Here is a 57,671-nt window from a genome sequence, read left to right on the forward strand (position 1 = left end):
GTTGGGAGATGAGATCACGGCCTTCTGGGGCATTGTAATCGTGTTTATCTGGCAAACTGCCGGGTATTTGATGGTTATTTATATCTCTTCCCTGACCAATGTGCCCCGCGATATGCTGGAAGCAGCCGAAATTGACGGAGCAAGCCGGATGCAAATTTTGCGGTCGATTATACTTCCTTTGATCATGCCTGCCGTTACGGTATGTCTTTTCCTGGCGATATCATGGTCATTCAAAATGTTCGATCTCAATTTGTCACTGACCAAAGGCGGTCCTTTCGGGTCCACAGAGTCGGTTGCACTCAATATTTACAATGAAGCGTTTGTGAATAATCGTTATGGGCTGGGAACAGCTAAAGCGCTCATTTTCTTTATCATTGTTGCTCTGGTTACGAGCCTTCAGGTACGACTGACGAAAAGTCGGGAGGTGGAAGCGTAAATGGAAACAAGCAAGCGCTACCGCTTTGGAACATGGGCGACCGAGATGGTGATGATCCTCGTCGCATTGTTATTCCTCGTCCCGTTTTACTTTTTATTCGTGAATTCGGTCAAAAGCTTTGGTGACCTGCTCACCGATTCTGCGGCCTGGCCACAAACCTTTGTATGGAGCAACTACGCTAGAGCCTGGAGCATCACGCGTTTTCCCGAAGCTTTATGGAATTCACTTATAGTTACGGTAGTTAGTAATCTACTGCTCGTACTGATCAGCTCAATGGCTGCTTACCGAATGGTCCGGCGTCCGACGCGTTATAATCGAGTGTTGTTCAGCCTGTTCGTAGCTGCCATGGTTATTCCCTTTCAATCGGTGATGATTCCTTTGGTCAAGGTTGTAAGTACACTGGATTTAATGAACAGTATAAGTGGTCTGGTAATCTGTTATCTGGGATTCGGAGCCCCTATGTCGATCTTTCTCTTTCATGGATTTGTCAAAGGTGTGCCAGTCGAGGTGGAAGAGGCAGCTACGGTGGACGGCTGTACGCCTTACGGAGTGTTTTTCCGAATTGTGTATCCGTTGATGCTACCGATGATGGTAACTGTTATTATTTTAAATACGCTCTGGATTTGGAATGATTATCTCCTGCCTTCTCTGGTACTGCAAAAGGCTGAACTGCGCACGATTCCGATTGCGACCTATGCCTTTTTTGGACAATACACGAAGCAGTGGGATTTGGCTTTGCCTGCTCTGGTGCTGGGCATCCTGCCAGTCATTGTATTCTTTCTGGCCATGCAAAAATATATTATACAAGGTATTATGGCTGGTTCGGTCAAAGGTTGAGTGTGGCGATGAACTGAAAATGTACACGGTGTGCCACTCCGCAAACGGATGGTGCTTACCATCGCTGTTGCCTCCAGATTCCCTGAATAAACGAATAAAGGTGGGAATCTAGAGACAAAGGCGAGCGCTATCGCTTGTTCAGCACCATTCCGTTTGCTCCGTTTCCACATGAATACTTCGAGTTCATCTGATATGAATTTAGAATAGAAAGGAACATAAAAATGAAAACGCATACTTTTAAAAAGAAAGCTCAAGCACTGATCTTGCTTCTCGCGGCCTTTGCCCTGGTTTTGGCAGGTTGTAACAGCAGTGGCGGACAAAACGCAGGCAAAGAGGAAGTGAAGGAAAAAACAATTCACATTTTTCAGTTTAAGGTAGAGATTGCAGAAGCACTAAATCGCATGAAAGCGGAATACGAAGCGTCTCATCCAGGGATCAAGCTCGATATTCAGACCGTGGGCGGGGGCAGTGACTATGGAGCGGCGTTAAAGGCGAAGTTCGCCTCCGGGGAGCAGCCGGATATTTTTAACGTAGGAGGTTACCGCGAGCTGGATACGTGGCTGGAATATTTGGAGGACCTGTCTGACCAGCCTTGGGTTGGCGATGTGGTCGATGTCGCCAAAGAACCGATGACCAAAGACGGCAAGCTGTATGGCCAGCCGATGAATCTGGAGGGGTACGGCTTTATTTATAACAAGGATTTGTTCAAGAAGGCGGGGATTACGGAGACCCCTAAAACATTGTCCGAACTGGAGGGAGCTGCGCAAAAGCTCCAAGCCGCTGGGATTACTCCATTTTCTAATGGATATCAGGAGTTTTGGGTGCTGGGCAATCATTTGCTGAACGTGGCATTTGCCAATCAGCCGGATCCTTCGGCCTTCGTCAAAGGACTGAATGATGGAACAGCAAAGATTCCAGGTAACGCTGTATTCGCCGAGTGGGTTAAGCTGTTCGATCTGACCATGAAGTATGGCAATTCGAAGCCGCTCACGACCGATTACAATACGCAGGTAACGAACTTCGCCACTGGAAAGGCTGCCATGATGCAGCAAGGGAACTGGACTCAGGTCCAAATTGACGGTATTAATCCGAAGCTGAATTTGGGTATTTTGCCTATGCCGATTGGTGAAGACGCAACAGTCGGAGATAAGCTGTTTGTAGGTGTCGCTAACAACTGGGTGGTTAATAAAAATTCGACTGTCAAACCCGAGGCGAAGGAGTTCTTAAACTGGATGGTGACATCCGAGCAGGGTAAAAAGTATATCACCAAGGAATTTAAGTTTATTCCAGCGTTCAAGAGCATCGAAGGGGCAGAGGCTGATATGGGCCAACTGGGTGCGGAAGTGGTGAAATACAGTAAGGAAAACAAACTGTTGGGCTGGTTCTTTAGCCGCTATCCTGAAGGAGCACAGCAAGAATTCGGAAGTCAGATGCAAGCTTATGTGGCAGGTAAATCGGATGCCGGGAAGCTATTCGAGGATTTCCAGAGAACATGGGATAATTTGAAGACCAAATAATGAACAAAAGCACGCGATAAAGCCTTCATATTTCAGGGAGATTGCATGATCCTGAAATATGAAGGCTTTTCTGTAAACAAAATTATAAATGGTAATGGAGCAGAGCGATATCCCCACGGCGTTCTATTTCTTTGAGCTTAAATGTACTTGGTAGCGTTCCTTCTGGAAATAACGGTATTCCTTGTCCAAGCACCTTGGGAATGATCGCAATGATAGCCTTCTCCAGCAGTCCAGCTTGTAAGAAGGCCTGAACTAACTGGCCTCCACCGACTAGCCATACCGCACCTTCCGATTGTTCTTGTAGACGTGGAACCAGTTCAGTCAGAGCTTCGTCCGTAAATGTAACATGTGGCGCTTGCTGTTGTTCCGTTAATGCTCGTGTGAGCACATAGCATGGCTTGCCAGCATAAGGGAAATCATCTGAGAGCTTCAACACTTCCTCATACGTCAGCCTGCCCATCAGCACTGTACCTACGGTGTCGTAAAAGTCGGCATATCCATTGTCCCCGCCATCCCCTTTAACATCATACAGCCAGTCCACCGAACCGTCCGGCAAAGCTATATACCCGTCGAGACTCATGGCAATATACAGCACAACTGCGTTTGATTTCAAATCTTCCATAGTTCATTCACTCCTTTCTATTTCCTAATGTTACAATGTATTTATGACATAGTATGTCGTAGTTAAAACGGTCATTTAAAATTAATTTTGGATTCGAGGGGTACCTTATGAATGAACGCAGAATTGCTCTTATGAGGATACTGGATTCCCGAAAAAAATATACGGCGCGTGAGCTGGCTGAACGTTTTGGTGTCTCCGTCAGGACGATACAAAGAGATCTCGACTATTTGCAGCAGACCGGGTTACCCCTTTATACCGAAATGGGTCCTCATGGCGGGTATCGGGCACTCCCCAATCGGCTTCTTCCTCCCCTTCATCTTGCTCGCGACGAGGCTCTGGGTCTTTTCCTCATGCTGCAACTGTTGGAGAACATTCCAGATATCCCTTTTGGCTCGGTTCGTGGACATTTATCAGAGCACTATTATGCCGAGCTTCCACAGGATGTGCAGGACAGTATTGATCAATTAAAGGAGTACATTTCTTTTCGTATGCTACCCACTCACGCAGAGTCACCCTACACCTCAATCATTTTGGAGGCTGCGTTGAATAAGCGCCGGGTGAACATGTTTTACCGCTCCGCTTCCGGTGAAAAGTGGACTGAAGTATATCCGATTGGATTGTATTTTGATCACGGATATTGGTACATGCCAGCGCATAGCAGAGACCGCATCATTCTGTACCGTTCAGATCGGGTGATTACAATAACGATGCTGGACGAAACCTTGGACAGCCTTCCCACACTTCAGGAATGGTTGGCTTCGGAGGAATCCCGTATAGGAATTCCGTCCAAAATAAAATTTACCGCATTGGGTGCCAGGCTGGCCGGATCAGATGCCCTCTTCCAAAATGTTTTCCATCAAGAAGGGCAGGATCAGGAATGGCAGGGATATATTCCGGTCGAAGAGTTTAGATATGTGTCCCGACTTTTGCTAAAATACGGGCCAGAGGCCGAGGTCATATATCCGAAAGAGCTGCGGATGAGGGTCAAGGAATTGCTGCAAGACAGCCTGCATCCTTATCTGAAGGAGGATGACGAATAGGAGAGAGTATCCATAGCCATTTCCATGGCTTTTCGGACTCCCCCTTTTTATAGTTAATCACATGAATATTTAAGGTTATTAACTTATGACTTTCCATTTATTTTTGTGATAAAGTTTTGAAAAGAGCCCGTTTTCGTATATGATGAAGAGTAATAATTCAAAAGGCTGGACGGGAGACAGATATGAATCAACCGCTTTATGGAATATGGCTCGGAGATGTGTTTTTTTGCTTTTCTGGTGAGACGTCGGAACCACGTATCGATGCGTGGAGCAGTGTAATCCGTAGGCTGACGCTAAAGGGAGACCTTCGGCCGTTTCGGCAGGCTGCGTTGCGTCTTGCTGAGGTACGGATACCGAACACTGCTCGTGTGGAAACCGCGGGCAGAGGTGGCAAAAGACGTTCCATGTTGGGGCGTACATTGGAGGGTTTGGCGCTGGAACCGCGCGAGACGATGGCACTGCTGACCCGCATGGACGAGAAGGGCTGTGCGGCATCGGGCATTACGCTGGGCGAGGAAATGCAATATTGGCAAAAAGCCGCTTATTTTGCGCTAGAGCTGATGCAGCGGGGCGAAATTGCGCCATCGCTTACAGAGGCGCGTCCATCGGGACCGCGTCGTCGTGGTCCGGAAGCGGCTGTCGGGGTGTGGATTCCTCGACTGTGTCAAGAGGAGGACATACGCCGCTTTCATGAGCTGGCTGCTGCGATGCCAGCTGTTTGTATGGCAGCTCCGGCCGTTTTTGCGGGTAAGGAGCCTGAAACACGCGAGGATGCAGCCGGAATCGTGCTGTACTCCTTCTTGTGTGCGGTCATCCATGCGGAAACGACCGCGGTGCTGGCAGCATCAGACCGTGAGCTGGGTCGATATCGCGCAGAGTATCGGCGCGGAGGATCACCGCTGGCGGAGCTGTGGTGGAACAGTCTGCTGACAGGTTCCCGCCCGGTGGCGATTCAGGGAACGCCCGCGGAGATGGAGGAGCTGGTGCTTCAAGCGTCCTCTGTTGAGGGAAGCGCAATGCCTGTCACGGAACGGGAAGACAAGGAGCCGATAGAAGGGCAACTGCGGTTGTGCCTTCGTTTGGAGCCTTCCCTGGAAGAGAGTGTCAAGGATTGGCGCATTACCTTTTGGGCAGAAAGCGATGCTGAGCCGGGGTTGCGACTGCCTGCTCTGGCACTGTGGGCGCATCCTGAACGTGATCTGGTTCGAGGCGGAATTGTATATCGTCAAGTGCAGGCGCAACTGCTAATGAGGCTCGGACAGGCGGCTGAAGCGGCACCTTTATTGCGAGAAGCGTTGAACCGCCCTTATCCCGAGGGGCTGACACTGGAGCCAGAGTTGTTCTTCCGCTTCCTGACGGAAGCCGTTCCTGCATTACAAAAGAACGGTATCACCGTGCAAATGCCTTCACGCTGGAGCCGGGAGGGCCGAAGACGTGCAGGCTTGCGGCTCAAAATGCGTTCGACAGAGCAGGGTGCCAAGCCAGATGGTGTGATTGCCGATACATCGTCTGTCGGCATTAACCGTATGATTTCGTTTGATGCCGAGGCTGTGCTGGGTGATACGACTTTGACGATGGAGGAACTGGAAAGCATCGTCGCGGCCAATTTGCCGTATGTACGTCTCGGAGGGGAATGGATCGAGGTCGATCCCAAGGAAATCCGTCAGGTGCTGCGCTTTATCAAGCGCGGGGAAAACGGTGAGATGAGCTTGTCCGAATGGATGCATCTGGCTGCAGAAAATGAAAGTGCAGGCGAGGCCTCATGGAAAGGCTTGTCCATCTTTGGCGCGGAATCCGCCGGATTGCTTGCGTCTTTGGCTGAGGGCGGCGTACTCCGTTCGGTAGAGCCGCGGCCTGTGCCGGAGACACTGCACGGCGCATTACGGCCCTATCAAGAGCGCGGCTTTCAATGGCTGGCTGCGATGCGTGGATTGGGCTTTGGCGTCTGTCTTGCGGACGACATGGGGCTTGGTAAAACGATTCAGGTCATCACCTGCCTGCTCGATAGTGGCATTGGTGCAGATGATCAACGTCCGGCGTTGATCATCTGTCCGACGTCCTTGCTCGGCAACTGGCAGCGCGAGTTGAAGCGTTTTTCACCGGATTTGTCACTGTATATTCACCATGGCAACCAGCGACTCCATGGCGAGCTGTTTCAGGAAAGTGTACGTGAGTATGATATCGTCCTCACTACCTATCATTTGGCGGGCCGGGACGGCAGCGATTTATCTGCGGTATACTGGTCCTCTATCGTGTTGGATGAGGCGCAATATATAAAAAATGCACGAACAAAGCAAGCACAAAGCGTCATGAAGCTGTCTGCTCCACACCGGATTGCCATGACAGGTACTCCGGTGGAAAATCGGCTGAGCGAGCTATGGTCTATTTTTCAATTCCTGAATCCAGGTTACCTCGGTACGGCGTCTTCGTTCCGCCAGCGTTACAGTTTGGCGGGAGAAGAGCGGGGGTCCGCGTTGCGCGAGCTTCATCGGCTCGTCTCCCCGTTCATGCTGCGTCGGCTCAAAAGCGACCCAGATATACGCAAGGATTTGCCAGAGAAGCTGGAGTTGAAGTCCTACTGTGTACTGACACCAGAGCAGGCCGGATTGTATCGGGGCGTGGTGGATCAATTATTGGGAACACTGGATGGGCAGATCGGTATGGCTCGCAAAGGGCTTGTTCTGTCTTCACTGACCAAGTTGAAGCAGATTTGTGACCATCCGGGTCTGATCATTCCGGGTCGGGCTGATAGTGGTAAAACGGAAAACTCGGGCAAAATGGAGCGACTGCTGGAATTGGTAGAGACGATTCGCGAGAACGGCGAATCGGCGCTGATATTCACCCAATATGTGTCGATGGGGGAATTGTTGGTCTCTCGTTTGGCCAAAATCTTCGGGGAAGAGCCGTATTTTCTGCATGGAGGACTGGCAAAAACCAGACGAGATGAAATTGTTCACAACTTCCAGCAGGGAGAAGGCCCGAATATATTCGTACTTTCCCTGCGTGCAGGTGGTGTGGGTCTGAACCTGACACGTGCCAGCCATGTCATTCACTATGACCGCTGGTGGAATCCAGCAGTGGAAAATCAGGCGACGGACCGTGTATTCCGTATTGGTCAAAGCCGCAATGTACAAGTGCACAAGCTGATTTGCCAAGGTACACTGGAGGAGCGGATCGACGAGCTGATCGAGAGCAAAAAGGCACTTTCCGAGCAGGTTGTCGGCTCTGGTGAACATTGGCTCACCGAAATGTCTGATGATGAATTACGCGGTCTGATTGCGTTGCAAAATGATGTATGGATTGAGTGAGCAGAGAAAGGATGAAGGCGATGACGAGGCCGCGAGTGAAGCTAAAAGTAACTGACGGTCAATGGATAGCGGAATTAGACGGAAATGGGTTGGAAGGCGAATCAACGGGTGTACCTTCCACACATGCTGTCCAATGGACTGGCCCAGCGCCTGTACTGAACCCCGAACAGCGAAAAGCATGGCTGGAGCAACTAAAAGCAGATCCTTTGGACATCTACCGTTTTTTGCAAGGGGAAACCTGTCTATCGCTGGATGAGATCGTTCAGCTAGCAGCTGAGACAGCCACTTCTAGCACGGAGGATGGCGTGGGTGTAGTCGACGAGGTGAAGAAAGCTCTTCAAATCGGTCTGGAAAGCGAGCCGCAGACCTGTCTAGAACTGATCGGAATGACGCGGGAAGAGCTACTGGAGTATGTATTCAGTGCTTGGGCTGGGGAGTTATCCCATGTGCAGGGGACATCCCCTGCGCTTGAGTCTACCTCGCGGCCAGAGGGCGGACGCAGCGGATCGGCAGCGATTAGCGAATGGATTGCGGAGTCTGCCGCAGAAGGAGCATTGCATCGTCCCGGTGCGGGCTTTCATGCAATTGAGATTCGTCTGCCGCAGAAGCTTGCTCCTAAGAAGGAAGCGGATATTACAGCTTTGCTGCCGGGTTTACCCCGTGCGGAAGAGGCATTGAAACTCATACGTGAACGGGTAGCTGAGCGGGCCCGAGCTGCAATCCCGCAAAAACGTCATACTCCGTAACAATTCGGGTATATACTTCCCTTTTCGAGTCTATTCGCCTTCATCGAACGGGATAACTGCTTCGAAGAGTGCCAAAAGTTCAGTTACAATGGGGAAACGGAAAAGTCACAGCAAGTCATGCATCAAATGCAATATTGGAGGAGATACCAGCATGAAACGACATATACAACAGACGCGAGCATCTAAGAGATGGACCAAAGCCCTCATTCCGGGGCTGATCCTGTCAGGGCTATTACTGGCAGCCTGCCAGCAGGGAGGATCAGGTGGACAGGAAAGCGAGCCGTTGAAGTCATCTACAGCGGTACAGGACAATGTACAGCCTTCCGCCCAGCCGGATGCGGGCAATGGCAGCACTAGCGCTGGACAAGCCTCTACGGGTACAGAAAGTGGACAGGCCGACCCTGTGATGGCGTTGCGAAGCCAGAGTGCGCTGCAAGCCACGGTTAAGGAAGAGGATGGAACTGCGATTGTCACCAATGCGACTTCTGATACAGTCGTTGTGAACAAAAAGCGCAGCTTGCCTGTAGGCTATGTCCCCGATGACCTGGTGGAGCCGCAGGTGCCTTTTTCCTTCGAGGGACCGCATGAAAAGCGGCATTTGCGTAAGGAAGCGGCAGAGGCACTGGAGAAGCTGTTCGACGGTGCGGAAAAAGACGGCATTGAGCTGCGTGCGGTATCGGGATACCGTTCCTATAAGCGTCAGGTATCTATTTTCAACAACAATGTAAAGACAAAGGGGCAGGAATATGCCTCTAAAGTTAGCGCTGTACCGGGTACGAGTGAGCATCAGACAGGTTTGTCCATTGATGTATCCAGTCCAAGCGTGGGTAATGTGCTGGAGCAGTCCTTCGGAGCTTCCAAGGAAGGCGAATGGCTGGAAAAACATGCACCGGAATACGGATTTATTATTCGTTATATGAAGGGTAAGGAAGATGTGACCGGCTATGTGTACGAGCCTTGGCATATCCGTTATGTGGGAATAGACATTGCGGAGGATGTAGCCAAGCAGGGAATGACGCTGGAGGAATATTTCGACGAGAACAATATCAAGCTGTAGCAGTGAAAACCAAGCCGTAATCCTAGGGATTGCGGCTTTTTGTCGTGTTTTTCTTCCAAATTGAACCTTTTCAAGGTAGAATCTCGTATAGTGAACGACGACATAAGCGCTTTGATTTGTTGCAAACCTCATGACAGAAGCGTATAGGAAGGGAAGGGAATCATTATTTATTATTCATTAACGTATCGCGAATGGTCGGAAGACACTCAAAAGGAACTGCGCAGCCTGACACGGGAATCCGTATCGGGAGATGAGCTGTTTCTACGCAAGCTTGTAGACGCTACGCGTCTCCATGACAAACTATGGTCGCATATATCGAATGAAAGTGAGGAACATACGGATCATTCCGTCTATGTGACTGAATTTACAGGGGAACGTGCAAAGCCTTACGGTGCGTCCATCACAGACCTCGTGCTTGCCAGTGAGGGAGGTTACACTTCCACATACAGTGCAATGTACTGGATATGGCATGAACCTGCATTCCGTAGTATGGATCAGCGGGAAGGTTCGGTATTTACTTTGGAGTTGGCCCAACGGCTATTAGATCACTATACAGTACTGGGTGGCAAAACATATGAATTTATATATTCGGTACTGGACCCTCAGCTGAAAAAGGTACATCTATTTGTGAAGGAGGTCGATCTGTGATGGAGCATTCTTGGGAAAAGATGAAATCCAAGCCCGGCTCTCGTACACGGATGGCAGCCTTTGCCCTGATGTTGGCTGTCCCAGCTGCTCTGACGGGGTGCGGTGACGACGAGTATTATGACTGCGATGAGCTTCCTGTATCGGAACAAACGGCGTGTCGGGATTCAGGCAGCAGCGGGTATTACTATGGCGGATCGACTTATTATAGTGGAGGCTCCTCATACCATAGCAGTCGTTCATCTTCCAGCTCATACCGCAAAAGCTCATCCTCATCTTCCAGCTCACACAGCGGTTTTGGCAGCAGCGGCTCACGCAGCGGCTTCTTCTCTGGGGGTTAAGATGAGCATGCGTACGATTCGGCAATTGCCTTATGAACATGATGAGCTTTTTAAGGGTGAAATCAGCCGTATCATCCCGTATCACCGCATGTATGGCAAATCCTATTGCGTGCCGGCCTTAACGGTATATCGGGAAAGCGAGCTGGCAGAGCTTCAGGCTGCTTCTGAGGCGGTACATCGTATTTATCGCAAGGTTCAGCAATTCGTTCAGCGCTATATGCCGGATGAATACCTGGTGGAACGGTTGGGGATTCATCCGGGCTTGCTGCGTGCTGCACGTATGGAGGCCGAGCCGGATGGGATAACCCGCCAGGACTGGATTGTGGGGGAAGCGGGTATCAAGTGCATTGAGAATAACACCGATACCCCAACCGGGATTCCCGAGGTGGCTTATCTCGAAGGAAAGCTGCTGGAGGTGCTGAGTAAGGGAGGAATGTCGGAGGATGACAATGCACTACATGGACCCTCAACTGGAATGGACGAGGCGATTCAGTCTGCCTTGACGGAGCTCATTCATTTTTATAGCCGCAAGGGATTAGGGACAAAGGTGTATTTTGCTTGCTATGACTGGCACATCGAGGATCAGACCAACACCAAATATATTATGCATTTATGTGAACAAGCCGGATTCGAAGTCGTTTATGCTCCCTTGGAAGAACTGGAGATTATCCCGAATGAAGGATTGTATCACCGGGGAGAGCAGATCCACATTCTCTATCGCCTGTATCCGCTGGAATATCTAATTGATGACCGGGAAGAGAATACGGGGCTTGAGGTGGGGCAGGCGCTAATGGATATGGTGGCAGACGGGAAAATAGGATTAATCAACCCGCCACAGCATATCATTACCCAGAGCAAAGGGTTCACCGCAACCGTGTGGTCACTGTATGAGCGCAATGAGCAAACACCAGAGTTCTGTGGCTTTCGTTTGTTTGACGATCGCGAGCTGGAGGTGATACGAACCTACCTGCTGCCTACGTATTTTGAGCCCTCGGTGTTTATGCAAAATAAAGAGCCTTATGTGGCCAAAGGTATATGGGGACGGGAGGGTAAAGGGACGCACTTGATTGAACATCCTCAATCCGAGGAGATGCTGAAAGGCGCCTTGGGAGAGGTTGAACCTGCGGAGATTGACAACCCTGATCTGCTTCACCAAGCTGACGCTCCACGAACGCCTGAGCAGGAGGAAGCCGCACATATTGCCGCTTATTACGAGGGACAGCCTAAGATTTATCAGCGGCTGTGGCCGATGCAGAGTGCAGAGGTACAGACCGACGAAGGACTATTCCACGGCTATGTGCTGACAGGCATATTCGTGATTGGAGGGCGTTTTGCGGGTGTCCTGCCGCGAATCGGTGAAAAGGTAACAGGTGATATGGCCTACTATTGCGCCGCCGCCGTTGCCACCGCACCTCCTAATCCGCAAATTATATAAGCTGAATTAAAAAATGTACAATATTCGAACATATCTGTTCATTTTCACAAGTGAGGATTTGGCAAAATCCTGAAGTATCATAAGGAGGAAGAAAATTGGACTCTTATATCAGTTTGGGGAACGCATTGGGCAATGTAGGTGTCGGCCTGCTTATCCTATTTGCTATCTTAATCGTAGGTTATTTTGTGTTCAGTTTGCTGACACGTTATAACGATAATCAAGAAATCGCACGCGGCAATGAGGCGGCAGGCATCTATATGGGTGCAAAGCTGCTAGGTCTGTGTATTATCGTGGGGATGGTGTCGTACAGCAGTCATTCATGGCTCGAAATGCTGACATGGTCGGCCGTAGGCATTGTAGTATTGTGTTTGGTCTATGTGATTTTTGATCTGGTGACGCCGCGTACCAAGGTGTGCGAGGAAATTGCCAAAGGCAATGTGGCTCTGGCACAGCTGCTGCGCTCGATCATCGTCGGAGTGTCTTTTGTCGTAGGTACATTTTTGATGTAGTCGATATAGAGAAGGAATATCAAGGATCTGCAATACCGGACAACGGAGCTGCAGATCCTTTTTTTATGGAACATTGTATTCACTGCCCGGCATCAGACTGTTGAATTGAAGGTTGCAACGATCACTTCCTGTGGGGACTATTCTATAAAGCAACGGGTGATACTGCATAGCAAAAGGAATTTGCTACAGAGTTCAAACCAAATAGAAGAGAAGGGAATTCTGAACATATGAGTACCTCCACCTCCCCAACCAAACAAATTCGGATGGGTATCATTGGCCTGGGTCTTATCGCTGAATATCACATAAGATCACTGCACAGCATCTCGGGGGTATCTATTGTGGCCGTTAGTGATGTGAATCCCAATCGCCTTCAAGCCATCGGAGAACAATTGCAACTGCCTGCTTCCAAGCGGTACTCCCATTATGAAGCATTAATCCGTGACCCAGAGGTAGATGCGATTCTGTCGCTGACACCCAATGATGTGCATTTTGACATTATTCGTATTGCGCTGGAAGAACACAAAGCTGTACTGGCAGAAAAACCATTGACTCTCACATGGGAAGAAGCGGATCAGTTGAAAAAGCTATATACAGCGAATCCGGTACCTTTGCTGGTTCACTATAAGCATCGCTATGGCGCGGCCTTCCAATATACCAAGCAACTGCTGGATGAGCAAAAGCTGGGCAAAATCTATAACATTCAATTTCGTTATCTAATGGATGCATTTGCGCCGTATCGTCAGCATCCGTATACATGGCGTCACAATTTAGCCAAGGCTGGTTCTGGAGTAGTGGGAGATACAGCCTCACATATCATTGATCTGGCCCGTTTTTTGGTGGGTGAATTTAAAAGTGTCGCAGCATTGCTACATACCATTACACCCGAGCGGTTCGATCCGATCACGGGTCTGCCTGTAAAAGTGGATGTGGAAGATCTCGCTGCCTTTCATGGCATCGTAGGCGACAATACCGTGGGAACCTTTATCACTCATAAAAATGCCATCGGCATACGGCACGATATCGAAGTCGATATCTATGGAGAACTTGGTACGCTGCACGCCAGCCTCAATAACCCGGAAAGTATCCGCATTGTGCTGCGTGACCTGGAACACCCGGGTGCCGAATACGAGAGTTGGGCTGTCCCTGCAATCTATAATCATACGGCCTATGAAGATTTTGTTGAGCTGGCAAGGGGAAAGTCTGTGGATCGTGCTCCCTTATTCGAGGACGGCTACAAAAACCAGTGGGTACTTGAAAAAATACTGCAATCCTGGAAAGAAAATGGACGTTTAGTAGAAATGTAGGGATGTGAGGGGAGTCGCTGAAATTCCAGCAATGACAAAAAGTATAAACATGCTGTGACCGCAAGAGGGTTCCTTGGAAAGAGCAGCCATCTTGCGGTTTAGCAATTCAATATATCTGTAAAGACATCTTTTTCATCATTTTCGCATCGCCACGCTTATATCACTTCAAATCAATCCTGCCTCAATCTTTTCAATAATGGTCAGCAAGAAGGATTCAGCTAAGCTGTTTTTCAAAATAGCTTGCTTGGCTTCCTCCAGTGTAAACCAACGTGCTTGATCTACCTCCGTACTAAGAACATCTAACTGATCGTCATTCACAATGGACACAAAATTCAGCATCAGTGTATTGCTTCGTTCAAAATACTCGCTGCGCATATATTGATACTCATCGACTTGTAATCCTACTTCTTCCTTCACTTCACGCACCAATGTCTGCTCGGCGGATTCCCCCTTGTTCACATAACCTGCCAATAAAATGAAGCCTTGAATATTGTACTGCTGTATGAGCAGCACCTTATCTCTCTGACGATTCAATACAGCGGTACTGATCGCAGTGCTGAATATCGGGAAACGAAAGACCTGGCATGTATGACAAAAAGGGATAGGGCCTTCGCCTTCACACTCCTTCACCATCAATTTTGTCCCGCATTCATAGCAATATTTCATGTAAGCTCCACCCTTGTATCCCATTTTTAAAATTGTAAATGTTGCCTTTAATGCCGTGTTTGTAATGCAATACTCATCATCTTAATTCTACGATCATTGTTCTGTCTACGGACGCTTTATTTCTTCGCTTGGTCTTTATCCCTTTTCTTGCTGCGTTCTTGTCCGTCTAGCCCCGATCAGCCGCCAGCCTGTTAACAATGCCGCCACAAGACAGATGGACGCGGACGTCATAAAGACTACATGCATGCCTGCCAGAAAAATTTCTGGATGACCCGAGACCAAGCCGGTGACCCGATAACCAGCCTCTTTACTCATAATATAAAAGAGGATCGATGTGGCCAAAGTGATCCCCACAACCATACCGACGTTGCGAACCAGCGAATTGACACTCCCGGCTGAGCCGAGCTGTGTGCGGGGTACTGTAGACATAATCAGCGAGTTGTTCGGCGATTGGAATAAACCACTGCCAATGCCCAGCATGGCAATCCACAGACCCACGAGCGGGATGGAGCTGCCTGCATGCAGTTGGGCCAATCCAATCTGGGCAATGACCATAACGACCAGCCCGGCGAATGTGAGCAGTTCAGATCCGATTTTATCGGAAAGCGCACCGCTGAGAGGGGCCACAATAACCATCGAGATGGGGAGCAGCATCAGCAGGAACCCGGCATGAAAAGGCGACAAGTTCAGCATATTCTGCGCATAAAAGGGCGAAATGATGTTAAAGCAAAAATTAGCGACGAACACCAGAAAAGCACACAAAATACTGAGCGAAAATAACGGATTTTTGAATAGCGCGAGCTGTAAGAGCGGCCCAGGACGACGAAGTTCCAACCTAATGAACATGGCAAAAGCAACTACAGCCACCACCAGCGAAGCAACGATACGTTTGTCGCCATACCCGACCTGCTGTCCCAGCAACAATCCGACGAACAAAGTGAGAATAAAAATAGCAAATACCAAGCTACCGGGAACGTCAATTTTATCTTTCACCTTGATCAAATCCTTCGGCAGAAGCTTCCAGCCAAGAAAGACAGCGACCAGCCCTACCGGTACATTGACCCAGAAAATGTACTGCCAGCCCAGCGACGAGACAATAATACCGCCCAAGCTTGGCCCGGCGATACTGCCCAGAGAAACGAAGGTTCCAATGAGGCCAAGTGCTTTGCCCCGTTCATTGGACGGGAAGATATCTGTCACGATCCCCTGGCTGTTCGCCATGGTCATGGAGGCTCCAAATGCTTGAATAATACGGGAAATCAGCAGCATAGAAAGCGAAGAGCTAAGACCGCACATTAGGGAGCCAAGAATGAATACGATTGTACCGATTTTGAATATTTTGATTTTACCGACGATATCTCCAAGCTTGCCAAAAAATAAGATAGCGGTACATATCGCCATTAAATAGGCGGTTGTCACCCATTCAATCTGTGCCACGGGTAAATGTAACGTGCGAGACAACACAGGAAGAGCGATATTGACGATGCTTCCATCCAATGTGGACATAAATGTAAACAGATTCAAAACAATTAAGATCAGCCAACGTTTCTTCTGGACTTCGATATTCTCTTGATAGGTTGTAGCCGTTGTAGCAGTTGAACTCATCATTACACCTCGTTATCGTTAACAATTTCTATTTAGTTGCACGCGCAACTAAATGAACGGTTCTAGTGTACAGCAAATTAGTTGCGTGCGCAACAATATTGTTGTAAACTTTGCTTTGGTCCCAACTGGGGATTTGTCATTTTCAAGCCAATGAGGTGTATTTAATGAGAAAAAAACCGATTGGAAAGCTAATTTCCCACTTGTACCGTCGAAATCAAAAAATACTGTCCAAAAAACTGGGCCCTTACGGAATCGGCAGTGGAGGACAACACAGCTTTTTAAAGCTCATTTTGCAGCGACCGGGCATTACACAAGAGCAGTTGACGAATGAACTTAAATTTGACAAGGCAACCACGGCACGCTCTGTGAAACAATTGGAGGAATCAGGCTATATTGAACGGAAAACGGACCCAAATGACCGCCGTTCCTATCTTGTATCTCCCACGGCCAAAGCGTTAGAGTTTGCCCCTGTCTTACAAGGAATATTGGACGAGCTCAATGTCAGCCTTGTCCATAAACTATCCGAAGAGGAAGAGGATCTTCTTATCGACTTACTGCAAAAGATTAGTATAGACCCTGACGAATAAACAAATAAACAAATAAGGAGTTAGCCAGAGGATCGTGGTAGGTAAAAGAAAAAGCAGCCCTCACAGAGGATACTCTGTGAGAACTGCTTGATACCACTTATTCAGTCCACGCCAATTCCTTTGAACGCATTCATGACTAATTGTCGCACATAGGAATCGTCTAATGGATAACCAGTTACCAGCAATCGATAAAAAACGGGCCCATAAATGAGATCGATACATAATTCAATATCGAGATTATCCTTCAATTCTCCGCGCTCTATTCCGCGCTCAATAAGAAGCCTGGCCTCAAGTCGCCGAGGGTGGAAATATCGGGTCCGGTATGCCTCTGACAATCCTGAATCAAGTTGCCCTTCGCCTATTAACTCCGTAATGATTTTACCCTCTCGGCTTATTAAGAACCGCACTAAATTTGTGGCATGAATGAGAATGTCATCTAATACACAACCCGTGTCGGGCACGGGCAATCTTGCTATGGTGGCTGACAGGAAACCATCCATTACTACTGCAGCTTTGTTAGGCCACCATTTATAAATGGTGGCTTTGCTCACTTTTGCTCGCTCAGCAATTTTTTCTACCGTAACCGCCCCAAAGCCTTGCTCCAACAGTAGATCATAGGAAGCGTTAAGGATAGATTTTTGCGTCTCGACATTACGTGGACGTCCTCTTTTGCTCTGCACTGGAATGCTCACCTTCTTAACAGATATAAGTAAACGCGAAAAATAAACTATACGTTCAGTATATCAAATATTATGTGAAATAAAAAAGTTGGTTTTGCCTATTTACAAAACGAAACGTTCAGTATATTATTTGATTATCTAATTAGTGAACTATACGTTTAGTATTTAAATTAATGAGGAGGATTATTATGCAAAGAGAACAACAAGTCTTAAAAAGTAACCGTATCTCAAATTGGATGATGTTTTTGTTGGCAGCCGCATGCGGCCTTATTGTTGCCAACCTGTACTATGCTCAAACCCTTGTAGGACCTATTCACGTTGCTATGGGTCTTTCTTCTACAGCAGCGGGCTTCATTGTCACCTTAACTCAAATCGGTTATGTGGTGGGATTGTTATTTATCGTACCGCTCAGCGACATTATTGAAAATCGACGGCTCATGGTCATATCGCTAATTATCACAGTCTGTGCATTGGTTGTTGCCGCTTTTGCCACCAATGCCCCGTTGTTCCTGACCGCATCCTTATTCATTGGAATTGGATCTGTGGTAGCCCAGATACTGGTGCCGTACGCCACCTATTTAGCATCCGAAGAGCAGCGCGGCCGCGTTGTTGGGAATGTCATGAGCGGACTCTTGCTAGGCATTATGTTCGCACGGCCAGTAGCAAGCTTTATCACCAGCATCTGGGGATGGCAAGCCGTATTTATTTTGTCAGCCATTGTCTTGACGCTGTTGACGATTCTGCTCTCACGAGCTCTTCCAGAGCGCAAGCCTGTGCCTACGGTATCTTACAGTAAATTAATTTTCTCGCTAGGCACTCTTTTAAAACAAACGCCTGCACTGCGCCGCCGTGCCCTGTATCAAGCCTGCCTATTTGGTGCCTTCAGCCTATTTTGGACTGTTGTTCCTCTACGTTTGGCGGATGATTTCGGAATGTCTCAACAAGGGATTGCATTGTTTGCTTTAGTAGGCGTAGGCGGTGCAGTAGCTGCCCCGATTGCCGGGAGATTGGCTGATAAAGGTTGGAGCAAAGGTTTAACCGGGTTAGCTATGATCATTGCAGCCTTGTCTTTTTTGCTCATCTATCTTTTTCAAAGTCATTCGACGGTTGCGCTCGTACTTCTCTTTATTTCAGCGATTACACTGGATATGGCTGTATCGGGAAATCTTGTACTTGGACAGCGTGTGATTTACTCCTTGGGGAGTGAGGCGAGGGGGCGTCTGAACGGATTATTCATGTCTATTTTTTTCATAGGCGGAGCGATTGGATCATCATTAGGTGGTTGGTCGTATGCGTTAGGAGGTTGGAATTTTAGTTCTCTGATTGGAGTCGTCCTGCCTGTGCTGGCTTTGCTGTACTTTTTCACTGAGAAAGAAACGAGTGGAGACGTGCGAAAGAAACAAACCACCTGATAGAGGTCGGCTTTAAGCTATGCCGTACGCAAAAACATAATCATTAAAATGGCTGTTCCCAAGAGAAAACAAAGGGGCGAGTAGAGCACAGTGTCCCACTTTGCAAAAACAGTTCCTTTTTTTCTCTTGAAGAACCCTACCCATTTGAAATCTCCTATAGAACGTAAAATAAATACGCACGACAACAAGCCTGCACCGTAGGAATGAAAGGTACTGAAAAACAGGAATTGTGTAACTCCACCTAGTTCTAGTACGAACCAAGCGGCTAAAGCTAGTAGAATAGCTACAATTGATGTCCCTATCTTGGAGGGCTCAAAGAGCAAAGCCGTTCCTGTGCTTGGGATCGCTGCCTTTGCACCTTTTTGTCCGCCGAATACCCAATAGGAGGCATGAAATTACATAAACGCCCACTTGAAATACCTGCGAATTTGATCTATAATGCTGTAGCATATAGTGATATTCAAGGCATTGACCAAAGACATGATTTCCTTGAAGGGCCGTTCAGAGAGAAAAGACGAGGCTGAGAGCTTTTCCGGCAACCGCATGTGAAGTTACCCCTTTGTAGCTGTGACGTTGAACATGTAGCTGTGCAATCTGGCAGTAACATCAGTAAGCGCCTACCGCTTTATCCCCGTTAACGGATACCAATGGAGGGTCACGCATGTCGTGCATGAGCATGTTCCGATGAACATAAATGTACGCACAGGAGCGGGCCGAACTAGGGTGGAACCACGAGCTGAACGCACTCGTCCCTTGAGGGAGAGAGGCGTTTTTTTTGCGTTCAATTTTGATATAGAACACAATTTGAAATGGAGGCTTTAATCGTGAGTATTCAAGTGAAATTGCCAGATGGAGCCGTACGCGAGTACGAGCAGGGCGTAACAATTGCCGACGTGGCGGGTTCGATCAGCTCCGGGCTGAAAAAGAACGCCGTAGCAGGTAAAGTGAACGGGAAGGCTGTAGATCTGAACACCGTTTTGGATCAGAACGTTGACCTTGAAATCATTACGCTGGACGGTGCAGACGGTCTGGAAATTTATCGTCACAGTACAGCGCATTTGCTCGCTCAGGCGCTCAAACGCATTTACGGTGAGAAAAACGTGAAACTGGGTATCGGTCCGGTCATCGACAGCGGCTTCTACTATGACATTGATATCGAAAATCCATTGTCTGTTGACGACTTGGCCAAAATCGAGAAGGAAATGACGAAGATCGCACAGGAAAATCTGCCGATTACACGTCGTGTGGTCAGCCGTGAGGAAGCCACTCGTATTTTTGGAGAGTTGGAAGATCCACTGAAGCTGGAACTGATTCGTGATTTGCCGGAAGAAGCGGAAATTACAATCTATGATCAAGGCGAATTTTTTGACCTGTGTCGTGGCCCGCATTTGCCATCAACTGGCCGCATCAAAGCTTTTAAACTGTTGAGTGTAGCGGGCGCATACTGGAGAGGCGATTCCAACAATAAGATGCTGCAACGTATCTACGGAACAGCATTCCCGAAAAAAGCACAACTAGATGAGCACCTGCATTTGCTGGAGGAAGCGAAAAAACGCGACCATCGCAAGCTGGGTAAAGAGCTGGAACTGTTCATGTTCTCCGAAGAAGCACCGGGCATGCCGTTCTACCTGCCTAAAGGTATGGTTGTCCGCACTGCATTGGAAGATTACTCCCGTGACATTCAACGTCTGCATGGCTATGAGGAAGTACGTACACCGCTGATGATGAACAACCGTCTGTGGGAACAATCGGGACACTATGAGCATTACAAGGAAAACATGTACTTCTCCGAAGTGGATGAAACTACATTTGCTCTGAAACCGATGAACTGCCCAGGGCATATGCTTGTGTTTAAAAATGAGCTTCACTCTTACCGCGATCTGCCAATTCGTATAGCCGAATTTGGACAAGTGCATCGCCATGAGCTGTCCGGCGCGTTGAACGGTATGATGCGTGTTCGTACATTCTGTCAGGATGATGCGCATATTTTCGTCACACCAGGTCAGATTGAACAAGAAATTACAGACGTAATTAAGCTAATTAACGAAATGTATAGTGTGTTTGGCTTTGACTTCACAGTGGAATTGTCCACACGTCCAGATGACTTTATGGGCGAGCCAGCACTGTGGGATCAAGCGGAACAAGCTCTGCAAAACGTGCTGGATCACCTGGGCATCAACTACCGTATTAATGCGGGAGATGGAGCATTTTACGGTCCGAAAATTGACTTCCACATTCTCGATGCGCTCAAACGCAGCTGGCAGTGCGGAACGATCCAATTGGACTTCCAAATGCCTGAAAAATTCGACCTCACTTATGTGGGCGAGGACAACCAGAAGCACCGTCCAGTCGTTATTCACCGTGCCATCTATGGTTCGATTGACCGCTTCATGGGCATCCTGACTGAGCATTTTACAGGTGCATTCCCATTGTGGTTGGCTCCTGTTCATGCGAAGCTGTTGCCAGTATCCGAGAACTATATCGAGACTGCTAATGAGATACAGGATGCGTTGCTGAAAGCAGGTCTGCGCGTCGAAGTGGATACTCGCAATGAGAAGCTTGGTTATAAAATCCGCGAGGCGCAACTGGAGAAGGTTCCATATATGTTCGTTATCGGGGAAAATGAAAAAACAACCGGTACTGTAGCAGTTCGTAAACGTGGCGAAGGCGATCTGGGATCACTCAGCATTGCGGATATCGTTGGGAAAATCAGCACAGAGATTCGCGAGAAACAGTAATATTTGATCGAGAAAATGTGTAAAAGAGCCATCAAAACCATGATGAACGTGGTTTTGATGGCTCTTTTTTTGTACCCAATACATAAGAATCCAGCGTAAGACTGAACCATAGTTGTTGCAGCCTCGACTGAATTCTTAAATTATCTTGTACACAAATACTTAGCAGGTTTGTGGCCGTGAAGTGGCGTGATCTGCTGGGAGGGAGAGTGTCTTCAAGGACGTCTCTTCGGATTGTTTGGCCGGGGATTCTTCCGCATCCTGCTCCTCGCTAAGCGATAAAATTTCGCCGCGCAACTTCAGCATTTTCTGATCCAGCTCGTAGGTTGCACGTGCGGCTTCGGTCAATCCATTAACGACATGTTCAGGCACTTTCTTATCAAACTTATAGTACAAAATATGCTCCATACTGGCCCAGAAATCCATAGCCAATGTGCGCAATTGAATTTCAACCTTGATCCAGCGTGTGCCTTCAAACAGGATCAGCGGAATTTCCACAATGACATGCAGGCTCTGGTAGCCGTTGGGCTTAGGATGGGCTATATAGTCCTTGACCTCCAGAATACGAATGTCTTCCCGTGTGTGAAGATGATCCATCAGACGATAAATATCTTTCACAAAAGCGCATACCACGCGCATTCCAGCGATATCATGAATTTCACGCAATATATTGTCCAAGGTCACTTCATGCCCTTTGCGCCGAACCTTTTCCACGATGCTGTGGGGCTCTTTGATCCGGGTTTTAATATGCTCAATCGGGCTAAAACCGTCTAACAGCTTCCATTCCGTCTGAATCAGCTTAATTTTATTCTTTAATTCCTCCAGAGCCAGCTGATAAAGGACGGGAATCTTTCTCCACTCCTCTAGTTGCTTGGCGTCGACACTGTTTTGATCCAGCTGTAGCTGAAATTCCTGCAAGGGTAATGGGACAGCATTCAGGTGCTTCCAATCCGGTTCATTCACAGAGCATTCTCCTAAATGAGGCTTATGATGTCCTCGATCTTTTTCGTAAAAATGCATTATCGTATACATTGTACACTATGTCAAAACCTACAGGCAAAGGAGAGACGGTCAAAGAAAAAAAGAAATACAACAAGAATTATAGTGGTAAAACCGAGTAATCCGATGTATAATTACAAAAATGCTGATTTAGAGCATTTAATTCTTTTGAAAAAATCACAAATGTAGAGTATCCATCATTAGATTAAAAATATAAATTACAGAAAAGAGGAAAAGAAAAATGGCAAAAGTAGAAAGTTTTCAATTAGATCACACGATTGTAAAGGCTCCTTATGTAAGAGCAGCGGGAGTAGAGCATGACGAAAAAGGAAGCACAGTACAAAAGTATGACTTGAGATTTTTGCAACCCAATGAAGATGCACTCCCTACAGCTGCTGTACATACGCTGGAGCACTTATTAGCAACGTATCTGAGAGATGAAATCAAAGGAATTATTGATATCTCTCCTATGGGATGCAGAACGGGGTTTTACTTGATTCTATGGAATGAACATGAGCCTGAGGAAATTGCACTCGCTTTGGAAAAAACTTTGAAAAGAATTCTGGAAACGACAGAGGTTCCGGCTGTTACTGCTTTAGAATGCGGGAACTACAAGGACCACTCTCTTTTTTCCGCGCAGGAATATGTGAAGATTGTATTGGAAGCTGGTATTAGCCGCGATCCTTTCGAAAGAGTACTTTAAAATCTATGATTTCGATTGACCTATCTCATCAGACAGCGGTAGTGACAGGCGGCAAGTCAGGCATAGGCAAGGGAATTGTAGAGCTTTTCATTCAAAGCGGAGCTAAAGTGATTTCTGCTGATATTTCTTATGAAGAGCCGTATAGAGTGGTTAATCCACAGTTGGTTGAAACGCAATTGGACATATCGAAACCGGATGATATCGAAAGATGGTGCGATCTACTAATCAGCGAAACGGGAGTTCCTGACATATTGGTGAACTGCGCAGGTACTTCTACGATGGATTATGTCATTGATAGTGAGTTAGCTGATTGGGAGAAAGTATTTTCGATCAATTCAACTGGGCTGTATGTAGCGTCCAAACGGTTTGCCAAGGAAATGGTGGATGCGCGCAAACCAGGGCGAATTATCCAAATTGCTTCGCAGGCTGGAAAAAATGGATATCGGGCCATGGGCGGATATTGTGCATCCAAACATGCGGTTCTCGGCTTGACCAAGGTGATGGCCATTGAGCTTGCTCCGCATCAAATTTTGGTGAATGCGGTTTGTCCAGGTATCGTAGAAACGCCGATGAAGCATCGCGAACGGATTGAAGGGGGCGTCATTCGCGGAATGACCGCTCAAGAAATATACGAAGAAGATTGTTCACAGGTACCTTTGGGGAGAACGGCTGAGGTGGAGGATGTTGCCAATGTGGTGCTGTTTCTGGCCAGTCCGCTCTCTGCATATATGACAGGACAAGCGATTAATGTTACAGGTGGAATGACGATGCACTAGCATACATGATCTGGGGGAAAACAACATGAAGAAATCGTTCGTTTTACTATTAGGGATTAGTTTATTATTGGTTGCTGCAGGATGCGGTAATAAAAGTTCTGACAGCAATGGCTCCAGCGCCGCTTCCGGTTCGGAAACGCAAAAAGTAGTCATCGGCTCCATGGGCTCTGACGCCCAGATCTGGAAGCATATTGCCCAGTCCCAGGCCGCCAAGGATGCCAAGCTGGACATTGAAGTGAAAGAAATTAACGGCGGAATCGAAACGAACAATGCGACCAAAGAAGGCGAAGTAGACGTGAATGCATTCCAATCGTGGGCGTACCTGGTTAGCTATAACAAAGAGAGCAAAGCTGATTTGAAGGCTATAGCCACAACCTACCTGGAGCCCATGGGGATTTATTCGCAAAAATTCAAAAGCATCGATGAAGTGACCGACGGGGCTCTGGTAGCTTTGGCAGATAACCCAGCCAATACGGCAAGAGGTTTAAAGTTATTGGAAGCATCCGGTTTGATTAAACTTAAGGCTGACTTTAATGATGCCTTGGGTACAGTCAATGATATTACTAGCAATCCTAAAAACCTGAAATTTGAACTAATTGATGACAAAACAGGACCACGAGTGATTCAAGATGTAGGCTTGGTGCTGATTGGGAATACAATTGCTTTAGAAGGGGGGCTGAATGTACTGAAAGATTCCTTGTTCCATGAGGAGATCAGTCAGGCAACCAAAAATAATATTAACGTCCTGGTTACTTCATCTGATAAGGCGAATGACAAAGGGCTGCAAAAGTTAGCGGGTCTCTATCATAACGAGGATACTCAAAAATACATTAAAGATGAATTTGGCGGCACCAAAGTAGAGGTTAAAGAGCCGGTTTCTTATTTGGAAGGACAAACTACAAAATAAACTTATGAGGTCAGCCAGTTTTTTGGGTTGACCTCTTTTGTTCGTTAGTATTCGACTTGAGTTTGAGTATGGGTTTCGGTTCGATAATGTTTGGGGGAGAGTCCCTTTACCTTTTTAAAAATTTTCGAGAAGAGTAAAGGATCGTTATAGCCGACTGAACGGGAAATATCACCGATCGAAAGTTCAGCGTTTCCCATCATTTCACATGCTCTGTTGATCCTATAGTGAACCAAATAATCCTGAATACTTGTGTTCACTTGTTGTTTGAATAACGAACATAAATAGCTTCGATTGAGTCCGATAAAATTTGCAATGTGCTCAATGGTAATTTTCTGAGCATAATTCATTTCGATAAAATCCTTCACTTTTTCCACGTAAATTTCCGCCCGGCTTTCCTTTTGTTCGGGAGGTATTACCGGACCGAATTCTATAAGCTCCGATATCATTAAGCAAAGCAGACCGGTCAGTCTGGTTTCCCGAGCTTTATGGCATTCACTTGATTCGTTCATTCGCTGCAAATACTGATAAATCAAATGGTCTCCTTCAAAGTTGAGGATTGGACGCGTCATCGTTAGACCTGCTTGCTTGAGGAGTGTTTCTGCCAGTGCCCCGTCAAATCCAAACCAGCAATAAGACCAAGGATTCACTACATCGGCTTGATAATAAGTAATGACCTGGGGGCAGATTAGAAACCACTGTCCTTTCCGCAAGTGATAACTGAACCCACCGACCTCGAAGGTACCTTCTCCGTCCAAAATATAATGAAGCAGATAGTGATCTCTTATCGCAGGTCCAAAAAAGTGACTCGGTATGCATTCCTCTATGCCAAACTGAGTTAGATACAATTCAGAATGCTGTTTACTACGCGGCAAATATTCTATCACGCTAAATCTCCTTATGTAAATTATCAAGCATTATAACATAAATAGCGAGCACCATGCCATGTACTTCATATCTAAAATTAATATATGATTTCTGTAGAACCTACTGCTATATTGTTGAATCTTATCAAGCTTTACACCATATGAACATAGTTGATGGCTGTTACAAAATGCTTCTTCTGAGTGTCTTTTTGGTGTGGAACTCCGATGATTATTATCTAAGAGAGGGGTTATTTTCCCAATGGGTATCATTGTTCAAGAGCAAACAGGGCTGTTTCATTTGCAGTCGTCGGGCATGAGTTATATTATTCAGATTGTGGATGGATTTCCTGTCCATGTATACTGGGGAGACAGGTTGAAGCACCGCGAACCCATGGCTGACCTATTGCTTCACACTCCCGCGAAGGCTGGATTGGATCGGCTACCGCAAGAATATCCGCAGTATGGGAGCGGGGACTTCCGTAACCCGGCGTATCAAGTAGAGCTTGAGGATGGAACTCGTATCACGGAGTTAAAGTATATTGGCTACCGGATCACTAAGGGAAAGCCATCATTAACCGGGCTTCCGGCCGTATATACCGAAAATGAAGACGAAGCGGATACGCTGGAACTGGAGTTACAAGATGACTTTTCAGGGCTTAAAGTTGTTCTTCTTTATACCGTCTTCGCAGATCGAAACGTAATCGCTCGTTCGGCTCGTTTGAGTAATGCGGGAGCCAAGAATCTTCGGCTTCTCCGTGCTCTAAGTGCCAGTGTCGATTTTTCAGGTAAAAGCGATGTAGAGTTCATGTATCTTTCGGGAGCATGGGCTCGGGAGGGGAATATTACCCGCAAACCGATTCTTCAAGGTGAAACCCGAATTGATAGTAAAAGGGGCATGAGCAGCCATCAACTCAACCCTTTTGCTGCATTGGTTACTGGGGGAACAACGGAAAGCTATGGTGAGGTATTCGGCTTTAGCCTCGTGTACAGCGGGGGCTTTGAGGCGGGAGCAGAAATAGATTCATTCGGCTCAACACGGTTTAGCATCGGCGTGAACTCCTTTGATTTTTCGTGGTTACTGAGCCCAGGTGAGAGCTTCCAAACGCCAGAAGCCGTTATGGTTTACTCTGGTCAAGGGCTGGGAGAAATGTCGCGTACATATCATCGCTTGTATCGGACTCGTCTTTGCCGAGGGAAATATCGGGATGAAGAACGCCCTATTCTGGTCAATAACTGGGAAGCTACCTATTTTGACTTCAATGCAGATAAGCTGGTATCGATAGCGAAGGAGGGGGCAGAGCTAGGCATCGAACTTTTTGTCTTAGATGACGGTTGGTTCGGAAAACGGGATTCTGACAATTCGTCTCTTGGTGATTGGTACGAGGATCGTCGGAAGCTGCCAGACGGACTTGCCGATGTCGCGAAACGCATCAATCAATTGGGGCTTAAATTCGGACTCTGGTTTGAGCCGGAGATGATCTCTCCAGACAGCGAGTTGTACCGGGAGCATCCAGATTGGTGCCTTCACGTTCCAGGACGGCGACGCAGTGAAGCCAGATGGCAGTTGGTGCTGGACTATACTCGCAAGGAAGTACGCGATTACATCTACGATTCGCTGGCTGCCATTTTCTCCAGCGCCCCAGTTTCTTACGTGAAATGGGATATGAATCGCTGCCTGACGGAAATCGGTTCCGCAGCTCTGCCGCCAGAGCGCCAATCTGAGACTGCCCATCGCTATGTTCTTGGATTGTATGAGCTGCTGGAGCGCGTCACCGCCGAATTTCCGCATATTCTTTTCGAGAGCTGTTCAAGTGGCGGAGGACGTTTTGACCCAGGCATGCTTTACTACATGCCTCAAGTATGGACTAGTGATAATACCGATGCGGTGGAACGTCTGAAGATTCAATATGGAACTAGCCTTGTCTATCCTGTAAGCGCCATCGGAGCGCATGTGTCGGCAGTTCCAAACCATCAAGTTGGACGCATAACACCCCTTGATTTTCGAGGTGATGTGGCCATGTCAGGAAATTTTGGATATGAGCTTGATCTCACGAAATTCACCGATGAGGAAAAAGAGACGGTCAAACGCCAAATCGCAGTATACAAGCAGATACGTGGCTTAGTACAGAAAGGTGACTTGTATCGCTTAAAGAGCCCGTTTGAAGATAACGAATCGGCTTGGATGTTTGTTTCTGAAGACCAAGAGGATGCCATCGTCTACTATTTCCAAGTGATGGCTGTCCCGAACGCGCCTTGGCGAGCCCTGCGCCTTGACGGACTAAATCCAGAGCTCGAATATGAAGTTAAGTCAGGAAATAGCGGGCAAAAGTCTATCCATGGGGGGGATCGGCTTATGAAGTTGGGCCTCCCTCTTCTTTACAGACAGAAAGACTATGAAAGTGGATGGTTCAGGCTTCGGGCAATAAAGCCTGGTAAGGCTTAAGGATCAGTACAACAGTATAATTGCCGAAAGAGAAAAACAATCGATGGAGTTATGCCCCTTTTTATATGAAAAGGGGCATTTTGCGCGCATCAGCGTACTGATTGGGGAGGGGCAAGTCATGTTTTTTATACGAATGATGAATGACATGAAACTGAGAAAGAAGATGACGCTTACATTCATTTCGGTAGCTGTTCTTCCCTTGCTGTTATGTGGCCTGTTTCTGACGGGGAAGCTTCGAGAGGCCGTTATTAAAGACGCCTTTATGCAAGTGTCCAACAATGTCGAGCGGGTCCGAAATCGTACAGAAGAATTGATCAAAGTGCCGCTGGACATCTCGTACCGGCTGACCAATGACAATCGGATGAAAATGGTAGCCAGCCAGAAGTATGACAGCTACATCGAAGTCATTCAGGCATACCGGGAGTATACAGGTATTCGTGACTACCTCCAGTTGTACAAAGAGATATCCGGCATCCGTGTCTATGTCTCTAATCCTGGAGCACTTAATAATTGGGAATTTATCCAACCGGATGATAGGATCACAACCGCAGATTGGTACAAGGAGGCCATCGCGCAGAAAGGATTGGCCGGCTGGAATTTAATTAAGGATGAGAGGGACGATGCCGATTATCTCAGCCTGATTCGATCATTTTCAGTGGATTCACCAGGACGAAAAGGGGTTCTGGTCATAAATGTTAACCAGCGCCAATTAAATTCAATCCTGAATCAGGAATCGTTCCCTACCTTGATCGTGGATAACCGGAATCAGATTGTCGCGTCCAATGAAGCAGAGTTGTTCGGGAAGAATCTTTCTGAAATTCATGCCGACGAAAATATACTTTTCCATCAGGAAGGAAGTTACAACATGCTCATCGATGGAAAAGCGTCGAAGGTGGTTATCGCCAATCTAGCTCCACAGAATAGCTGGAATGGACTTCGCATTATTTCCATTTTTTCTGTTTCTGAGATTACCCGAGATGCTAATCAAGTGATATGGCTCGGCGGAATCGCGATCACAGCCAGCCTGATATTTGCAGCCTTGCTTATCTATGCTTCTGCTTCGCTATTATCCAGAAGGCTTCTTCGCTTGAGCAAGCATATGACCCAAGTAGGGGCGGGCTCATGGGAAACCTATCTCCATATCGATGGGAAAGATGAAGTGGGTCTATTATCGAGGGAATTTAACGCGCTCGTCAGCAGCGTAAACCATTTGGTCCAGGAGGTCCAAGAGACGAATCGCCAGAAAAGACTCGTAGAGCAAAGACAAAACGAGATCAAGTTCAAAATGCTGGCAAGCCAGATCAATCCGCATTTTCTCTTCAATTCTTTGGAGTCTATCAGAATGGAGGCCCACATTCGCCAACAGGACGATATCGCTAAAGCAGTCTGGCAGTTGAGCGCGTTGTTGCGCAGCAGTCTGGAGGCTGGTAACGACAAGATTCCACTGCGTAAAGAGCTTGAACAAGTGTGCTGTTATCTCGATCTTCAAAAGTTTCGGTATGAAGACCGTTTGGAGTATCGCTTAACCGTTGATCCAAATTTGGAGGAAATGTTGGTTCCAGCTCTGATTATCCAACCATTGGTGGAAAATTCTATTGTACACGGTTTGGATAATCAAGCAGAAGGAGCTGTCATTGAAGTGAAAGTTAAGGAAATCCCGGAGGGGGTTCGAGTTATGGTATGTGACAACGGCGCTGGTTTCACGGCCGATCGTCTCGCCCTAGTACAAGCAGAGCTTGCTGCATCCGTACATGAACAGGAGGTCCAGCGAATTGGACTACGAAACGTAAATGATCGTCTCGTCTTACTGTATGGGACCTCTAGTGCTTTACATATTGAGAGCGAGCCTGGGAAAGGCACTTGTATTCAGTTTTTCATACCTGGGGGTGAATCCAAATGATTAAGGTAGTCATCGTTGACGATGAGCCGAAGCTTCGTCAAGGGCTTCAAACGCTGATCCCATGGGAAAGCCTCGGATTTATCGTTACAGCTACGGCAGCCAATGGAAAGGAAGCACTGGGAGTCATCGAGGAAAAAACTCCTGATGTCGTAATCGTAGATATCCGCATGCCGGTTATGGATGGCCTACAGTTGATTGAGCACTTGAAATCCAGCGGTCATCATTTGCACTTTATGATCCTCAGTGGATATGCCGACTTTGAGTATGCCAAACAAGCGATCAAATACGGGGTGTTCGGCTATCTCGTTAAACCGGTCGACATTGATGAAATGTCGTCCAGTTTAAAACGGATACGCGAGCGGATCGAAGAGGAGCGTCTTCAAGGGGAGTGGCGTAAGAGAGAGGTTATAAATCGAGATTTATACCTGCATAGCTTGCTTGTCTCTCAAGAGAGAACTGAAGATCCGGCCAAGTTGAGAAGTAAGGCAAAAGAAGCAGATTTGTTGTGGAGCAACTACGAAGTCGTGGTCGTCTACCCGCGTGTTTCTGAAGTGGACCGTTCTGATGTCGCATACCAGCTTTCGAATGGATTGAAGGCAAAGATAGAGGGGCAGATGATGGGACTTGTCACAGTAATCCCCCCGTATACAGTCCTGTTGCTCAACGCGCCGCTGCGCGGAAGAGAACGGCGTGAAATTCTGCACAATGAGATTCGTAATGTTGCAGATAATGTCCGGTTCGCCGCTGCAACCGGAGGGGGAGTATCTGCTCCTGAAGATATTTGTAAATCTTTTTTAAAGGCCCAGGAAGCGGTAAAACAATCCTTTTTCAGCGAGAAGAACCGACTGCTAGGTCCGTACCCTTTCTTTTCTTCTTCGCTGGATTCTCCCCGATTGTCTGCTGATAAAGCTGAGGAAACGATGGAGGAATTCATCTTCCGCCTGTATTACAGTCTGGAAGTAGGAAACCAAACCGCAATACTGCCATTATTGAACGAGGCGGCTGCATTTTTACTCAAACAGGGGCAAGATGAGAAGTCGATCAAAGAGTCCTTCTTTTTTCTGTCCAATGCAATCATTCATAAGCTGACCGCGGGTTTCTGTATCGAGTTGAAAGAGACGGAGGAAGTTTCCCGTTTTTTAAATGGGATATACCAGCATGATCATCTATATGATCTTTTGGAAGAGACCCACCGTTTCCTGCTAACATTGGCGCAAGACTCTGAACACCGTGGAAAGGAGCTGGAATTCAAAAAAATGATCGACTTCATTCACAAGCATTATGCAGACAACCTGAGGCTGGAAGCGTTAGCCGGACTACTAAACTATAGTACCGCCTATTTGGGTCAGCTTTTCAAGAACAAGACGGGGGAGTACTTTAATACCTATCTGGACCGAGTCCGTATTCAAAAGGCCAAGGAGCTGCTGGGTCAGGGAATGAAAGTATACGAAGTCGCCGAAAGCGTCGGCTATACAAGCGTCAACTACTTTTACAGCAAATTCAAAAGATACGAAGGCCGTTCACCGTCGGAATATAGAAATCCATAATTTGTGGATGATTTTTTCCGAAATCCGTTGTATGGGTTCTGACTCTCCTCTGTTTTATGATTGGTTTTAAGAGAGGGGATGAAAAAATGAAAGCGGTAACAGCAAATTCGGAAAACGTATACAAAAAACCGAAGCGGAATGCTTGGAAGGTATTTAAAAGCCAGAGGTATCTTTACTATATGTCCATTCCGTTTGTTATCTGGGTCTTCATCTTTCAGTATTTGCCGCTATGGGGCTGGACAATGGCATTTCAGAAATACAGACCTGGTTTGAGTTTTTTTGAACAGAAGTGGGTGGGCTTGGAGCATTTTCGTACATTGTTCCAAGATGATCATTTCTACCAAGTATTGCGGAACACGCTGGCTATGAGCCTTATGGGACTGGTCGCTGGCTTTATTGTACCCGTTGTCTTTGCTCTATTGCTCAACGAGGTCCGCATACAAGTGGTAAAACGATTTGTTCAGACCGTATCTTATCTGCCGCACTTTGTTTCATGGGTGGTTGCTGCAGGCATTGTCACCAAAATGCTTTCAGCGGATGGCGGTGTCGTAAACGATATGCTCATGGGTCTAGGCATCATCGATCAGCCAGTCCAGTTTATGGCCCAAGGTAAATTATTTTGGTGGGTTGTAACTTTCGGAGACATCTGGAAGGAAACGGGGTGGAACGCCATTATTTATCTGGCTGCCATCGCCGGTATTGGTCCTGAATTATACGAGGCTGCGCGGGTGGACGGCGCTAGCCGATTACAGCAAATGTGGCATATCACGCTGCCGGGGATCCGGCCGACTATTATCATTCTCCTGATTATGTCTATTGGTCATCTGCTCGGTACAGGATTCGAGAAACAATTTCTGCTGGGCAATCACCTGGTCATTGATTACTCTGAAGTACTTGATTTGTATGCGCTTAATTATGGTCTGGCGATGGGACGTTACTCTTTCGGAACGGCCATTAATATTTTTAATTCGGTGATAAGCCTGATCCTATTGTTTGCGGCTAATGGAATCTTTAAGCGCTATACCAACGAGAGCATTATGTAAGGAGGAGAATGGACATGGAGGCTGTCAAAAGCACTACGCCGGTCGGCGGATTAAACAACAAGCTTCAGGCGAAATCACCACAAGACCGAATCCTGGGGATAGTTGTTTATGTTTTCATGATTGTGGTCACCGTTCTGACGATCTACCCGTTCTTAAATGTGCTAGCTATCTCTTTTAACGATTCGATAGACACCATTAGAGGTGGGATCACCATCTGGCCAAGGCAATTTACTTTGAAGAATTACGACTTGATTTTCACCTATGAGGGGTTAATCACTGGATTCAAGATCTCCTTTCTGCGAACCGTCATTGGCACCGTAGCGGGCTTGGTCAGCGGCTCGATGCTTGCCTATACGCTTGCACGAAGTGATTTTCAAGCTAGAAGGTTCATCTCCATCTTTCTGGCCGTCACCATGTATGTTTCTGGAGGGTTGATTCCAGGTTTTATCCTGATGAAGGAATTGCATTTAATTGATACATTTGCCGTCTATATTTTACCAGGTCTGGTAAGTGCGTTTAATGTCTTCATTATTCGTTCCTTCATTGATGGTCTGCCTTATGCGTTACAGGAATCAGCCAAGCTGGATGGTGCCAACGATTTCACGATCTACTGGCGCGTTATTCTTCCTCTTTGCAAACCGGCATTAGCGACCGTAGCGCTCTTCTTGGCAGTTGGGCAATGGAACTCTTGGTTCGATACTTACCTGTTTAATGGGTCCAACGAATCGTTGACGACCCTGCAATATGAATTGATGAAAATTCTGCAAAGTACGACAACAAGCGCAACCAATTCCCAGGACGCTGCCAATATGGCCGAGCGTATGGCACAGGTTTCACCGGAATCCGTCAAAATGGCAATCACCATCATTGTTACAGTGCCGATTCTTATCGTCTATCCTTTTTTACAAAAATATTTTGTTAAGGGTATGACGCTCGGAGCGGTAAAGAGCTAAACGAAGCAAACATTCACTATAATGGGAGGTTTCGCTCCATGAAGCCAAGAAAAAATAGAATGGTCGTATCTTTCGTAATGTCACTGACTTTAGTCGCGACCCTTGCAGGGTGCAGCGGTAATAATCCGTCTGAGGCTACCAAGGCCGTAACAACAGGAGACATCACACTTACTTATTTTTCGGAAGACTCCAGCACAAATTGGAATAGCATGAAGGATCAAGTCGGTAAGGTCATCGCTGAAAAAACCGGAGTAACTCTAGATGCTGAATTCGCTGTCGGAGACCCGGTCCAAAAGATTTCGTTGATTGCAGCCACAGGAAACTATCCTGATTTGATCGCTGCTAAGGCGGATGTCGGCAAACTTGTCGATGCTGGTGCAATCATTGATCTGACGGATTTGATCGACAAGCACGCACCGAACATCAAAAAAATGCTGGGAGACAAGCTTGTTCGGACAAAGTACAGTTTGGACGACCCATCGATCTATGTGATTCCGACCTGGTCCGCTGTCGAGGAGAAAAAAATTAAACCCGACGTAGGGTTTAAACTCCAGCATCGTGTCGTCAAGGAAGCGGGATACCCGGACATTCGTACGGTACAGGATTTTGAAAAAGTCATTAAGGGCTATATCACCAAGCATCCGACGGACGAAAATGGCAATAAAAATATCGGATTGTCCCTTAATGCCGACGATTGGCATATGTACCAGGTAACAAACTCAGGATTTCAAACGACCGGGGGACCAGACGACGGCGAATACTACATTGATCAAAAAACACACCAAGCCACTTATCATTTCCGCCGACCGGAAGAAAAGGAATATTTCCGCTGGTTGAATCACATGAACTCCATTGGATTGCTTGATCCGGAAAGCTTCGTGCAGAAGACCGATCAGTTTAAGGCGAAGGTGGCTTCAGGCCGCGTACTGGGCTTGGCCGATCCAGAATGGGACTATGGCGACGGGCAAAATGCGCTAAAAGCGGAGGGCAAATTCGACCAAACATACGGTCATTATCCAGTCACCATGAGCAAGGAATATAAGGACACCAACTTTTGGCTTCCTGGCTTTGATGGGGGATATGGAATCTCGATCTCTAGCAAGTGCAAGGACCCGGTACGCGCTATCCAGTTCCTCGACTTTCTGGCATCGGAAGAGGGGCAAATCCTGAATAATTGGGGGATTGAAGGAAAGCATTACACGGTTAAAGACGGCAAACGGACGATTATTCCGGCTGTGCTGGAACGGATGAACAATGACAATGCAGCTTTCCAAAAAGAATCTGGAATCGGTCTATATTGGAACTTGTCGGTCCATTATGGTGATGGCATCAAGGACTCCACCGGCAACTACTTTACTCGTAGTTATCCGGAGATGCTGACAGCAACTTATAACAAGTCGGAGAAGGAAGTCCTAAAGGCCTATAAGATTGATCATTGGAAAGATCTATTCCCAAAAGAAGAAGAATTCCAACCGAGAGCATACGGAGCAGCCTACACGATGTCTCTCCCCAATGACGATCCGGCTGTTATTCTCGGAGCCAAGATGAAGGATATTACATGGAAACGAATTCCGGAAGCTGTCATGACCAAGCCGGAAAACTTCGATAAGGTTTGGGATGCCTATATGGCAGAGCTGGAGAAAGCCGGAGTACAAGAAATGGAACAATCCTTTACCAAACATATTCAAAACCGGATTAAGCTATGGTCTACTAACTAATTCGTTTTGCAAAAAGAACGGGGCCGTTTCGACTTTCCTGCCGGAGAGAAGACGGTCCTTTTTTTATAATGGTTTATCATAGACTATATTGTTCAAGTTACAAACCAATAGCGGCCGCCTCGGTTATTTTCTGAGGTGGCCGCTGTTCGTTAGCGAAAGGCTTCTACGCTGCTTCATGGTGCTGGATGGGACGGTAAAATTACAGGCACGTTCAAAGTAATTACCAATTTGTCGATGTTGTTATCAGAATCCAGCCACATACCCATCGTCCGAAGTATCTGCTACCTTCCGTGGTACGGTGAGCCCCGTAAGAGCGCCTTACTCCGCTTCATTCTTGGAGGAAGTAAATAGGTCTTGAGGAAGCTCATCCCTCGTGATCACGTAATCGCTGTTGAACACTTTTATGAGATGATCCAGGGAGTTATATTGTCCGTTGCGGACGAAATCGCCCGTCCATGTGGTGAAAAAGAGCCAATGCGCTGAATATGCTTGAAGCAATTCGGGATCGCCAATCGGGCCGTTTTCGGACAGACCAACCAGTTTCTTGCCTTGCACGAGATTTACCAAGCTGTCGTACTTGCCGATACTTGGGTTATAATTAGCCGCCGGGTTGTAGATATCCACACTTACAATATCGACGACATCGTCTCCCGGATACCATTCGGGGCTCTCGGAGTTCCATACCCAGATCAGATTGTTCAGGTGATGGTAGTGTGTTAGACGGTCGTACATGATACGGTACAGCTGCTTGGCGGAGTCTGGCCCTTGGGCGCCCCACCAAAACCATTTGCCTTCCGCCTCGTGCAGTGGTCTCCACAGCACCGGAACGTGAGCATCTTGGAAGCGTTTCAACTGAGCGGCAATGGCATCAATGTCCCGCAGGATTAGCTGATATTCTTCCGATTCGGGATGATTAAGCGCATATTGAACGTCAAATGTAGTAGCCTCGGTGTAAAATCCGCGGTACCATTCTTTGCCTGGAATGTCATGTAGACCCTTAGGGGCATTCCAGTGCCATACAAACGTGACAATTCCACCTTCTTTGGCCCATTGGATCGCCTTGTCCACCTCAGTTGAGGTGGCACCATGCTCGACGCGAGAGGGGGAGTAATCCATCATGTCCGTTGACAATATTGCAGGATACTTTCCAGTCTGGTCTTTAATCCACTGGGCATCCTCAAGAGTGTGCTGACCGGAAAGAATTTTGTCCCCGTAAACATCCACGAGATAACCCATGAGTGCCTTGGTTTCCACAGTCGCATTCGGGTTTACCGGCTTTTTCCCAATCTGATGCAGTTTCGGGGGGAGCACTGCTGACAGCTTGATGTAGTCGATATGATACTGGCCCAAGTCGACATTGAACTGTATTGTGTTGTTTCCCGAATTCAGCATGATTTTACCGCCGGATACCTCGGTATAGCTTGCAGTTGTCGGAAGGGATATTTCGCTTGCCTGACCGTTGACCACCATATGGGTCTTTTTGTCACTATTAGGATTACTGTAACCGATTGCAAGATTGTACAGGCCACTTGAAGCTGCATTATAGGCAAGGGTTAACGACCCTGTGCCTTTAAAGGCTGCGTAACCGGTACCAGAATAGCCCGTGCTGGCGGTTTCGGTGCTGACTTCACCAGTGATGACTCCGTCTTCGGCTTCAATTTTGCTGTTTGTAGCAGGCAAACTGGCGAATTCAACCTTCACGTATTCGATCCCGTAATATCCCCAGCCTCTTGAAAAAGTAACCTCGTTTGTACCGGCATTCAACATGATTTTGCTTACCAACTTCTCGTTTACAACCGCACCTCCCGGAGGGGGAACCAGCGTTATACTTTCAGCCATTGTACCATTGACCTCGAAGCTGGTATCCTTGGAGCCGGTGTTCGCCGGAATATAGTAACCGAGGCTCAGCTTATATAGACCTGCTGTCGGCACATTCACTTTAAACGTAGCCGTCCCGTCAGACTTGCCCGAATTTGGGTCATAATCATAAAAGAAGGATACATAGCCGTCGCCTTTATAAAGTGTATCGCCTGTATAGGGAGTATCCCGTTTTTCTACGCCGTAACCTTGAATAATTGCATCTTTGGAGCTGACAACTGTAGAAGGAGATTTGCCATTAGTGGATAAATCTTCACTTGCACCCATCGTCGTTTTGTCTTCAACATGGGTGACCAAGTTAGTTGATTCTGCTTTTGCTAAGCTTGGAATTAAATCGAGAGATACCAACAAAAAAGATAAGAGAACAAAACTAAGAATGCCGAAAAACCTTCTTTTCCATGGATCTGGCATATGACTCACTCCTTGAATTAGATGTTACCACCCTAATTGTCCTGCGGCGCAGATTTAAGAAACCGTTTTCAAAAATAAAAAAAATAAATAATAAACAACTGCTTCCATAATCCCATCTTTATTTGTATGCGTTTTCAATATTTCCTTTTAAGTTTTTTAGTTCATCACCTCGCTTTAATTTCATCATAAATTAGAGGCAAGGCAGGAACCATACAATGAATTTCGGAAGAAATCATCCTTAAATTATGGATTTTTAACTCCGATGGTAAACAAACTTCATATCTTCTGAATTTGTCTGGGCGAAATTTGCTGAACGAATTCTTCCTTAATTGATGAATTCATTTCTAAATTTCCGGAATTCTTTAGGTGTTTTTTTATGATGTTTCTTAAAAGACTGAATGAAGTGATTTACATGATTGAACCCCACTCTGTGGGCTATTTCAGTTACTGTAGAATCTGTTGAAATTAATAACTCGCTGCTTTTCTTGATACGGTACTTAATTAAGTAGTCGTAAGGTGTCATATGAATGGTTCTCTTAAAACTACGAGTGCATTCCGAAATACTTAAATGTGCTACTTCAGCAATTTCTTGCAGTGTTATATTGTCTGAATAGTTTTGATGGATAAAGCTGAGCATCAATTGAAGTCTTTCCTGTTGCAGTTTCATGTATTTAGGTGCTTCCTCAGAAGACAGAGAAATATTAGATATTAAGACTAACCATAATTGTGCCGTTTTGATGGAAACCTCGTATTCCCAGCCCCATTTTTTTTTCATATCAAATTTCTGTTTCATATCCCAAAGCATTTGCAGTATTTGAATTTGCCATTCAACATCTCCTTTGATTACGAATGACAATAAGAGAGAGTTTGTATAAGGAAGTACATAATTTTTTTCCATCGCACTATCTGCATAAAAGGCCAGCAGCTTCTCAGGGAAATTAAAACTGACATATTGACCGTTATGTGTAAGGTGTGTAGTAACGTGAAGGACACCCTTATTAATTAAAATGGCCTGACCCGTTTCTAATTCATGATCAATCCCGTTAACTTGTATCACTAGCTTTCCTTTGGTAACCAAAGTGATTTGTAGTTCCTCATGCCAATGTAAATCGTTGAATCCTCTACCTTGAGGATTACTTGCATGAATAGTATGGGTGTACATGATGTATGGAAATGAAATATCAGGATATAGAATGGTCTCATGCAATTGTTTTTCCATTTTAGAGAGGTCCTTTCTGATGACGATATTTCTATATAAATTAAAGATATAGTTACACAAATAAAACAAAAGTGATGATATTATTATACCAGATCTTCGGCTTATCATTACAATCCTGTGCACAGGCGATTGGATAAGACATCTTGGAGGCGTACATGTGAAAATAAATCAATCGTCGTTACCGTTTCATCCGTATATTTTGCTTTTAATCAGCATACTGTCTGTTTCTATCTCATCCATCATGATAAAATCCTCAGATACTCCAACCTCTGTGGCTGGGATGTACAGATTGTATATGTCAGTACTCATAATGCTTCCTTTTGTACCTTGGAAAATGTTCCGTTCCTTAGAAATGAACAAAAAAGATTGGAGTACTGTTTTCATAGCTGGTCTTTTTCTCGGGTTGCATTTCTTATTCTGGATGGAATCTTTAGTATATACCTCAGTTGCGAGCTCCATGGTCATCTTATCCTTGCAGCCTTTATTTGTAATGATGGGTTCATACATTATGTTCAGAGAACGAGCAAATATATTAACCATTCTTTGTTTGATCGCCGCTCTTGTCGGTTCAATCATTATAGCTTGGGGAGACATTGGGATTTCGAGAGAGGCATTAATCGGAGATGGATTATCTTTAGTAGGAACAATTTTGGTTTCAGCATATATGTTGGCAGGACAGAAAGTAAGTCACAAAATAAATGCAAATGTATATAGTGTTATTGTTTTTTTTATTGGTGGCAGCGTCATGCTGGTCTACAATTTGTTGAATCATTATGCCTTGATCGAATATGGCTCGTCGGATTGGATGTATTTCTTGTTACTTGCAGTAATCCCAACTATTTTTGGACAATATATTTTTAATCTGTTGTTGAAATCAATGGGTGCAACTACGGTCTCAGTTGGTATTATTGGAGAGCCTGTTCTTGCCATAATTCTCGCTTACTTATTCTTGGGAGAAATAATCTCTGCATTTCAATTCATAGGTGGAATCATGACTTTATTCGGTATGGGGATGTATTTTTGGGCAAAATCTTTAAAGTATACTACGGTTGCAAAATATTAAATTTGAAATTCATTATCGCGAAATTGAAGAAAACAATCGATGAGGAGAATGTTTAGATGGCAACGATTGATGATTTTTTGAAACTAGATATTCGAGTTGGAACCATAATTAAAGCTGAGTTTTTTGCAGAAGCAAAAGTACCTGCTATTAAACTTGAAATTGATTTTGGACAAGATATCGGAATAAAAGCTTCGAGTGCACAAATTACAAAAAGATATGTGGCTGAAGATATTATAGGGGAACAAATCATAGGTGTAGTCAACTTTCCACCTCGACGGATAGCAGGCTTTAAGTCAGAGGTATTGGTCCTTGGAGGAATTCCCGAAAAGGGGGATGTGGTTCTATTGAAACCAGATATCAAATTACCTGACGGAACACCTATTGGGTGATAGAGCGCTTGTTTAATGATTAAAATATATAACTTCACAACAGGCAAGGCATTGAACTAACGGTATACGATCGTTCGATAGCAAGTGAAAACAGATAGCGGCAGACGAGGATTTTATTTTCATATCCTAGTCTGCCGCCTTTTCTTTTATTGGTCTGTCTACAACTTAACTTTTTTGATTCATTAATAATCTGCAACAGTTAGGCTGGAAATCACGAGTGTCACCAGTCCAGCAAAAGACAATTCTCCATACCAGCTATGCGCCTTATGCCTATCTGGCTGGGATGCTGCGTGTCCCCTCTGTCATCGGGGAGGCGCAGAGCGGGCACACCGGCGGCGTGCCTGTGCTAGCCGCGCTTGTACGGCGTCCGCTTGTTGTGTCGCGCCGCATCCACGCTTTGCAGGCACCGTCGGTGCATTTCCACACAGGCACGTTGATGCGTGGCTCTGCCGGAGACCCTGCCACCGACGAGGTCGTCCGTACCGTAGCGCTGCCTGGTCCCGGCCTGCTGCTCACGCGGGTCGCTGTGCCAGACGCTGGCGATCCAGCACCAGCACGGTTGCTATACCCGGAAGCACCCTTCGGTTGGCCGAAGCTGCTGCGGCGTGCTTCCGGCTTGGAAGCCTCAGGAGTGACCCCGTAGGCTTCCAGCAGGAAGCGTGACACGGCGGCAGGCTTGCCATGATTAGAGGCGGGAGAGGTGATGTACAGCAACTCCTTCGCCCGGGTGACGGCCACGTAAGCGAGGCGGCGCTCTTCTTCAAGCGCTGCATCGTTATCCACAGCCGTAGTCGGGGCGGCGCCTGCCCGCCGATCCTCCGGCAGCTCGCTGTGCAGCGCCGAGCTGTGCGGCAGAATGCCCTCGCTGGCTCCGATCCAATATACGCAAGGGAATTCCAGCCCTTTGGCGCGGTGGATCGTCATGAGCCGAACAGCATCGCTGTCTTCTTCTCTGCGCAGCGATTCCATTTGGCGGTGACGCTCGGAAAGCTCGTCCGCAAAGCTGACGAACGCCTCCACGGTGTCAAAGCGCTTGGCTGCCGTTTCGAGCTCCTCCAGACTTTCTTGCATCGTTTCCTTATAATGAGTCCACGCGCCCGTATCTCCGCTTTCCAAATATTTGTCATAAAAGACGCGCCGCATTTCTTGAATGGCATAGGCAGGTTTCATTGTAGTGAGACTGCGAATCAGACGAATACGCTCTTTCACCTGCTCACGCTGAAAATCACGTAGTCGATCCCAGCGGCTGAGATGAATCAGCGGGTATTTTTTAGCCTGCTGTTTCTCCTCGCGCATAATCCATTCCATCCCCGCCTCACGGGATACGTACAGCGGCCCGAGGGTGCTCGGAATGGATTCCATACGCCGGGGATTTAGCGACAAGCGCAGGTGATCCATTAAGGGACGAATCAGGGACTGATCATAAAATACAGCCCCTGCTCCGTACTGAATAAATGGGACATCCCGCATAATTAATTGCTCAAAAATAGATCGGCTTCCGCTGGCTGTCCGGTGCAAAATAGCGATATCCCGGTAGCGCAGCCGACCTTCCTCTACCTGCCCGAGTAGATGAGTAACAATATGCCCCGCCTCCTCCTCGGGTCCGGATGGGGTGGCAAACTGCGGCGGCAAGCCTTCACGCCCGGCAGCCGAAAGACGTTTGGAGCGTCGATGAACATTTTTGGCGACAATGTTAGAGCCCAGCCCCAAAATCCGCGCATCGCTGCGATAATTAATATCCAGGGTAATGACCTTTGCATCCTTATAGACTTTGTCAAATTCCAGAATGGATTCCTGGCGTGCCCCATTAAAGGTATAGATCGTCTGATCATCATCTCCGACGACCATCAGATTGCGATGTCGAGCAGCCAATCGCTGCACCATCTCATATTGCAGGGCATTCGTATCCTGAAATTCATCGACCATGATATGTGAAAAACGTCGCTGAAGCGGCTGAAGCACATCCGGGTCACGCAGCAGTGCGGAGGCACGCAGCAGAATATCGTCAAAATCCATTTTATTGCGTTCCTGTTTCCACGCTTCATAGGCGAGCATGGCACGCTTGGCATCCGATTCCTCGCGTACGGTTTCCGGCAGCTCGTCCGCGCTGCGGCCTTCCGCTTTCCAGGCGGAGAGGGCAGACAGCAGGCTTTCCGGCTGGAAAGCCTCGCTGAGCCCAAGCTGACGCAGCATCATTTTCATGACGGTATGCTGGGCCTGCGTTTCACCGAACACTTCATCTTGCACGCCGCGATGACGCAGCATTGCCAAAGCGAATGAGTGAAACGTGCGTGCCTGAACTGCACGTGCAGCGGCAGGGCGCACACCGGGTAATCCCGCGATGCGCAGTTTCATTTCGGCAGCTGCCTTGCTGGTGAAGGTCACCAGCAGAATGGACGATGCAGGGACATCCCGCATCGCCATGAGGTAGCCTGCGCGGGCAGCCAGCACTGTGGTTTTGCCGCAGCCCGCCCCTGCAAGGGTCAGAAGGGGGCCTTTGCCGTGTCGGACGGCCTGGATCTGCGGGCGGTTCAGGTGAATGCCGGCGTTCTCTAAAGCACGAAAATAGGCCGAGTCTTGGTCGGTGTCAGGCACCAGCGTCATACTGGTATCCATGGAAGCACGACGTGCCTGAGGGCTCGACGTTGAGTAAGGAACCCCGATGGGTCGGGGGTAAAAAGAAGGATTTGGGTCCATAATCCTGAAACCCCTTTCGTTCTTAAAATCTTCCATTTTCACAAATGGGGGTAGTTTTTGGTATGATAGAGTTCTAGTCAGCTTTAGCTGACGAAAAGAACAAGGCGATGGACTAAAATAATGCTGAAATTCATGCGGATCATGCCGGAGTGACAGAACGTCAATACGTTGACGCTAATGCCTATAGCCTTCAAACAGGCGATATGACCGCATTCCATTATACAGGAGTTCGACGTTTGCCAACAGAAAAAAACTTTGGGATATACGGACGGTACAGTGAAATCCGGCTGGATATGGGGAGGAAATAACGATGAAGCTGATTCAACGCATAAAGGAAGGCGCTAATCGCGCAACAGAAAAGGCGCAGCATGCTGTCGAGATTAGTAAGATCAATTCACAAATTACAACGATTCAGCAGGAAATGGATGTTCATTTCTTGCGAATGGGTCAGATCTTTTACGAAGGTTACCGCGCATCCGACATGTCGGTGGCAGAAACCGAGATGACACAGCTATCCACCGCATGTGATGAGCTTCAGGATGAAATTGACGAGCTGCGCAGTAGAATTGCAGAATTAAAAAACGCTCATTTATGCACCTGTGGAGCAGTTGTGCCACTGGATGCCAACTTTTGCCCCAAATGCGGACGCAAGCTGAATGAAGGGCAGGCTGCCTCCAAGCAGGTGGCTGCTGTGCGTGAAGAGGTGCCAACGGACGTCTATTCTTTTGATCTGCGCAAGCCAGAGGTAGTGAAGGATGCAACGCCTGCTTACACGGAGTATGCAGAACATGAAGTAGTCGATCGGCATGAACAGGAACAGGATGAGCGGTACGAAACACACGAACCAGCGGGACTAGACCGCGATTACACAGTATCTGATTTTACACCGGAAGAAAAAGCGGCATTCGACGCTGAGTGGGAGCGCCGTCGCCAGGAAGATCTGGAAAAAGAACACCGTCGTCTTGAAGAACTGGCACGTGAGCGTGAGCGTCAGGAGGAGCTGGACGAGCGGATTCGATATTGGAAGGCCAACAACTCCGGGGCTGAGAAACCGGCAACGCCGTCTGCACAAGTACGTGAGAATGTAAAATGCCAAATCTGCACCGCAGAACTACCCAAAGGGTCCAAGTGGTGCCCGCGTTGCGGAGCTGAACAGATTTAACGCAGCCGAACAGGCTGCTGCAGGACACAGACATAACGCCGGGCAGCATAGGGGGAACAGAATATATGGAGCGTTTGCTGCATCATCTGCGGAATCTGGGTTTTACGGAAATGGAAGCCAAGGTTATGGTCGAGCTTTCGAGGCAAAATGCGGCTTCCGGCTATGAAGTGGCTAAGCGTCTGGGTGCATCACGCTCCAACGTGTACGCGGCTTTACAGCGTTTGGCCGGGCAGGGATACCTCAGAACCAGTGCTGGAGAGCCTGTTCGTTACAGCATGCTGCCACCGGGTGAATTGACCCGGATGATCGAAGGACAAATGCAGGAGTCGCTACGTGCAGTGGAGAAAGAAATGCCACGAACAGAACCAACCAAGCCGACCTTTTATAATGCGGAAGGCGATCGGAAGGTACTGGAAAGTCTGACACGTGAATTGGAACGGGCAGAGCATGAGATTGTGTTGGATTTGTGGCGCGAGGAAGCCGAACTGCTGCGGACAGAGTTAAAGAAAGCCGAGAGTCGAGGTGTGCGTCTGCTCTGGTCCTGCGATAACGGAGAAAGCATGATGGGACCGTGGTTACCGTTTAGGTCTGGTACAGACGGACAGGAACCAGCAGGGCGTAAGTTTTCTTTTGTTATTGATCGGCGTTGGTGCATGCTGGGTATGCGGGGAGAGAATTGCCCGACACAGGCGCTTATTACCGAGCATCCGGTAATGACAGGTCTACTGCTTAATCATTTTGCCCAGGATCTTATTCTGTATGAGCTGGAGCATGATATGGGCAGAGAGCTGTCGACCCGGTATGGCTGGCGGTATGAAGGCATTATCGGCAAATATATGTCAGCTGGAGAATAGCTAAAGATTACCGGCTAGGAAGTTCCATCAGTGCCCGGCATATAGATGTAATATAGCCCGCCTTATGAGGCACGAATTGATCCGATGTAATCAGGCGGCGAGTTTTTTCTGGATTCGTCCCTGACGTAATGCCTTGGGCTTCGATAAAGGGAATATGGCCTTCAAAAAGGGCCAGTGCTTGGTTAAGATCAGCTTCGTACAGTCCGGCTACTTCTTCTTGCTGGAGGTGATAAGCTTCCAATGGCTGGTTCGATAGCAGTCCAAACACCGAGCTAACCTCCCGGTCCCAAAAAGAGGTACCCTGTGCGGTACCTTTGCTTTCATACCGAACGGTCATCAGCGGTGTTAATGAGGCAAAGGGCACATGAATGCCCAGTTCTTCCTCCAGCTCACGAGCCGCCTGAGACATATCTTCGCCTGCCGTCAAGTGACCGGCTGCTGTAATATCGTAGCATCCGGGGAAGGTGTCCTTCGTATCCTGACGCTGTTGGAACAGTAAGCGACGGCCTATCGAAGTGTCTCGTGCTAGCCAGCAGTGAAAGGTATGGTGCCAGTATCCCTTGGCATGTGCGTCTTGTCGGGAAGCTGTGCCAAGGGGGGTGTCTTCATCATCGTAGATATCCAGAAGCTCGCTAGTCATCGTGGTTCCTCCTATAGTAAGCAGAAATCAAAGTCTACTTTACAGTATAACGTGTTTTCCTTCCTGACGATATGAAGGCGGGTGTGGAATGTGGAGTGGCATTTGGGGTATGCTGGGAACATGAGGATTTGCAACATCACACAGGTTTACGATTGAAAGGAGCGATTTTACATGGAATGTATAGTACATTTCCGAGTCATGCATCCGGAGGAACCCAAGGAACTTCGTGGGTTAATTATGCTGGAAAGTGGGGGCAAGCCGGGGATTGATCAAATCACGGATATGTTCAAAAATATGGGCTATGATGTCCGTCCAGACAATCCAGAGGAATTGATTTTTAAACCAGTCGATGTCAGAGCCAATTATACATATATCCGGGTTATTGAGCTGGATACGGGTGAGGAAGTCTACCAGGAAGACAGGGATTTGCGCGCGATTTTGGAAAATTTGCTGAATAAACGTTAAAGATCAGGAGAACTAATCGACGGAATGAGATAAAGCGATCCTGTCGCCATTCATAGGAACGGAGAACCAATGATGAGATTGTATATTATCCGACATGCAGACCCCGATTACCCCAACAACACCATCACGCCGGAGGGGCATTTGGAAGCCCAGGCATTGGCCAAACGGCTTTCCAGTCACGGACTGGATCGAATTTATGCCTCTCCTTTGGGAAGGGCTTTGGATACGATGCGCTACACTGCCGAGTCTTTGGGTATGACTCATGAAGTGGAACACTGGACGCAGGAGCTGGCCCTAAAGCTGGAAGAAACTCCATACGGCCGTCTTTCCCATTGGGATTTGCCTGGTGAAGTGATCCGTTCCGAGTTGCCCCTGCCGACTCATGACTCTTGGCAGGAGATTTCCTATTATCAGGGAACGCAGAGTCCCGAAATCTTCGAACAGCTGAAGCTTCATTCTGATGAATTCCTGAAACGGCAAGGCTTTGAGCGGGTGGAGGGCAGGTACCGGATTCTGAAGCACACCGAAGATCAGGTGGCCGTATTTTGTCATGGCGGCTTCGGGCTGACCTGGCTTGCTCATCTGTTGGAGCTGCCATTGGCCTTGGTCTGGTCCGGTTTTTGGATGCCGCCTAGCTCCGTAACCACGATCTTGTTTGATGAGCGCTCCCAGGAATGGGCAGTTCCCCGTTGCATCGGCTTCGGTGATGTTTCCCATCTGTACGCTGAGGGCTTGCCCGTCAGACCCCGTGGCATTATCACCAATTTCAACTAATCATATCTCCTACACCATACCAAAACGGCTTAAGACGGTATACCGTCTTAAGCCGTTTGTTGTAGTCATATAGGTGTGGGTTGAGTCAGCGTGCTTCGACGTACCCTTCCAGCTTGGAAGTGCAATGTGCGCAACGGGTTGCGGCTACAGGAATTTCGGATAGGCAATGTGGACATTCCTTAATCGTTTTTTCCTGAGGAGGTTTTTCTTCCTCTTTACGTTTCAGCATGTTAATTCCCTTGACCAGCATGAACACACAGAAGGCCACGATCAGGAAGTCCAGCAGGACGTTAATGAACTGCCCATAGGCGAGGACCGCAATCCCTGCTTCTTTGGCCTGTGCCAAACTCATGCGTGTACCGTCAGCATTTACAGGATCGGCATTTTGTAAAGCTACATACAAGTCTGGAAAATTCATGCCGCCCAGAAGTTTACCAATCGGAGGCATGATAATATCGTTTACCACAGAAGTGACAATCTTGCCAAACGCTCCACCGATGATAACACCGACCGCGAGGTCAATCACGTTACCCCGTACAGCGAATTCTTTAAATTCTTTTATAATACCTTTTCCGCTCATGTGAGTGCTCACCTTCTTTGCATAAAATCATTTATCTATAATACATGCTATGCCACTTGAGGGCAATTCCAAATTGATGTATTGCACTTTGTCACAAAATCACATGTTCATTTGTCTTCTATATGTAAACCAATAATGGAGGCGATGTATCGTGAGTTTAAGATTCAATCACAGAGCAGTGAGTCCTAGTACGTTCAAGGCAATGATGGAGATGGAAAAATATATTTCCGGTCGTTTTACAGACAAAGTATTGTATGAACTACTGAAAATTAGAGTATCCCAAATCAATGGATGTTCCTATTGTCTGGATATGCATGCGAAGGATTTGCTCAAGCTGGGGGATTATGCTGATCACATTTTGCAGCTAGCCTTATGGCGGGAGGTTCCTTTGTTCACGGAAAAAGAACGTGTTATGCTTGAATTAGCTGAAGCGGTCACCCGTATCTCTGAACAAGGGGTACCTACGGATTTGTACAATAGGGTCAGAGAACAGTTTACAGAGGAAGAATACGTAGACTTGATAACCGCGGTTAACGTGATTAACAGTTGGAACCGGATTGCGATTGCAACGGGGATGTATCCGGGCATTCTTTAATGAACAGGGGGCTATGCTTTGTCTGGCAAAGAACATAGAATTGAACAACAATCGGTGGATTTAAATCTGGAGGAACTGTATCAAAGATATCGTAAATATTCTTTTTCCATTGCTTATCGCATGCTTGGAACGGTTACAGATGCCGAGGATGTAGTTCAAGACTGCTTTGTCGAGCTGAAGAATAAGCCCCTGGATGATTTACACAATCCCAAAGCCTATGTAGCCAAAATGACGATGAATCGGTGTCTAAATCTGTTGAACTCTGCACGCAAGCAAAGAGAGACATATGTAGGACAGTGGCTGCCGGAGCCGTTGGGTGAAAGTGCAGATCTTCCTGCGGATTGGTTAGAGCGTAAAGACATGATATCTTACGCTTTTCTGGTTTTGCTGGAGCAGCTAAAGCCGATAGAGCGGGCTGTTTTTGTGCTGAGGGAAGCTTTTCAATATGATTACAAAGATATTGCGGAATTGCTAGGGAAGACTGAGAGCAACTGTCGTCAGTTGTTCAGTCGCTCCCGTCGTATTCTATCTTCGGGAGAATCTGCTCTTGATACTCAGTCCAGTCGCAATGTAAATAACTCTTCCCGAATAAAACTACTAGAACGTTTTACAACCGCCTTTCTTGCCTACGATGTGACTGCTATGCTGGAACTACTGGCTGAACAACCTGTATTCGTGTCAGATGGCGGAGGTAATGTGCATACGGTGATGAGACCGATGGTTGTACGCAAAGGTGTTCTTGCCCTGTTGACTTCTCGTCGGGTATTAACCGTTTTACGAGAAAGAGATGTGTTCCACACCGTCATCAATGGCGAGGTCCAGCTGGCATTTCTGGAAGACGGAAAAGTGAGAGAAACCTTATGTCTCAGACTGACACCGGACGGGGAGCATATTCAGAGTTTTTATTTAATGGTCAACCCAGATAAGTTGGGATACATTCATATAGGACAGAAGAAGCAAACATGCGATAAAAAGTAATCATCGAAACAGCAAAAACCTTGAATCCTGCTAAGGATCAAGGTTTTTTGTTGTTTTCACAACTGCCGGGCTTGATGAAGAGCCAGATCGCCTACCCAGGGAAGCTTGAGCCACTTGCCTTGGCCCGCACGAATTAACAAGATAATCCACAAGGCAAGGCTTGCCAGCGTTAGCAGGGAAGCGAGGAAAGGACCGAGTAGCGGAATGAATCCGACCAGCACATGTCCGATCATGAGGGCTACAAAAAGAAGTATGGATTGCAGTGCGTGAAATAATACGAATCGGCTTTTCTTTTCCAGCATGACAAAGGCCAGCGCGCCAATAAAGGCGAACAAATAGCACAGGACAGCTGCTATATTTTCATCCAATCCTGTGGAAGACTTATAGACTGACATGTCAGGCATATCCTCCTTTATAAAAGATTCAAGCTAAGTCTCCGTACTATACAAGCTATGAGGGCAGGATTGAAGGATATGCCCGATCTCGGTAAAAAAATTGGCTCTACACAAAGGATAAGCGGTCAAGCGAATGGATATACTCGAATTTGGCGATAACCTTTTTTTTACCTTATTGGTTTGCAAATGACCGATAAAGTGCCACCTTCCGTGGTTTGAAAGGTCTCCCATTTGGACTGCGCTTCTGTCGCATCGCCCACAAGCTTCGCAGATTCGATGTTCGACTGCAGCCAGACGAGCTTGCAAATTCATTGAACCACTTCCACCTTACGAATTGCCTGATAGTCTTTCCCGAGAATCCGTTTCGGTTCCCGCCAAACGTTTTAGAAACGTATTTCTCCAGTTTAAGGACAATTCTTCCACTTCGAGAATTTGTTTAATACCCTCGATATGAGCCTTCTCTTGATGCATAATTCGATTGGCAAATGAAACCGTAATTGCTTTCGGATGGCGATGAAGGAGGGATAATCCCTCGGCTTTAGAGACAACTCCCTCTTCCAGAACGCGGAAGTAGAATCCCGTGTAGCCTGTTTGCTGTACCTTCAAGGGCATGTCCGGTACGCCGTACTTGATGGACAACTTGTAGCAAGGCTGTCTCGGCTGGCTAACTTGAACGATAGCTTTGCCAAGCTTAAAGACGTCTCCAATGCAAACGTCGGATTCTAGCAAACCCTTTATCGTTAAATTTTCCCCGAACGCGCCGTAATCGAGCGGTCTCCGCAATTCATTTTCCCAGAACGGATAGTGCTCGTAGGGATAGACGCATACAGCTTTCTCTTTACCCCCGTGATGAACTAGATCGCCCTGCCCATCCCCTTCGAAGTTTAGATAAGATAAATACAAATATTCATCTGTGGCCGACTTGAATATCCCCGTAGAAACGTCCTTCTGATTAAACTGGATCTGCTTGGGCATGCCGACATTAAGTGAAAGGATTTTAATAGATGCCATTCGGATCACCCCTACTCCAAATTTTGGTCAACGAGTTTTGCTAGATGCTTCTATATACCGCGTTCCTGCATATGTTCGCCCGCCTGAAGCGAGAATTTCTATGATGACTACGCCTTTTTACATTTCGGTAATTCCTCTTTTGACTCTGTTCGTCCCCGTTTCCATTTTACACTCCTCTATGCGCTATTTGCGAATTTTCGATTAGTCTTCGTTAATGGGATAGAGTCCTTTTTGGGCAACTCATCGTTCTGGGAGCGATGTTCTCGTTCGAACATACCCGATCTCGGTAAAAAAAGAATTAGAGAATGTGTATAAAAATACGAAAAAGGCTGAACGAAAAGGATTCGCTCAGCCATTCACACGGTTATGCACAGGTTTTGCACATCTTGTACGCACTTTATCCACCGCACATTACTATTTATCCACAAAAACAGCATGCTTTATGCACAATTTGTGCACAAACTGTAGACAATATAACGATATCTCACACTTTGCACACAGATTGTCCACAAACTATCAACATATTGGGAGTAACTGTGGATATACTTCCGTAATTATCGGTCGCCAGTTTTTAAATGGCGGCGCGGATGTGTGATTTTCCCCATTTTATTCTTGTCATCCTTTTTGGGGATAAGTCGTTCATCAGTACGTCCTTCATGATGATTATCAAAGGCGTATTCGGTCATTTTCCACTCGGAAGTACCCAAAACAACATCAGAGGGAAAATGCTGACCTCTGTGCAAATGCTGTTCATGTCCATCCTCATCAATATAAACACCATCCACTTCTACCTTTTCACCCGAAAGCGGGAGCAAATCCTTTCCTTCGCGTTCCATTGGTATCCCCTCCGTCTGGCTTATTCTTCGTTAATTTGTCCGTACGGAAGGTCTTTTATCCACAAGCTGATGCAAAATATCCTCGGCAATCTGGTCTGCGGGATGAGGCTTGCGAAGCAACTCAATCGCCTGCTTCATCTCTTCGGCAAGAGAGGGGATGGAAATCAGGTCGAGACAATGCTGAATCAGCTCCTCCGTAGTGCGCGCAATACGGGCAGCTCCTTTTTGCTGCAAATACAGAGCATTATTTAGCTCCTGACCGGGCACGGGCTTGAACACAAGAATAGGCAAACCGGATGCAATGCTTTCCGAGAGTGTAATGCCGCCGGGCTTTGTAATCACCAGATTGCTCGCACGCATAAGTGCTGGAACAAAGTCCACGAATCCATAGGTGTAAATGTCCGGGTGGTCTGCATACAGCGCATCCAATTCTGCTTTCAGTTGCTGGTTACGTCCGCAGACGATGAGTAGCCGCAACTGAGGAAGCTGGCTTAATTGCCGACAGATATCCAGTATGCCGGATAGCACGCCATAGGCGCCAGCCATTATGAGTAGTGTAGTAGTCTCAGCCTGTTGCGATGGAATTACCTGTTCCTGAACAGGAACTTCGTTAGCAGACATGTTATAAAAAGAAGCGTGAATCGGAATCCCCGTAGCGATAATGCGTTCGATAGGTATTCCCCGCTGGGCGGCTTCCTGCTGGATGTCCTCAGTGGCAACATAGTAGCGGTCAATATCGGGATGCAGCCAGCGCCCATGCAGATCGAAATCTGTAACCACGTTGACAATAGGCAAATTCATTCCCATTTTGCGGCGTAACGCCGGGAGCGCGAGCTGCGGGAACGTATGTATCACGAGATCCGGCAACTCCTTTTTCAGTGTGAGCGTAAGTTGACGCATTCCGAATGAATGCAATACATGGCCAAAGGCCGATTTAGCCTGCATACCGCGCGTGATGTTATAGACCCAGCCGTAAAGCTGAGGAATGGTTTTGAAGCTTTGCATATATACAAATTTGGTCAGACCGTTCAACCAGGGATGAGATTCAGCCATCAGGTCGAGAAGTTGTACCTCGCAGCGTCCGAGTCTTCGCAAACTGTCCATAATCGCCCGAGCGGCCTGCACATGGCCTTCCCCGTAACTGGCGTACAATATTAGAATTTTTGGTGCTGAGACTTCCATGATTGTTTAGCCTCCTATATTCAATAAGCACATTAAAGCTCATTTCAGGAACGTTCCAAGTTGAGGGAGGATACGGCTGGAAAAACGTAGCGCTCCAGCAGTGTTCGCGGATTTTTCCAGCGGCTCACCTTGCTATCTGCTGTAAATACTGCGACTGCGTTCGCTTCTGGCACAAGATAAATTTGCTGTCCTCCATGTCCGTGCGCACACGCATAGTTGATGCCGTGGAGTCGTCCTGTCCACCATTGGAATCCGTAATCTCCGAATTCTGGATAACCTTCAACCTGTCGCTGTGTCGCTTGATGCAGCCAATCGGCCGGAATCAATTCTGTTCCGTTCCAGCTGCCTTGATGAAGGCAGCAATCGCCGAATTTAGCCATGTCACGCGATGTCAGATATAGCCCGATGTGTCCCATGGTGTAGCCCTCTGGATCTTGTGCCCAACCACTTCTCCCGAAACCTAAGGGTTCGAACAGATGCTGGAGAGCGTACGTATAGGCGTCAATCCCACAACAATGGGTCAGCAGCACGGACAACAGGTGCGAATCAACACTACGATATTGGAATACACCGAGTTGATCCTCCTGTACAGGTAAGCGTAGAGCAAAGGATGGCCAGCTTTTACTGCGATGAAAACGGTGGATAAAAGCTTCTCCGAGCTTTTTACCCGTCTGCCAATACAAGCCGGATGTCATGGTCAACAGATGGCGAATCGTAATCTGCTCTAGCAGTGTTTCCTTCCGCCTAGGTAAATACTCAGGCAACAGCTTATGCACAGCCGTCTCTGGCCCGGGCATATCACCGCGAGCCATAGCTATGCCGATGAGCGTGGAAGTGAAGCTTTTGGTCGCGGATCGCAAATCGTTCAGAGAGCTTACTTCATGCCCGTTATAATAGCGTTCCCAGATCAGTTTGCCGTGGCGTAGTAGCAGGAAGCTGTGCATTTTAGGAAACTTGGCTTGGATTTCACGGTCTGCCTGATCAAGTAGGGAGGCATTGACGCCCTCCTCTTCACAAGTTCCTATGTTCAGGGCAGACATACGGGCAACAGGTGCAGTGAACAGCGGAGCAAAGCGGCTCATCCTTTTCCCTCCTTGTTATGTTTATTTATTTTACCCCAAACACATACACTCCAAAAACCGATAAATAAGGTATACCCCCTGTGCAACAGCTGATTGAGTACCCCAAATGACATGATGCGTAAAAGATAGGTAAAATCAATGTAAATTTACTGGAAAGCTGAAAGCTGTATCTGAATATGTTATAATGGGGTAGTGATTCAGCCAAAAGAAATTCGGTTAATAATAGTGTCAGGTACATGCCTTGTATAAGGTGTTCCCGACCTAAGCTGCAATTAGACATACTACTTCACTGCATAAGGACATCAATACTTTTCGGCATTCTCTTCAACGGAGCACTTATTTTCAACGTTTTGGGAGGGAGTTACATGGCAACGAAAGGTCACAATGAAGTTAAGGAAAGTCTGCGGGAAATGACTCGAATTTTCCGGCCTAAGGATCCCAAAAAATTTGTAAAGGAATATGTGCGAAAATACCGGATTACAGGAGGGTATGAGGAAGAGTTGACCATGGTGGTGGAAAACGAACTCGGTCGCATAAATTCTTCAGTATCTTAAAGGGTTCGATTACCCGAAAAACTAGAAATACGACTTTTATAAACCGTCTATCCACAGAGGAGACGGTTTTTTTGTGTCCGCCTTGCATACAATGGGATAGGTTTAGTGAATTTGTATGCTCAAAGGAGGCGGATTCCAATAGAGATAGCAATACGAACACCGGAGGAAATCGGCTACATGAGGGAGGCCGGACGTATTTTGGCAGATTGCCATCGTACGCTGGAAAGTCGTATTCTTCCGGGAATCACAACGCTTGAAATCGATGCTTGGGTGGAGCAGTTTTTAAGCAAGCGCGGAGCTACGCCTGAACAAAAGGGCTATAAAGGTTTCCCTTATGCCACCTGCGCTTCGGTCAACGAGGTGGTATGTCACGGTTTTCCATCGGAGCGGGTGCTTCATGATGGGGATATTGTGACCATCGACATTGTGGTTAACAAGGACGGTTGGCTAGCTGACCGAGGATGGACCTATGCGGTAGGTAACATTAGCCGCCCGGTAGCACGACTGTTGCGGCAGACCCATAAGGCACTGGTGCGCGGGATCGAGGTTGCCCGCCCGGGGAAGACGTTGGGGGATATCGGGCATGCTGTGGAAAAAGCGGCAGGCTGGCGGCGGTTCGGCAACGTCAAGCCTCTGATCGGGCATGGCATTGGCCGCCAAATGCATGAGCCGCCAGAGGTTCTGCACTACGGTCGTCCCAAAACGGGATTACCGCTGCGCGAAGGGATGGTGATTACCATTGAGCCGGTATTTACCCTCGGAACCGAGGGGGCCGTGCTCTGGGGGGACGATGGCTGGACCATCAGCACAGCAGACGGCAGTTGGGGAGCTCAATACGAGCACACGATTGCGATTACAAAGAACGGTCCTTATATTTTGACCTCGTAAAAGAGAGATGTGCCATAGGGAGTCAATGTGCGGGGCGTTAGCATAAGGCTCTCTAGGTAAGTTTTTTCAGGATGACACATTCATCGTGCTTGTAGAGATTTTTCGATAAAGCAACAGATAAATCCCCAGCTCGACAGGCGAGGAAACAGCCATCACAATTCCTGCCACTTTGCCGTCCAGTCCTGGAAAAAAGCAGATACACAGAATAAGCGCGAGAATCGCAAAGCTCACAGAAAACAGCCTACCAATAAAGATAGGTTTAGTATTACCGATTAATATCGACCGTCCTATAAAATATTCCACCCAAGGATAAAATGCAACATAGACAGCCAGTATGCGAAGCAGTCCTCTGGTTTCTAGCAACAGTTCTCCTTCCAATCCCAATACATTCCGTAACACAGGATCACCAGCAAATCCGAAGGAGAGTAACAGGAGTAGCATTGGCGACAGGATAGACAAAAAGCTTAAAAATATCAGCACTTCCCTGCGCTTGGTCGTATAAAATTGAATCACAATTTGATGCAAAGAGCTGCAAAACCAGACAAATAGATTCAGGATTTGCAGTGCTACAGAAAAGGATGCCACGGCCAACAGTGGATCAGTTGTATTGTTCAGCGCTGCTTGGATGGAAGGATTCAGGATAACCAGCACCAGCGCCGAATATAGCAAAGGAAGGTAAAAAGGTAGGAGATGCTTCGCGTGATGGATGGTTTGCTCCCCGTTGTCAGGAGGCAGCTTTCTTTTGAGAACCCGGCCTTCTAAAAAAGTAACGACCAGCTCTATGAGAATACCTGCAATAAAAATGGCGGCACCGACTCGTCCGTCATTCGTCCAGCCAGCACGGATCAAAAACCAGGAAGCAATTAGCATCACGATAATACGTATGGACGAGCTGAATGTCATCCATGCCGTTCGGTGCTTGTTGATAATAAGTCCCTGATATATGTTACGGACAGCTACCAATATGTATAGTAAAGTAAGAACCTGAAATACGTTCTTGGTGGGTTCGATCAATACTGGGGACACACCAAATACATATTGAAAGACCAGATTGCCTACAGGCGTCAACCCGATGCTCCAGCCGATGATCAATACAGCCACAGCCACGAACGTACATAAAATACCGATAGAATGAACGGACTTGCGATCATAACCGAATTTCGTGGTCATCTGCCGTACAGCGGTTAACGGAGTTTCCAACAGCAGGCACAGGCTGACGGCGACCGCATAGCTGCTTAATGTAAACGAAGGATGTTCCGAACGAGCAAGCACGGCATTGACGATGACATGCGTTAGTGCAGCAATTAATGACGAAATGCCAAGCGGCACATAAAATGAAACAATTTTATTCAAGTCGAATCCCCCAGTAAACGAGTAGTGTAGTGAACGGGTTATCCTATCCAACTTCACTAAACAATGAATATCCTTATTATAGATCAAGATTGGGATCGTCGATATAATAGAGTGCATAATATTGGAAACTAGGAGTGGAACTTACATGAACATCAGGGAAGCAACGATATCAGATGCCGAGGGCATCGCCAAGGTGCACGTAGATTGCTGGAAGACGACGTACAAAGATATAATGCCTGCCCAGGTTCTGGAACAGCTTTCCTATGAGCAAAGAACAGAACTGTGGAATGCGAATCTATCCAGTGAAGACGGTCATCGGGTATATGTTGCTGAAAATGAGAAGGGGGAAATCATCGGATTGGTGAGTGGGGGGCCGGAAAAGTCAGGTGAATATCCCCCGTATGGGGGAGAAATAACGGCTATTTACGTTTTGAGTGAATACCATAGTTTAGGCTTGGGGAAGAGACTATTTTTACGTCTGCTTCAACATTTTAATAGTATGGATATTCACTCTGTAATCGTATGGGTGCTAGCAGATAATCCAGCATGTACTTTTTATGAAAGGCTGGGGGCCAAACTTATAGTAGAACAACATATTATAAATATGGGTGGCAAAAATCTGAACATGGTGGCTTACGGTTGGATACTATTCGGATAGAATACGCTTTTGTCCTTCCAAGGCACGAATTGGTGCGATATTTTGCGTAAATTCCAACGTTCCCAGATAGCGGCCCTCTGCATCACGGATGGCAAAATACCGGATGTAGACAAATTTGTCCTTGATTGGAATCCAAAAATCTTCAACATCCTTGCGACCTGCCTTAAAATCTTCCAGCAGCTTCTCAACGACATGTACGCTTTGGGGTGGGTGGCAATTCTGTACGGTACGACCAATGACGGCTTTCGTGCGCGCAAAGATTCGTTCCTTACCATGGGAAAAATAGCGAACAACATCATTTTCATCTATAAAGGTCAGGTCAACGGGTAGATGATTCAACAGCAGTTCCAATTGTTGTACAGATATAATCCCCGTCTCGAATCGCACGAAGCCCTGCGGTGTTCCAGATGTGCCTTCCGTTTGCTCAAGGGCTTCTGCCGGTTCCTCTGCCCGTTCAGGTATCCATTCACGTTCGGGAGCGGTCAAGCAGAACCCGATTTCTTCGCTTTCCCGGGCTATTTTCAGCCACTCATCCTCTGTCAGCTTACTGAGTGCCATCGGTAGCAAAATATTTTCTTCCTTGAATATCATTTCATTCACTTCGCTCATGATATGGGCAAGTGCCTTCCCAATCTGTTCACGATCTCCGTTATATTCGGTGAGCAGACTCTTT

At 47.1% G+C, this 57,671-nt stretch carries 53 protein-coding genes and 2 pseudogenes (2 of these 55 running past the window's edge); 35 read left to right on the forward strand and 20 right to left on the reverse strand.

Annotated elements, in window-relative coordinates:
- The 3 genes from NLX74_RS12970 to NLX74_RS12980 all read left to right on the forward strand — a co-directional run.
- Nucleotides 1-436, forward strand: partial view of a carbohydrate ABC transporter permease gene (locus NLX74_RS12970; protein WP_025721893.1) — the final stretch only. It extends 446 nt beyond the left edge of the window; 436 of the gene's 882 nt are visible here — the last part of the coding sequence; its start codon lies off the left edge, out of view; the stop codon is at nucleotides 434-436.
- On the forward strand, nucleotides 437-1,273 hold the full coding sequence (locus NLX74_RS12975; protein ID WP_061829999.1) for a carbohydrate ABC transporter permease: 837 nt from the start codon (nucleotides 437-439) through the stop codon (nucleotides 1,271-1,273).
- 221 nt (nucleotides 1,274-1,494) lie between these two features.
- Nucleotides 1,495-2,790, forward strand: a complete 1,296-nt coding sequence (locus NLX74_RS12980; RefSeq protein WP_254328972.1) for an ABC transporter substrate-binding protein — start codon at nucleotides 1,495-1,497, stop codon at nucleotides 2,788-2,790.
- Nucleotides 2,791-2,872: 82 nt separating this feature from the next.
- On the opposite strand, the gene NLX74_RS12985 is transcribed toward NLX74_RS12980, so the two are convergent.
- Entirely contained in the window at nucleotides 2,873-3,412 is a 540-nt protein-coding gene (locus NLX74_RS12985; RefSeq protein ID WP_134904854.1) for a dihydrofolate reductase family protein, read from the reverse strand.
- A gap of 107 nt (nucleotides 3,413-3,519) precedes the next feature.
- Between NLX74_RS12985 and NLX74_RS12990 the strand changes: the two genes are divergently transcribed.
- The 9 genes from NLX74_RS12990 (at nucleotide 3,520) to NLX74_RS13030 (ending at nucleotide 13,797) form a co-directional block, all read left to right on the forward strand.
- Nucleotides 3,520-4,452: a helix-turn-helix transcriptional regulator gene (locus NLX74_RS12990; RefSeq protein WP_254328973.1), complete on the forward strand. Its 933-nt coding sequence runs from the start codon at nucleotides 3,520-3,522 to the stop codon at nucleotides 4,450-4,452.
- 182 nt (nucleotides 4,453-4,634) lie between these two features.
- Nucleotides 4,635-7,760 (forward strand): DEAD/DEAH box helicase, encoded by a 3,126-nt coding sequence (locus tag NLX74_RS12995; RefSeq protein WP_254328974.1) that lies wholly within the window; start codon nucleotides 4,635-4,637, stop codon nucleotides 7,758-7,760.
- A gap of 20 nt (nucleotides 7,761-7,780) precedes the next feature.
- Nucleotides 7,781-8,506 (forward strand): phosphoribosylglycinamide synthetase, encoded by a 726-nt coding sequence (locus tag NLX74_RS13000; protein WP_254328975.1) that lies wholly within the window; start codon nucleotides 7,781-7,783, stop codon nucleotides 8,504-8,506.
- 151 nt (nucleotides 8,507-8,657) lie between these two features.
- Nucleotides 8,658-9,563 (forward strand): M15 family metallopeptidase, encoded by a 906-nt coding sequence (locus NLX74_RS13005; RefSeq protein WP_254328976.1) that lies wholly within the window; start codon nucleotides 8,658-8,660, stop codon nucleotides 9,561-9,563.
- 354 nt (nucleotides 9,564-9,917) lie between these two features.
- On the forward strand, nucleotides 9,918-10,211 hold the full coding sequence (locus NLX74_RS13010; protein ID WP_254328977.1) for a hypothetical protein: 294 nt from the start codon (nucleotides 9,918-9,920) through the stop codon (nucleotides 10,209-10,211).
- Nucleotides 10,211-10,549, forward strand: coding sequence for a hypothetical protein (locus tag NLX74_RS13015; protein ID WP_023986799.1), 339 nt, complete (start codon nucleotides 10,211-10,213; stop codon nucleotides 10,547-10,549). Before NLX74_RS13010 ends, NLX74_RS13015 begins: the two co-directional genes overlap by 1 nt.
- Before the next feature lies 1 nt (nucleotide 10,550).
- Entirely contained in the window at nucleotides 10,551-11,984 is a 1,434-nt protein-coding gene (locus NLX74_RS13020) for a glutathionylspermidine synthase family protein (protein WP_254328978.1), read from the forward strand.
- A gap of 95 nt (nucleotides 11,985-12,079) precedes the next feature.
- A complete protein-coding gene (locus tag NLX74_RS13025; protein ID WP_069290986.1) occupies nucleotides 12,080-12,493 on the forward strand; it encodes a DUF350 domain-containing protein in 414 nt (137 codons plus the stop codon).
- Between the two features lie 227 nt (nucleotides 12,494-12,720).
- Entirely contained in the window at nucleotides 12,721-13,797 is a 1,077-nt protein-coding gene (locus tag NLX74_RS13030) for a Gfo/Idh/MocA family protein (protein WP_254328979.1), read from the forward strand.
- Between the two features lie 165 nt (nucleotides 13,798-13,962).
- Here the strand turns inward: NLX74_RS13030 and NLX74_RS13035 are convergent, their stop codons facing one another.
- Nucleotides 13,963-14,463, reverse strand: a complete 501-nt coding sequence (locus NLX74_RS13035; RefSeq protein ID WP_254328980.1) for an NAD(+) diphosphatase — start codon at nucleotides 14,461-14,463, stop codon at nucleotides 13,963-13,965.
- A 135-nt stretch (nucleotides 14,464-14,598) separates the two neighbouring features.
- A complete protein-coding gene (locus NLX74_RS13040) occupies nucleotides 14,599-16,068 on the reverse strand; it encodes an MFS transporter (RefSeq protein ID WP_254328981.1) in 1,470 nt (489 codons plus the stop codon).
- Nucleotides 16,069-16,232: 164 nt separating this feature from the next.
- On the opposite strand from NLX74_RS13040, the gene NLX74_RS13045 reads away from it, so the two are divergent.
- On the forward strand, nucleotides 16,233-16,655 hold the full coding sequence (locus NLX74_RS13045) for a MarR family winged helix-turn-helix transcriptional regulator (protein WP_061829988.1): 423 nt from the start codon (nucleotides 16,233-16,235) through the stop codon (nucleotides 16,653-16,655).
- A gap of 101 nt (nucleotides 16,656-16,756) precedes the next feature.
- Here NLX74_RS13045 and NLX74_RS13050 read toward each other — a convergent pair whose 3' ends face one another.
- On the reverse strand, nucleotides 16,757-17,335 hold the full coding sequence (locus tag NLX74_RS13050; RefSeq protein ID WP_254328982.1) for a TetR/AcrR family transcriptional regulator: 579 nt from the start codon (nucleotides 17,333-17,335) through the stop codon (nucleotides 16,757-16,759).
- A 188-nt stretch (nucleotides 17,336-17,523) separates the two neighbouring features.
- On the opposite strand from NLX74_RS13050, the gene NLX74_RS13055 reads away from it, so the two are divergent.
- Nucleotides 17,524-18,747: an MFS transporter gene (locus NLX74_RS13055; protein WP_254328983.1), complete on the forward strand. Its 1,224-nt coding sequence runs from the start codon at nucleotides 17,524-17,526 to the stop codon at nucleotides 18,745-18,747.
- A gap of 17 nt (nucleotides 18,748-18,764) precedes the next feature.
- Here NLX74_RS13055 and NLX74_RS13060 read toward each other — a convergent pair.
- A pseudogene (locus tag NLX74_RS13060) lies at nucleotides 18,765-19,118 on the reverse strand (DUF3995 domain-containing protein); the annotation flags it as partial.
- A gap of 453 nt (nucleotides 19,119-19,571) precedes the next feature.
- Between NLX74_RS13060 and thrS the strand changes: the two are divergent.
- A complete protein-coding gene (gene thrS, locus NLX74_RS13065; protein WP_254328985.1) occupies nucleotides 19,572-21,485 on the forward strand; it encodes a threonine--tRNA ligase in 1,914 nt (637 codons plus the stop codon).
- Nucleotides 21,486-21,644: 159 nt separating this feature from the next.
- On the opposite strand, the gene NLX74_RS13070 is transcribed toward thrS, so the two are convergent.
- The gene (locus NLX74_RS13070) at nucleotides 21,645-22,445 is read right to left on the reverse strand and encodes a GTP pyrophosphokinase (protein WP_061829985.1); all 801 of its coding nucleotides are present in this window, start codon (nucleotides 22,443-22,445) and stop codon (nucleotides 21,645-21,647) included.
- 277 nt (nucleotides 22,446-22,722) lie between these two features.
- On the opposite strand from NLX74_RS13070, the gene NLX74_RS13075 reads away from it, so the two are divergent.
- Genes NLX74_RS13075 through NLX74_RS13085 form a run of 3 tightly spaced genes read left to right on the forward strand, consistent with a single transcriptional unit; the run spans nucleotide 22,723 to nucleotide 24,867 of the window.
- A complete protein-coding gene (locus NLX74_RS13075) occupies nucleotides 22,723-23,184 on the forward strand; it encodes an S-ribosylhomocysteine lyase (RefSeq protein ID WP_029515967.1) in 462 nt (153 codons plus the stop codon).
- Nucleotides 23,185-23,189: 5 nt separating this feature from the next.
- On the forward strand, nucleotides 23,190-23,960 hold the full coding sequence (locus NLX74_RS13080; RefSeq protein ID WP_061829983.1) for an SDR family NAD(P)-dependent oxidoreductase: 771 nt from the start codon (nucleotides 23,190-23,192) through the stop codon (nucleotides 23,958-23,960).
- A 25-nt stretch (nucleotides 23,961-23,985) separates the two neighbouring features.
- Nucleotides 23,986-24,867, forward strand: coding sequence for a MetQ/NlpA family ABC transporter substrate-binding protein (locus NLX74_RS13085; RefSeq protein ID WP_254328986.1), 882 nt, complete (start codon nucleotides 23,986-23,988; stop codon nucleotides 24,865-24,867).
- Nucleotides 24,868-24,911: 44 nt separating this feature from the next.
- Here NLX74_RS13085 and NLX74_RS13090 read toward each other — a convergent pair whose 3' ends face one another.
- A complete protein-coding gene (locus tag NLX74_RS13090; protein ID WP_254328987.1) occupies nucleotides 24,912-25,751 on the reverse strand; it encodes an AraC family ligand binding domain-containing protein in 840 nt (279 codons plus the stop codon).
- A 238-nt stretch (nucleotides 25,752-25,989) separates the two neighbouring features.
- Between NLX74_RS13090 and NLX74_RS13095 the strand changes: the two genes are divergently transcribed.
- The 6 genes from NLX74_RS13095 (at nucleotide 25,990) to NLX74_RS13120 (ending at nucleotide 35,334) form a co-directional block, all read left to right on the forward strand.
- The gene (locus NLX74_RS13095; protein WP_254328988.1) at nucleotides 25,990-28,173 is read left to right on the forward strand and encodes an alpha-galactosidase; all 2,184 of its coding nucleotides are present in this window, start codon (nucleotides 25,990-25,992) and stop codon (nucleotides 28,171-28,173) included.
- Nucleotides 28,174-28,291: 118 nt separating this feature from the next.
- A complete protein-coding gene (locus NLX74_RS13100; RefSeq protein WP_254328989.1) occupies nucleotides 28,292-30,073 on the forward strand; it encodes a cache domain-containing sensor histidine kinase in 1,782 nt (593 codons plus the stop codon).
- Nucleotides 30,070-31,620, forward strand: a complete 1,551-nt coding sequence (locus tag NLX74_RS13105) for a response regulator transcription factor (RefSeq protein ID WP_254328990.1) — start codon at nucleotides 30,070-30,072, stop codon at nucleotides 31,618-31,620. Before NLX74_RS13100 ends, NLX74_RS13105 begins: the two co-directional genes overlap by 4 nt.
- A gap of 86 nt (nucleotides 31,621-31,706) precedes the next feature.
- Nucleotides 31,707-32,663, forward strand: a complete 957-nt coding sequence (locus NLX74_RS13110) for an ABC transporter permease (RefSeq protein ID WP_235307119.1) — start codon at nucleotides 31,707-31,709, stop codon at nucleotides 32,661-32,663.
- A 14-nt stretch (nucleotides 32,664-32,677) separates the two neighbouring features.
- Nucleotides 32,678-33,616 (forward strand): carbohydrate ABC transporter permease, encoded by a 939-nt coding sequence (locus NLX74_RS13115; RefSeq protein ID WP_254328991.1) that lies wholly within the window; start codon nucleotides 32,678-32,680, stop codon nucleotides 33,614-33,616.
- Between the two features lie 38 nt (nucleotides 33,617-33,654).
- Nucleotides 33,655-35,334, forward strand: a complete 1,680-nt coding sequence (locus tag NLX74_RS13120; RefSeq protein ID WP_254328992.1) for an ABC transporter substrate-binding protein — start codon at nucleotides 33,655-33,657, stop codon at nucleotides 35,332-35,334.
- Nucleotides 35,335-35,652: 318 nt separating this feature from the next.
- Here NLX74_RS13120 and NLX74_RS13125 read toward each other — a convergent pair whose 3' ends face one another.
- The gene (locus NLX74_RS13125; protein WP_254328993.1) at nucleotides 35,653-37,623 is read right to left on the reverse strand and encodes a glycosyl hydrolase; all 1,971 of its coding nucleotides are present in this window, start codon (nucleotides 37,621-37,623) and stop codon (nucleotides 35,653-35,655) included.
- Nucleotides 37,624-37,948: 325 nt separating this feature from the next.
- Complete coding sequence (locus NLX74_RS13130; protein WP_254328994.1) at nucleotides 37,949-38,842, reverse strand: AraC family transcriptional regulator; 894 nt, start codon at nucleotides 38,840-38,842, stop codon at nucleotides 37,949-37,951.
- Nucleotides 38,843-38,999: 157 nt separating this feature from the next.
- Here NLX74_RS13130 and NLX74_RS13135 point away from each other — a divergent pair, with 157 nt between their 5' ends.
- Nucleotides 39,000-39,905, forward strand: a complete 906-nt coding sequence (locus tag NLX74_RS13135) for a DMT family transporter (protein ID WP_165178883.1) — start codon at nucleotides 39,000-39,002, stop codon at nucleotides 39,903-39,905.
- 56 nt (nucleotides 39,906-39,961) lie between these two features.
- Nucleotides 39,962-40,294 (forward strand): chaperone CsaA, encoded by a 333-nt coding sequence (gene csaA, locus NLX74_RS13140; protein WP_025719785.1) that lies wholly within the window; start codon nucleotides 39,962-39,964, stop codon nucleotides 40,292-40,294.
- A 270-nt stretch (nucleotides 40,295-40,564) separates the two neighbouring features.
- Here the strand turns inward: csaA and NLX74_RS13145 are convergent, their stop codons facing one another.
- Complete coding sequence (locus tag NLX74_RS13145; protein WP_254328995.1) at nucleotides 40,565-42,991, reverse strand: UvrD-helicase domain-containing protein; 2,427 nt, start codon at nucleotides 42,989-42,991, stop codon at nucleotides 40,565-40,567.
- Nucleotides 42,992-43,301: 310 nt separating this feature from the next.
- Here NLX74_RS13145 and NLX74_RS13150 point away from each other — a divergent pair, with 310 nt between their 5' ends.
- Nucleotides 43,302-44,153: a zinc ribbon domain-containing protein gene (locus NLX74_RS13150; RefSeq protein ID WP_250259523.1), complete on the forward strand. Its 852-nt coding sequence runs from the start codon at nucleotides 43,302-43,304 to the stop codon at nucleotides 44,151-44,153.
- A 65-nt stretch (nucleotides 44,154-44,218) separates the two neighbouring features.
- Nucleotides 44,219-45,007, forward strand: a complete 789-nt coding sequence (locus NLX74_RS13155) for a TrmB family transcriptional regulator (RefSeq protein WP_254328996.1) — start codon at nucleotides 44,219-44,221, stop codon at nucleotides 45,005-45,007.
- A gap of 7 nt (nucleotides 45,008-45,014) precedes the next feature.
- On the opposite strand, the gene NLX74_RS13160 is transcribed toward NLX74_RS13155, so the two are convergent.
- Nucleotides 45,015-45,647, reverse strand: a complete 633-nt coding sequence (locus tag NLX74_RS13160) for an NUDIX hydrolase (RefSeq protein ID WP_254328997.1) — start codon at nucleotides 45,645-45,647, stop codon at nucleotides 45,015-45,017.
- Nucleotides 45,648-45,818: 171 nt separating this feature from the next.
- Between NLX74_RS13160 and NLX74_RS13165 the strand changes: the two genes are divergently transcribed.
- Both NLX74_RS13165 and NLX74_RS13170 read left to right on the forward strand, forming a co-directional pair.
- Nucleotides 45,819-46,112 carry a hypothetical protein gene (locus NLX74_RS13165; protein ID WP_023986824.1) on the forward strand — a complete coding sequence of 98 codons (294 nt, stop codon included), beginning with the start codon at nucleotides 45,819-45,821 and terminating at the stop codon, nucleotides 46,110-46,112.
- Between the two features lie 72 nt (nucleotides 46,113-46,184).
- Nucleotides 46,185-46,886, forward strand: coding sequence for a histidine phosphatase family protein (locus tag NLX74_RS13170; RefSeq protein WP_069291006.1), 702 nt, complete (start codon nucleotides 46,185-46,187; stop codon nucleotides 46,884-46,886).
- An 85-nt stretch (nucleotides 46,887-46,971) separates the two neighbouring features.
- Here the strand turns inward: NLX74_RS13170 and mscL are convergent, their stop codons facing one another.
- Entirely contained in the window at nucleotides 46,972-47,466 is a 495-nt protein-coding gene (gene mscL, locus NLX74_RS13175) for a large conductance mechanosensitive channel protein MscL (RefSeq protein ID WP_254328999.1), read from the reverse strand.
- Between the two features lie 151 nt (nucleotides 47,467-47,617).
- Here mscL and NLX74_RS13180 point away from each other — a divergent pair, with 151 nt between their 5' ends.
- Nucleotides 47,618-48,061: a carboxymuconolactone decarboxylase family protein gene (locus NLX74_RS13180; protein WP_069010897.1), complete on the forward strand. Its 444-nt coding sequence runs from the start codon at nucleotides 47,618-47,620 to the stop codon at nucleotides 48,059-48,061.
- Nucleotides 48,062-48,079: 18 nt separating this feature from the next.
- Nucleotides 48,080-49,039, forward strand: a complete 960-nt coding sequence (locus NLX74_RS13185; RefSeq protein WP_254329000.1) for a sigma-70 family RNA polymerase sigma factor — start codon at nucleotides 48,080-48,082, stop codon at nucleotides 49,037-49,039.
- 56 nt (nucleotides 49,040-49,095) lie between these two features.
- Here NLX74_RS13185 and NLX74_RS13190 read toward each other — a convergent pair whose 3' ends face one another.
- The 6 genes and pseudogenes from NLX74_RS13190 to NLX74_RS13210 form a co-directional block, all read right to left on the reverse strand.
- Complete coding sequence (locus NLX74_RS13190) at nucleotides 49,096-49,434, reverse strand: DUF4870 domain-containing protein (RefSeq protein WP_165178889.1); 339 nt, start codon at nucleotides 49,432-49,434, stop codon at nucleotides 49,096-49,098.
- Between the two features lie 115 nt (nucleotides 49,435-49,549).
- Nucleotides 49,550-49,746, reverse strand: a pseudogene (locus NLX74_RS25845) (YggS family pyridoxal phosphate-dependent enzyme); the annotation flags it as partial.
- 15 nt (nucleotides 49,747-49,761) lie between these two features.
- On the reverse strand, nucleotides 49,762-50,445 hold the full coding sequence (locus tag NLX74_RS13195; protein WP_061831083.1) for an MOSC domain-containing protein: 684 nt from the start codon (nucleotides 50,443-50,445) through the stop codon (nucleotides 49,762-49,764).
- Between the two features lie 554 nt (nucleotides 50,446-50,999).
- Nucleotides 51,000-51,281 (reverse strand): hypothetical protein, encoded by a 282-nt coding sequence (locus tag NLX74_RS13200; protein WP_061831084.1) that lies wholly within the window; start codon nucleotides 51,279-51,281, stop codon nucleotides 51,000-51,002.
- A gap of 30 nt (nucleotides 51,282-51,311) precedes the next feature.
- Entirely contained in the window at nucleotides 51,312-52,463 is a 1,152-nt protein-coding gene (locus NLX74_RS13205; RefSeq protein WP_254329001.1) for an MGDG synthase family glycosyltransferase, read from the reverse strand.
- Between the two features lie 44 nt (nucleotides 52,464-52,507).
- A complete protein-coding gene (locus NLX74_RS13210) occupies nucleotides 52,508-53,545 on the reverse strand; it encodes a serine hydrolase domain-containing protein (protein WP_254329002.1) in 1,038 nt (345 codons plus the stop codon).
- A gap of 365 nt (nucleotides 53,546-53,910) precedes the next feature.
- On the opposite strand from NLX74_RS13210, the gene NLX74_RS13215 reads away from it, so the two are divergent.
- Together NLX74_RS13215 and map are read left to right on the forward strand one after the other, a co-directional pair.
- Nucleotides 53,911-54,099 (forward strand): hypothetical protein, encoded by a 189-nt coding sequence (locus tag NLX74_RS13215; RefSeq protein ID WP_007428354.1) that lies wholly within the window; start codon nucleotides 53,911-53,913, stop codon nucleotides 54,097-54,099.
- 105 nt (nucleotides 54,100-54,204) lie between these two features.
- Nucleotides 54,205-54,987, forward strand: coding sequence for a type I methionyl aminopeptidase (gene map / locus NLX74_RS13220; protein WP_250259517.1), 783 nt, complete (start codon nucleotides 54,205-54,207; stop codon nucleotides 54,985-54,987).
- A gap of 66 nt (nucleotides 54,988-55,053) precedes the next feature.
- Here map and NLX74_RS13225 read toward each other — a convergent pair whose 3' ends face one another.
- Nucleotides 55,054-56,340, reverse strand: coding sequence for a hypothetical protein (locus NLX74_RS13225; RefSeq protein WP_254329003.1), 1,287 nt, complete (start codon nucleotides 56,338-56,340; stop codon nucleotides 55,054-55,056).
- 145 nt (nucleotides 56,341-56,485) lie between these two features.
- On the opposite strand from NLX74_RS13225, the gene NLX74_RS13230 reads away from it, so the two are divergent.
- Nucleotides 56,486-56,998, forward strand: a complete 513-nt coding sequence (locus NLX74_RS13230; RefSeq protein WP_254329004.1) for a GNAT family N-acetyltransferase — start codon at nucleotides 56,486-56,488, stop codon at nucleotides 56,996-56,998.
- On the opposite strand, the gene NLX74_RS13235 is transcribed toward NLX74_RS13230, so the two are convergent.
- A protein-coding gene (locus tag NLX74_RS13235) for a DUF438 domain-containing protein (RefSeq protein WP_235307133.1) crosses the window boundary here: on the reverse strand, nucleotides 56,987-57,671 show its 3' portion. It continues 575 nt past the right edge of the window; the window shows 685 of its 1,260 coding nt (coding positions 576-1,260); its start codon lies beyond the right edge, outside the window; it ends in the stop codon at nucleotides 56,987-56,989. The two genes, NLX74_RS13230 and NLX74_RS13235, sit on opposite strands and share 12 nt — an antisense overlap.

Source organism: Paenibacillus sp. MZ03-122A, assembly GCF_024213325.1.
Lineage (GTDB): Bacteria > Bacillota > Bacilli > Paenibacillales > Paenibacillaceae > Paenibacillus > Paenibacillus polymyxa_B.

Coding starts and splice junctions, on each gene's coding strand:
- NLX74_RS12975 (WP_061829999.1), top strand. CDS start 437: ATGGAAACAAGCAAGCGCTACCGCTTTGGAACATGGGCGACCGAGATG.
- NLX74_RS12980 (WP_254328972.1), top strand. CDS start 1,495: ATGAAAACGCATACTTTTAAAAAGAAAGCTCAAGCACTGATCTTGCTT.
- NLX74_RS12985 (WP_134904854.1), bottom strand. CDS start 3,412: ATGGAAGATTTGAAATCAAACGCAGTTGTGCTGTATATTGCCATGAGT.
- NLX74_RS12990 (WP_254328973.1), top strand. CDS start 3,520: ATGAATGAACGCAGAATTGCTCTTATGAGGATACTGGATTCCCGAAAA.
- NLX74_RS12995 (WP_254328974.1), top strand. CDS start 4,635: ATGAATCAACCGCTTTATGGAATATGGCTCGGAGATGTGTTTTTTTGC.
- NLX74_RS13000 (WP_254328975.1), top strand. CDS start 7,781: ATGACGAGGCCGCGAGTGAAGCTAAAAGTAACTGACGGTCAATGGATA.
- NLX74_RS13005 (WP_254328976.1), top strand. CDS start 8,658: ATGAAACGACATATACAACAGACGCGAGCATCTAAGAGATGGACCAAA.
- NLX74_RS13015 (WP_023986799.1), top strand. CDS start 10,211: ATGGAGCATTCTTGGGAAAAGATGAAATCCAAGCCCGGCTCTCGTACA.
- NLX74_RS13020 (WP_254328978.1), top strand. CDS start 10,551: ATGAGCATGCGTACGATTCGGCAATTGCCTTATGAACATGATGAGCTT.
- NLX74_RS13030 (WP_254328979.1), top strand. CDS start 12,721: ATGAGTACCTCCACCTCCCCAACCAAACAAATTCGGATGGGTATCATT.
- NLX74_RS13035 (WP_254328980.1), bottom strand. CDS start 14,463: ATGAAATATTGCTATGAATGCGGGACAAAATTGATGGTGAAGGAGTGT.
- NLX74_RS13040 (WP_254328981.1), bottom strand. CDS start 16,068: ATGAGTTCAACTGCTACAACGGCTACAACCTATCAAGAGAATATCGAA.
- NLX74_RS13045 (WP_061829988.1), top strand. CDS start 16,233: ATGAGAAAAAAACCGATTGGAAAGCTAATTTCCCACTTGTACCGTCGA.
- NLX74_RS13055 (WP_254328983.1), top strand. CDS start 17,524: ATGCAAAGAGAACAACAAGTCTTAAAAAGTAACCGTATCTCAAATTGG.
- NLX74_RS13075 (WP_029515967.1), top strand. CDS start 22,723: ATGGCAAAAGTAGAAAGTTTTCAATTAGATCACACGATTGTAAAGGCT.
- NLX74_RS13080 (WP_061829983.1), top strand. CDS start 23,190: ATGATTTCGATTGACCTATCTCATCAGACAGCGGTAGTGACAGGCGGC.
- NLX74_RS13085 (WP_254328986.1), top strand. CDS start 23,986: ATGAAGAAATCGTTCGTTTTACTATTAGGGATTAGTTTATTATTGGTT.
- NLX74_RS13095 (WP_254328988.1), top strand. CDS start 25,990: ATGGGTATCATTGTTCAAGAGCAAACAGGGCTGTTTCATTTGCAGTCG.
- NLX74_RS13100 (WP_254328989.1), top strand. CDS start 28,292: ATGTTTTTTATACGAATGATGAATGACATGAAACTGAGAAAGAAGATG.
- NLX74_RS13105 (WP_254328990.1), top strand. CDS start 30,070: ATGATTAAGGTAGTCATCGTTGACGATGAGCCGAAGCTTCGTCAAGGG.
- NLX74_RS13110 (WP_235307119.1), top strand. CDS start 31,707: ATGAAAGCGGTAACAGCAAATTCGGAAAACGTATACAAAAAACCGAAG.
- NLX74_RS13115 (WP_254328991.1), top strand. CDS start 32,678: ATGGAGGCTGTCAAAAGCACTACGCCGGTCGGCGGATTAAACAACAAG.
- NLX74_RS13120 (WP_254328992.1), top strand. CDS start 33,655: ATGAAGCCAAGAAAAAATAGAATGGTCGTATCTTTCGTAATGTCACTG.
- NLX74_RS13125 (WP_254328993.1), bottom strand. CDS start 37,623: ATGCCAGATCCATGGAAAAGAAGGTTTTTCGGCATTCTTAGTTTTGTT.
- NLX74_RS13130 (WP_254328994.1), bottom strand. CDS start 38,842: ATGGAAAAACAATTGCATGAGACCATTCTATATCCTGATATTTCATTT.
- csaA (WP_025719785.1), top strand. CDS start 39,962: ATGGCAACGATTGATGATTTTTTGAAACTAGATATTCGAGTTGGAACC.
- NLX74_RS13145 (WP_254328995.1), bottom strand. CDS start 42,991: ATGGACCCAAATCCTTCTTTTTACCCCCGACCCATCGGGGTTCCTTAC.
- NLX74_RS13150 (WP_250259523.1), top strand. CDS start 43,302: ATGAAGCTGATTCAACGCATAAAGGAAGGCGCTAATCGCGCAACAGAA.
- NLX74_RS13155 (WP_254328996.1), top strand. CDS start 44,219: ATGGAGCGTTTGCTGCATCATCTGCGGAATCTGGGTTTTACGGAAATG.
- NLX74_RS13160 (WP_254328997.1), bottom strand. CDS start 45,647: ATGACTAGCGAGCTTCTGGATATCTACGATGATGAAGACACCCCCCTT.
- NLX74_RS13165 (WP_023986824.1), top strand. CDS start 45,819: ATGGAATGTATAGTACATTTCCGAGTCATGCATCCGGAGGAACCCAAG.
- NLX74_RS13170 (WP_069291006.1), top strand. CDS start 46,185: ATGAGATTGTATATTATCCGACATGCAGACCCCGATTACCCCAACAAC.
- mscL (WP_254328999.1), bottom strand. CDS start 47,466: ATGAGCGGAAAAGGTATTATAAAAGAATTTAAAGAATTCGCTGTACGG.
- NLX74_RS13190 (WP_165178889.1), bottom strand. CDS start 49,434: ATGTCAGTCTATAAGTCTTCCACAGGATTGGATGAAAATATAGCAGCT.
- NLX74_RS13195 (WP_061831083.1), bottom strand. CDS start 50,445: ATGGCATCTATTAAAATCCTTTCACTTAATGTCGGCATGCCCAAGCAG.
- NLX74_RS13200 (WP_061831084.1), bottom strand. CDS start 51,281: ATGGAACGCGAAGGAAAGGATTTGCTCCCGCTTTCGGGTGAAAAGGTA.
- NLX74_RS13205 (WP_254329001.1), bottom strand. CDS start 52,463: ATGGAAGTCTCAGCACCAAAAATTCTAATATTGTACGCCAGTTACGGG.
- NLX74_RS13210 (WP_254329002.1), bottom strand. CDS start 53,545: ATGAGCCGCTTTGCTCCGCTGTTCACTGCACCTGTTGCCCGTATGTCT.
- NLX74_RS13215 (WP_007428354.1), top strand. CDS start 53,911: ATGGCAACGAAAGGTCACAATGAAGTTAAGGAAAGTCTGCGGGAAATG.
- NLX74_RS13230 (WP_254329004.1), top strand. CDS start 56,486: ATGAACATCAGGGAAGCAACGATATCAGATGCCGAGGGCATCGCCAAG.